Raw genomic sequence first — 55,888 nt, forward strand, 5'->3', positions numbered from 1 at the left:
GGGGATGTGGTGAATGCGCCGTTGGCGGCGTTGCGGGCGCCGGCAGGGTAGCGGGTAAACCCAAGTCCGCCATCACATCCTGTTAAACTACCGCCCTTCTTGCAGTTCATGCAGTCCCCGGGGTCCAGTCGCCCCGTCATCTACCCAGGCTCTGTCCACGATTGGCGCACGAACGAATGCGCGGGACACGCCGGTTCAAGTCTCACCGTTTCCATGTCGTTTTCCGAACTCGGCTTGTCAGACAAGCTGGTACGCGCCGTGGCCGAACTCGGCTACACCGAACCTACCCCGATTCAACGCCAGGCCATCCCCGCAGTCCTTAAGGGCGGTGACCTGCTTGCCGGTGCACAGACCGGCACCGGCAAGACCGCCGGTTTCACGCTGCCGCTGCTGCATCGCCTCGCTGCCACGCAACCGAACAAGGTGCAGACGCCCAACGGCATGCGCTTCCCTGTTCGCGCGCTGGTGCTCACCCCCACGCGTGAACTTGCCGCGCAGGTGGAAGAGAGCGTGCGCGCGTACGGCAAATACCTGCCGCTGAAGTCGATGGTGATGTTCGGCGGCGTTGGCATCAACCCGCAGATCGATGCGCTCAAGCGCGGTGTCGATATCGTCGTGGCCACGCCGGGCCGTTTGCTGGACCACGTGGGCCAGCGCACCATCGATCTGTCGCACATCGAACTGCTGGTGCTGGATGAAGCTGACCGCATGCTCGACATGGGCTTCATCCACGACATCCGCAAGATCCTCAACATCCTGCCGCCCAAGCGCCAGAACCTGCTGTTCTCGGCCACGTTCTCGGATGACATCCGTGAATTGGCCGATCGCCTGCTCGACAAGCCGGCGCTGATCGAAGTCGCGCGCCGCAATACCACGGCCGAGACGGTCGAACAGCGCATCTACCCGGTGGACCGCGAGCGCAAGCGCGAGCTGCTGGCCAAGCTCGTACGCGACAACGACTGGCACCAGGTGCTGGTCTTCACGCGCACCAAGCACGGTGCGAACCGCCTGGCCGAACAGCTCACGCGCGACGGCATCTCGTCGCTGGCGATTCACGGCAACAAGAGCCAGTCGGCACGCACGCGCGCGCTGTCGGAGTTCAAGGCCAATACGCTGCGTGTGCTGGTGGCGACCGACATCGCCGCGCGCGGTATCGACATCGACCAATTGCCGCACGTCGTCAACTTCGACCTGCCGAACGTGCCGGAAGACTATGTGCACCGTATCGGCCGTACGGGCCGCGCGGGTGCGCAGGGCGAGGCAATCTCGCTGGTCTGCGTGGATGAGCACGGCCTGCTGCGCGACATCGAACGCCTGATCAAGCGCGAACTGCCGCGCACCGTGCTGGAAGGTTTCGAGCCGGACCCGAGCATCGCGCCGGAGCCGATTCCGAATGGGCGCAACTCGGCGGGCCGTGGCGGTAATGCGCGTGGCGGTCGCCCGGGCGGTGGTCGCAGCCAGCAACCGCGCCAAGCTGCGGGCGGCAACGCTGCACCGCGCGAGCCACGTGCTCCGCGTGAGCCCCGCGAACCACGTCGTGAGTCGAGCGGTAACGGTCAAGGCCAGAGCCAGAATCAAGGCCAAGGCCAGGGTCGCAATGGTGGCGGTAACCGCCAACGCCAGGCGCAAGACCAACGCGACGGTCAGGCTGCACCGAAGCCGCACAATGGGCGTCGGGGCAATGGTGCTGGCAACGGCGCCAGCAACGGCCAATCGCAAGCGCGCGGCCAACGCCAGGGCAATGGCCAAGGACAAGGTAACGGGCAGGGCGGTCAGCGTCGTTCGTCGAACACGCAAGCCGCACAACCGGCGCAGAAGGCTGCACAACCGGCCAAGCAACCGTTCAACGGTTTGTTTGCCAAAGCGGCAGCACTGCTCGGCGGCCGCAAAGCCTGACGTTCATGCACAGTAGCGACGACAGCGGCCAACCAGCATCTTCTGAAGCCCCGTACGACGGCCTGACGCCCGACAGCATCCTCGATGCGTTGGCGCAGGTTGGGCTGATGCCGGACGGCCGCATGTTCGCGCTCAACAGCTACGAGAACCGCGTCTACCAGGTCGGCGTGGAAGACAGCGCGCCGGTGGTGGCCAAGTTCTACCGTCCGGGCCGCTGGAACGACGCGCAGATCGTCGAGGAACACGCCTTCACGGCGGAACTCGCCGCTGCGGAAATTCCGGTGATCGCGCCGTTGGAGATCGACGGTCGCACGCTGCACGCGTTCGAGCGCTGGCACTTTGCGGTCTTCCCGCGCTGCGCCGGCCGCGTCCCCGCGATTGATCGCGACGACACGCTCGAATGGATGGGCCGTTTCCTCGGCCGCATCCACGCGGTGGGCGCGCAACGCACGTTCACCGCGCGGCCTGCGCTTGATATCGACACCTTCGGTGTGCAATCGCGCGACTGGCTGCTCGAACACGACTTCATCCCGCCCGACTTACTGCCCGCCTGGCGCAGCGTGGCCGACGCTGCGCTCGACGGCGTGCGCCGGTGCTATGACCGCGCAGGCGATGTGGCACTGCTGCGCCTGCATGGCGATTGCCACGCCTCCAACGTCCTCTGGATCGAAGAGGCCGACGCCAAGCAGGGTGACCCGCTGCGCTCGGCCGGCCCGCACTTCGTCGACTTTGACGACAGCCGCACCGGCCCCGCCGTGCAGGATCTGTGGATGCTGCTCTCGGGCGATCGCGCGTCGATGCAATCGCAGCTCGCCAGCCTGCTGGCCGGCTATGAAGACTTCTGCGAATTCGACACGCGTGAGTTGTATCTGGTGGAAGCGCTGCGCACGCTGCGCCTGCTGCACTACAGCGCGTGGTTGGCGCGTCGCTGGAATGATCCGGCGTTTCCGGCCGCGTTTCCGTGGTTCAACACGCAACGCTATTGGCAGGACCGGGTGCTGGAATTGCGCGAGCAGATCGCGCTGTTGGACGAACCGCCGCTCTGGTGAGGTTCACCCAAAGAAGGGTAAGGCTGCGCTGAAAAACGTAGCGAGCGGCCCGAGGTTGAACCGAGAAGCGCAGCCGTACATGGGTACGGCGAGCATCACAGGTTCAAGATCGGGCCGCGCAGTAGTTTTGCAGCGTGGCCTTACGCGAACTTGCCAGCCTGGAAGTCACGCACGGCCTGGAAGATTTCTTCCTGCGTGTTCATCACAAACGGGCCGTACTGCGCGATTGACTCGTTCAGTGGCTTGCCTGCCACCACCAGCACGCGTGCTTCAGCATCCCCCGCACGAATGACCACGCCGTCGCTGCCTTCCGTGTTGGCGAGGATGGCCATCTGCTTGTCATCCACGCGCTGCAGGCCGGCGTTGCCCGGTGCATCGACATCACCCACCAGCGCGCTGCCACGGAACACGTAGACGAACGCGTTGTGCCCCACCGGCAGCGGCTGTGCAAACGACGCACCCGCCGGCAGCGTGATGTCCAGATACAGCGGCTGCGTCGCTTCACGTGTCATCGCGCCTTGCACGCCTTGCGACTCACCGGCGATCACGCGCACGGCCACGCCGTCTTCCGTCGTGAACTCGGGAATCTCGTTCGACGGAATGTCGCGGTACCACGGCGTCGTCATCTTGTCGCGTGCGGGTAGGTTCAGCCAGAGCTGGAAGCCTTCCATCACGCCGTCTTCCTGTTCGGGCATCTCCGAGTGCACGACGCCGCTGCCGGCCGTCATCCACTGCACGCCGCCGTGTTGCAGCAGGCCTTCGTGGCCAGCGCTGTCGCGGTGGCGCATGCGGCCCGCGATCATGTACGTCACCGTTTCAAAGCCCCGGTGCGGGTGATCGGGAAAGCCGGCCAGGTAGTCGTTCGGGTCATCGCTGCGGAATGCGTCGAGCATCAGGAACGGATCGAGCCGGCGTTGCAGGTTGTTCGTCAGCACGCGGGTGAGCTTCACGCCCGCGCCGTCCGAGGTGGGTCGGCCGGTGACGATGCGTTCCACGCGGCGAGCGTGTTGCACACGAGGTTGCACGAGGGTTTCCATGTGCTTCTCCTGAAATTGGGGATTTGTCATACCCACAATGTAGGGTGGTTGCCCCTTTGGCACTAGTCGGTTATCGTGGGAAAAAATGTTGCTCCCGGCGGGACAATTACAACCATAGACCGGCGAGCACGACCACAAGAGGAGGAAACCACGTGGATCTGAACCAATTGTCGCTGTTCGTACGCGTTGTCGAGGCGGGCAGCTTTACCGCGGCTGCCGCGCGCCTGGATTTGCCCAAATCGTCTGTCAGCCGGGGCATTGCCGCGCTGGAACAGGATTTGAACGTACGCCTGTTACAGCGCACCACGCGCACGCTGCATCTGACCGATGCTGGTCAGAGCCTGTATCAGGTGGCGTCACACGCACTGGAAGACATTGAGCGTGCAACAACCTGCGCGGGTGAGCTGCAGGACACCCCGCGCGGCAAAGTGCGGCTCACCTCTTCCGAAGATGTGGGGCGCCTGCTGGTCGCGCCGGTGGCCGCGCGTTTCATGCAGCAATACCAGGACATTGACCTGGATGTCGTGCTCTCGCCGCGCAATGTCGATCTGGTGCAGGAGGGCTTCGATCTTGCCGTGCGTGTTGGCCGACTGGCCGACAGTTCACTCGTGGCGCGGCCGCTGGGTGTATTGCGCATCGGGCTGTTCGCCTCGCCGGAATACTTGCAGCGGCGCGGTGTGCCCGAGACGGTGCAGGAACTGGCCGACCACTGCTGTCTCGACTTCCGCGGCACTGGCCGTGGCGAGACGCAATGGCGCCTGGTCGGCCCCGACGGCCTGAAGACCGTGGCCGTGCGTGCGCGCCTGAATGCCGACAGCCTGATCTACCTGGAAACGCTCATCGCCTCCGGCACCGGCATCGGTCCGCTGCCCTTGTATGCAAGCGGTATTGCCCGTGCGAACGCGCCACTGCCGCGCCTCGTGCGCGTGCTGCCCGACTACGCCACCAGCGGTGAGCCGATCAATCTCGTGACGCCATCTGCGCGTTTTGTACCCAAGCGGGTGCGTCTGCTGATCGACATGCTGACGGAGTCGATCCGGCAGGAACTGGAAAACGCTGATCCCATCTGAGGCATCGCCACCGGGCATGGTGGTCCGTTAAATGTTGTGACGAATGATCCGGGCACGCATGTGGCGCGGCATCATCCGCTCCACGTTTGCCGGACAACTACGTCGACCTCCTCGACGTCACCCCCGTGAAGCGTTGCAGCGCGTCCCCCCGGTGTGCTGCTGCGTGTCCGGCATACGCGACCCTTGGGTGTTTCTGATCCCGTCACGTTGTGAGAAACACCGCCGCCCGGACCTCGTTTGTCCGGGCTTTTTTTTGTTCGCGATGCCGATGTTCTCGGTCAGCCAATGTCCGTGGGCGCTTGGAAGTGTCTCCACAAATTAGGACTCTTCTCATGGTTCGTGGCACACCTTGCCAACAAAATTGCATGGAAATAACACATGCAACGGATCGCACGAGAGTGCAGCCGATTGGGCTGCTGTACGAGCCCACGCCATCCCGGCACGCATGTGCGCATTTTTCATGGAACCGAACATGCGAATCGCCTTGCTTGAAGACGATCCCTTCCAGAGCGAAGTCATCGTCCAGATCCTGTCCCAGTCCGGCCACGATGTGGTCACCTACACCGATGGCGCAACGCTGCTGCGCATGCTGGGGCGCTCCTCGTACGACATGCTGATCCTCGACTGGCACACGCCAGGCATGCTCGGCATCGATGTGCTGAGCGTGGTGCGCAGCCGCCACAAGGATGTCCTGCCGATCCTGTTCGTGACGGCCGAAGAGAGCGAGAAGGGCCTGGTGCGCGCACTCACGCAGGGTGCTGATGACTACATCACCAAGCCGTTCCGCATTCCTGAGCTGCGCGCGCGCGTTGATGCGCTGCTGCGTCGTGCCTATCCGATTCCGTACGGTCGTCTGCCGTTTGACGTGGGCCCGTTCCACTTCAATCCGCAGCGCCAGCAGGTCACGCTGCACGGCGAGCCCGTCACGCTGACGGGTATCGAGTTCCAGCTCGCGCTGCTGCTGTTCTCGAACGTGGGCCGCACGCTTTCGCGTGACCATATCTTCGGGCAGGTGTGGGGGCGCAACTCGTCGGAGTACACACGTACGATCGACAGCCATGTCTCGCGCATCCGCATGAAGCTGAACATCGAACCGGTGAACGAGGTGCGCCTGGTGGCCGTGTACAAGCACGGCTATCGACTGGACCACCTGAGGCCTGCGGATGAGGCAAGCTCACTGGTGGGCGACGAGGCTGTGCCGTACGAAGTCTGACGGGCTCAGTTGAGCACGGCTTCAGCCAGCGCATTGGTTGGCACGTATGGCGCAGGATGACCCGGTTGCAGGGTGATCCACGCGCCGTGCGTCTGTGCGGTGGGCAATGAGGCGGCTGCGCTGTGCGCACCCGCCAGCGTCAGGCCCAGCACGCCTTCTCCGCGCGTGCTGAGTCTGTGTTCCAGGTCTGCGGCTGCCGGCAGGGCGCTGCCCTGCTGCGGGCTGACCAGCACCACGGACGCACCGCCCACCGGCAACACGACCGTGGCGATTCCGATACCGGACAACGCCGCTGGCGCCGGTTCCTGCGTCAATCCGAGCAGTGCGCGATAGCGCGCCAGGCTCGTTTCGATATCCCGTACCCCCACCGTTACCGATGCGATGCCGAGCACGCCGTTGGCGTGCTCGCGTACGTCGCCTTCGCGCACGCGCAGGTGGCGCGGCGTGATGTCGCCGCACAGAAAGGGCAGATCGGAGGTGGCCGGACGGCCAAGCTCCCAGCGCAGTTGTTCGCCATCGGGGCGCAGGCGGCCGCCGGGTAGCGGGCCTTCATAGTTGAGCCCGCGTGCGCGCGCTGCGCTGACCACTGCCCCCACGTTGTGCGGCAGCAGGGCAAAGTCGACATAGCCGGCGCCATGCTGCTCACCGAGCGTCCACCAGCGGCGCTCGGGCGCAGGCTGGAGGAAAGCAATCAGCTCCAGATAGCTGCCATCGGCAAAACCCACCAGGGCGTTGTGTGTGACACCGTCGGCATGGGTGCCGCCACGCTGTACGGTAAAGCCGAGTGCAGCGTAGTCGGCAATGACGCGTTCGAGATCGTTCACGCGGATGACGATGTGGTCCAGGGTCAGGCTCATGGCGGTTCCGGTTGGGTGGGGGAATGCGGCAGCGTCAGGCGGCTTCACCGCCGAGGTAGGCATGGCGGATGCGCGGGTCGTGCAGCAATTCGCGCGCCGGGCCCGATAGCACGATGCGGCCGTTCTGCAGCACGTAGCCATGGTGGGCGATGCGCAGGGCGAGGCTGGCATTCTGTTCGACCATGAAGACCGACACGCCCGTCGCGTTGACCTGGGCGATGAGATCCAGCATGTGGTCGACGTAGCGTGGGGAGAGTCCCATGGTCGGCTCATCCATGCAGATCAGGCGCGGGCGGCCCATCAGCGCGCGGGCCATGGCCACCATCTGCTGTTCACCGCCCGAGAGCGTGCCGGCCAGCGCGTGCAGGCGCTCTTTCACGCGTGGGAACAGGGCGAGCATGCGTTCGTAGTCTTCTGCAATGGCGGCGCGCTCGCGGTGCGGGTTGCGCGTGAAGGCGCCCATCAGCAGGTTCTCGCGCACCGTCATGGCGCCGAACAATCGCCGCGCTTCGGGCACCGACGCCACGCCCAGGCGGATGATTTGCGGTGTCGACAGCTTGAGGGTGGAGGCGCCGTCGATCTGCACATCGCCGGAGGTCGGCTTGTGCAGCCCGAGGATCAGTTTCATCGACGTCGACTTGCCGCTGGCATTGCCGCCCAGCAGGCTGACGATCTGGCCGTGCTGCACGTCCAGGTTCACGTCAAAGTGCACTTGCGCCGGACCATAGTGCGTGTTGATGTGGCTCAGGCGCAGCAGCGGAGCGGAGGGGGCGAGCGTGGTCATGTGGGGTTCATGCAGCCAGGGCGTCGGGCGCTTCGCCCACGGCGCGGTGGCCAAGATAGGCTTCGACGACAGCGGGATCGTTGCGTACGGCATCGGGCTCGCCCTCGGCGATCTTGCGGCCGTCATCCATGGCGATCACGCGGTCAGACAGCTGCATCACCAGTTCCAGCTTGTGCTCGATCAGGAGAATGGTCTGGCCGCGCGCCTTGAGCGTGGCGATGATCTGCTGCATCTCGGCGGTTTCACTCTCGTTCATGCCGGCGGTGGGCTCATCGAGCAGCAGCAGGCGAGGGCGGGCGGCGAGCGCGCGGGCGATCTCCACGCGGCGGCGGTTCGCATACGACAGCGTGTAGGTGGGCTGATGCAGGCGGGGCAGCAAGCGCTCGCCAAAGAGCGCGAGGATGTCGAGCGCTTGCGTGAGCAGCGCAGCTTCTTCGTCGCGTACGCGCGCCGGGCGCCACAGCGCAAGCGCCAGTTCGGCAAGCGGGCCGATCATGGGCCACGCTGGCCGCACTGCACGCAACTGGGCGTGTGCGCCAATCAGCACGTTGTCGAGCACGCTCAGGTTGCCGAACACGCGGCCGTGCTGGAACGTGCGTGCCAGGCCGGCGGCAGCAAGCTGCTCGGCACGCCTGCCGGTCGTGTCGATGCCATCCACGCGCACCGTGCCGGCATCTGGTGTGTCGATGCCGGTGATGAGGTTGAACAGCGTGGTCTTGCCCGCACCGTTCGGGCCGATCAGGCTGACGACTTCGCCGTCGGCCACGTCCAGGCTGATGCCGTCAACGGCCGTCAGCCCGCCGAAGCGACGCGTGACGCCACGCAGTTCAAGCCGGGATGGCATCGCTGGCCTGCGTTTGCGCGGCGCCCGTGCGCGTGTGTTGCAGCGTGGCGCGAATACTTTGCGGATGCTTGAGCAGGTTCAGGATCGGGCAGGTGCGCTCGACCGCCTCGAACAGCGTATCGAGCTGCTCGCGCGATGCCGGTGACGCGATGTGCACCGTGTAGCCGATGTCGTGCGGATAGACGGGAATGTGCTCAAAGCCGGGGTGGCCGGCGCGGGCATCGATCTGGCCCGTCACCTCCACCTCCAGCGAATCGATCGGCACTTGGTGCTGCGCGGCCTGGATCAGGAAGATATGCGTGACGCAGGACCCAAGCACGCCCAACTGCTGCTCCGGAGAACTGGCCCCGAGGTTGTAGCCGGCAAAGTCGGGCGGGCTGTCGCTGATGATCTGGTGCTCGCGGATGCGCACGCGGCGCACGCCGCTGCGCCCCTCGGCGCTCACGCTGGCGGCCAGCCGCACCGGCTCGAAGGTACCGGCGGCGATGCGTGCATCACGGGCCAGTACGGCCGCGCGTTTTTCGATCAGGTAGTCGTTGAGTGTGCTCATGGGGCCCTCTTGGGAGTCATGCGTTGGACTGCTCAGACCGTTCCCAGCAGCCCTTGCGGGCGGAAGCGGACCAGCAGCAGAAGCGTGAGGCCGACGATCAGGACGCGGTACTCGGCCGTCACGCGAAACAGTTCGGGCAGGCCGACCAGTGCCACCGCGCCGATCACCGCCCCCGCCACGTTGCCCAGGCCGCCGAGGATCACCATGGTCAGCACCAGGATGGAGATTGGTGAGCCGAAGGTTTCGTGGTTGATGTAGCTGTATTGATGTGCCGTCAACGCGCCGGCAATGCCCGCCGCAAAGCCGCCCACACCGAACGCCAGCGCTTTGTAGCGCGCCGGTGAGATGCCATAGGCGCGGGCCGCGACGTCGTCATCACGGATGGCGCGCAGGCTGCGGCCCAGGTGCGTGCCGAGCAGGCGGCGCTGCAGCAGCGCCAGCGCAACCACCGCACCCAGGCCCACCCAGTAGAACGCCGCCGCGGAATCGAGTGCCAGGCTGCCCACCGCCAGCGGCGGAATGCCCGCCACCCCGATCGGCCCGCGCGTCACGCTTTCCCAGTTGAGGATGACCAGCGCAATGATCTCGCCGATGCCGAGCGTGGCAATCGACACGTAGTGCCCACGCAGGCGAAACGCCGGCAGCACCAGCAGCGTGCCCAGCCCGGCGGTGACGATGCCTGCCAGCAGCACCGCCAGCAGCACCGGCACATGGGCATCGATCGCCAGCAACGCCGATGCATAAGCGCCGATTGCCAGTAGACCAGCGTGCCCGAGCGAGATCTGCCCCGCCGTGCCGGCCACCAGCGAGAGCGATAGCGCGAGCAGCGCATAGAGCCAGGCATTGGTCAGCACTTGCACGACGTACGGCGAGATGCCGGTCAGCGGAATCAACGCCAGCACCGCGACTGCCACGGGCCACACCCAGCGCGGCACGTGGATCGGCCGGCTTGGCGCGATGAAGGTGCCAGTCATCGGTTCGGGCGGCAATGCCGGCTTGCGTGCGAACAACCCATTGGGCCGCCACGCCAGCACGCCCAGCAGCAACAGGAAGGCGAACAGGTTGCGATAGGGCGTGCCGAACAGCGCCACGCCGTAGCTTTCCGTCAGGCCCAGCAGCAAGCTGCCGGCAATCGCACCGGGCACGTTTCCCACGCCGCCGATCACCACCGCCACCACGCCCTTGAGCGTGGCCTGAAAGCTCATCGCCGGGCTGATGTTGTTGTAGTACATGCCGACCAGCAGGCCGCTCAAGCCCCCCAACGCCGAGGCAATCGCAAACACCGCCTGGTTGACTGCATGGGTGCTCACGCCCATCTGGCGCGCGGCGTCGCGGTCTTGTGCGGTGGCGCGTACCGCCCAGCCCAGGCGCGTGTAGCGCAGGAAGACGAACAGCACGGCAGCACTGGCCAGGCCCAGCCCCGCGATCAGCACATCCAGCGCGCCGATGCTGCCGCCGCCCAGCGTCAGGCGCCAATCGGGCAGCGGGCTTGGCAGCGCACGCGGGTCGGGCCCGGCGAGCAACTGCACGGCCTGATCGATCACATAGCTCAAACCGATGGTGGCCAGCAGCGGTGCAATGCGCGGCGCGTTTGCCAGCGGACGCAGCCCCACGCGCTCGATGCCCATGCCCAGCAGCGCCGAGCCGACAATCACCAGCAGGATCGTCGCCCACAGCGGCGCGTGCAGATGCGTGATGGCAAACCAGCCCAGGAACGCACCCACGGTATAGACCGAGCCATGCGCAAAGTTGATCAGGTGCGAGACGCCGAAGATCAACGCCAGCCCCACCGCCAGCAGCGCATAGATGTTGCCGACGACGAGCCCGTTGACCGTGTAATCCAGCCACGCTCCATGCCACAGCGATTCCATCGTCAAACCACCCGTCGTGCTATTGCGATGCCACCGTCGACTTGCGCTCAAGCAGCGCCCACTTGCCGTCCTTGACCACCACGTTGACGCTGCGCACGCCCAGTACGCGGCGCGTGTTCGGGTCGAACGTGGCGCGGCCGAAGACCACGCTGGGCACGTCGCGCAGCTTGGGCAGCGCGTCGCGGATGGCGCGGCGGTCGGTGCCGCCGGCCTTCAGTGCTTCGGCGGCCAGGATGACGGCGTCGTAGGCGAAGGCGTTGAAGGCATCGGGGTCGCGCTGGTATTTGGCGCGGAACTGCTTGACGAAGGTCTGCACCTCGGCGCGCGGCTCGTCGGGGAAGAACGTGGTGTTGGTCGCTACGCCATTGACGGCTGCCGCCCCAAGCTCCAGGAACTTGGGCGAGTACACCGAGCTGGCGGCCACGATCGGCAACTGGATGCCGGTGGCGCGCAACTGGCCGGCAATGAGGGCGCCGTCTGCGTAATACGAGATCAGGACGATGCCGTCAGGCTTGGCATCCCGCACACGTACGAGCGTGGAGCGGAAATCCTTCTCGTCAGGCTGATAGCCCTCGGCGGCCACCACCTGCGCGCCGCGTTGTTTGACTGCTGCCGCGAACACATCCTTGCTGGTGCGGCCCCAATCGGTGTTCAGGTACAGCACGGCCACGCGCTTGAAGCCTTCTGTCTTGACGGCCAGATCGGCCAGCAGCGGCTGCGCATCGGCCTGGCTGACCGATGGGCTCCAGATGAAATCACCGCCCTTGGTGAAATCCGGGTGCGAGTTGGTGAAGCCCAACTGCACCAGCCCCGCGCGCTGATAGATCGGCGAAGCGGCCATCGAGGCGGGGCTGGAGAAATCCCCCAGCTCGATGAGAATGCGGCGGTCGGCCACGAACTTCTGCGCAATGGCGACTGCCTGGCGCGGGTCGCTCTGGCTGTCTTCGAAGACGTATTGCAGCGGGCGCCCGTGGATACCGCCGGCAGCGTTGATCTGCTCCAGCGCCAGGTCGAAGCCGGCCTTCCACTGCGCGCCGTACTGCGCGTTCTGCCCGGTCAGCGGGCCCGAGACGCCAAAGTACAGCGGCTCGCCGGAGGCGGGCGCCGCCAGGGCGCGCCCACCGGCAGCGGCAGCCACCACCCACACTGCACCGCTCCACCAACGGCGCCATCCACGCAGTACAGCCATCGTTTGCTCCATCGCTCAGGAAAGACAGGGAAGCAATCACTATGGGCTGGCCGTGCGTGTGCGCCAACGAACGGTTTGGAGCATGCATATTCGCGCGAGCAAGCATGCGCGCCATGCGTGTGCGAATCGGCGATGCTATGCTCGGCGTCCCTTCCTCCCAGCCGAGCTTTCTGTGTCACTGGTCAATCTGAATGCGTTTGCGCAAGCGCTTCCCAAGGCTTGGTCGTCTCGTGTGCTGGAGCGTTTTGGCGGCGGCAACTTCAAGGTGCTGCGCATGGATGGCACGCCGTATCCCGACGAGGTGCACGACTATGCCGAGGGCCTGTTGGTGGTTGACGGTGAGCTGCGCCTGCGCATCCACGGCGAGGCGGTGACGGTCTCGCGCGGGGAAGTCTATGTCGTGCCGGCAGGGGTGCCGCACAGCGTGGACGCTGGCAGCGCCGGCACGCTGGTTATTCTGGACGTGTAAGCGGCACCTTGGGGATTACGCGCGTGCCTCGGCCAGTTGCTTGATGCGCTTGAGCATCATCCGGCGGATCAACCCGCTCGGGATGCGGATCAGCAACCAGTAGGGCGTGAAGCGGCGGCGCGAGGCGTCGTCCGGGCAATGCACACAGGTGCGGGTGGTGAGCTGCGTACCGCCTGCGCCGTCGGGCTGGGTCACGAACGTCATCACCAGCTTGAGCACGCCGGCTGCGGAAAACGTGCGGAATTCGCTTGCCTGCACATCAACGAGCCCACCGTCGGACTCCCAGAACTTGCCGACCAGACCCAGCGCAAGTTCACGATCGCCATCTCGGCCGAGCTTGATGAAGTCATGCAGCCCGAATCCCGCGTCGACGCGGCGCTCGCTATGCTTGCCCGCCAGCGCGGCCAGGCGCGCGGGTACGGCGCGCAGATGAAGAAACAGCTTCGCCAGCGGAAAGTCGCTGATATCCAATCGAGACACCATGTCGAGCACGCGCCCGGGGGCGGCATCGATGCGGATCTGATGCTGCTCGCTGAACTGGTGCTCGGGCAAAAAGCGGTGCAGCAACGATGTGTCGGCGGATCGGGTTGAGTTCATGCTTGAGGCTCCTCGCTTGCCGGCGAGGCAATGAGGGCTGCGTTGCGCGCGGGCGGCTCGGCCAGGCTGCGTTTCATGAGCCATGCCACACCGGGAATGCGCAGGCCGGTGGTGAACACCATGTCGCGCACCCAGCCGCCGTATTGCGATTGGAAGCACGGCGTGAGCGCACGGCTGAGGGTTTGGTAAGCCTGCACGGTGCGCAACCGGCGTGAGTGATAGGCGAGGGCGCCGTCGACGGGGCCGTGTTCTTGCACGGCGGAGGCCAGCGCCAGCGCATCTTGCGCGGCCAGCGTGGTCCCCAGGCCGAGCTGCGGGCTCATCGCATGCGCTGCGTCGCCGATGACGCAGTAGGGCGGCTTGGCCAGCGCGCGCGGCCAGGTGTGGCGGTAGATGGCAAAGGGCAGGTCGTCGTGCGAGCAGATCTGCTCGACCACGGGTGCGGCTTGCGGCCACAGGCTCAGTACATGGGCTTTCCACTGGGCGATGTCGCCTTGGCGCCAGGCATCGACGGTATCGCTGGGCAGGCTCCAGAACATCGACAGGCGCGTGCGGGTGCCGTCGATGTCGGTGGGCAGCAGGCCCATCATTTCGCGCGTGCCGCGAAAGCGCTGGTGCAGCACGCGGGCATCCCAGTTGTCGACCCAGGCCTGGAACCACAACGTGCCCCAGCGATAGGTGCTCGATGGGCCTGCCAGGCCCGCAGGCTCGCGCAATGCGGAGGCCGCGCCGTCGGCAATCACGAACAGGTCGAAGGTCGATTCACCTTGCGCGTGGGTTACGCGTGCCTGTGTGCCATCCCGGTGCAATTGCTGGATGCCGCAATCGAAATGGAAGGCGGCACCGGCACGCAGGGCTGCGTCGTACAGCATGGAAGAGAGCGCGTGGCGCGTGACTGCACGGCCGGGTGCATCGGTGTAGTCGATGTCGAGCAAGCGCCAGCCACGATGGCTCAGACCAATCAGGCGGTCGATCGGCGCGCCGATGCCTTCCAGCTCACGGCCCACGCCGAGCGCCTCCAGCGCACGAATGCCCTGCGGCTGGATCAGCAGGCCCGCACCCATGGCGGTCAGTTGCGGATGCTTTTCGTAGACGTGGACATCATGCCCCTGGCGGGCAAATGCGATGGCGGCAGCCAGGCCGGCGTTGCCGGCGCCTGCAATGCCGATGGACAGCGGGCGAGGTACGGTCATGAATGCGAGGCGGATCGTTTGTTCAGGATGATAACGATACGGCACGCAGGTTAAGGCCGTTCGTGCATCCGGGCCGTTCGCGTGGGTCCTGCCAGATAATGCGCACACCTCTATCGGCTCCACTGGACGTGCCATGCAGATCAAATGGCTGGAAGACTTCAAGGAATTGGCAAAAACGCGCAGCTTCAGCCGCGCCGCCGAGAACCGCAACGTCACGCACCCCGCGTTCGGGCGGCGCATCAAGGCGCTGGAGGAATGGGTGGGCACCGCGCTGGTGGAGCGCAGCGAGCATCCCGTCACGCTCACGCCCGCCGGGCGGTTGTTTCTGGATGCGGCAGCCAATGCGGTCGATGGCTTGAACGATGCGCGCCTGCTGCTGCGCGAGGCGCAACTGCCCGTGGCGCTGAAGATCGGCACCGGGCGCACGCTGGCACGCACCTTTGTCCCCGGCTGGTATGAAACGCTGGCCCGCCAGCGTGGCGTGTTTCCGCTCACCGTGACGACGGGCGGCACGCAGGAGGGGGTGCTGGCGCTGGCCGACGGCACGGTCGACTTGCTGATCGCCTATGCCAGCCCGCAGGCCGAAGCGCTGCTCGACCCGCGCAAGTACGACAACTGCCTGCTCGGCAGCGAGACGCTGGTGCCGGTGAGCGCCTCAGACAAGCGCGGCCGCGCGCGCTTCATGCTGCCGGGCACGGCTGCCGCGCCGCTGCCTTGGCTGGCCTTTGCGCGCGGGCTGACCTTGCGCCAGATGCTCGATAGCCATCTGGCGGCGGCAGACCGCAAGGCGCATCTGCAGCCCGTATTCCAGGCCGATTTCTACGAGGCGGTGGAAGAGATGGCGCTGCGCGGCTTTGGCATGGCGTGGCTGCCGTATCGCCTGGCCAAGCCGCACCTGAATGCCGGTACGCTCCGCCTCGCCGGTGACGACGCCTGGCACATCCACGTCGACATCCGCATGATGCGCGTGCGCAGCAACCAGAGCGCGCTGCTCGACGAAGTGTGGCAACTGGCTGTTGCCAACGCGCAGGCCGCGGCAGCCTGAGGCCACGTCAGCGCAAAAAGCCCAACCTTGTGCCGAAACGGCACAAGGGCCCCAGGCGTGCCGCCTAGACTTCCCCGCAACCTTCACCTGCCGAGGCTGTTCAACCAGCCAACAGGCGGATCGGCACAGACCACGGGGAGACAACCTTGCCAGCCCATACCCTCAATGCGAGCGGCGCATCCGCACACGCGGCCACTGACACGCACCGACATCCCGCGCCCTGGCGCGCCGTGCTGGCCGCCAGCGTCGGTAATGCGCTCGAATACTACGACCTGCTGATCTACGGCTACTTCGCCATCACCATCGGCAAGCTGTTCTTCCCGACGGGCGATGCGTGGAGCTCGCTGATGCTCTCGGTCGGCACGTTTGGCGTGTCCTTCATCATGCGGCCGCTGGGCTCGATGGTGCTCGGCAGCTATGCTGACCGCGTCGGCCGCAAGGCGGCGCTCACGTGGTCGATCCTGCTGATGATGCTGGGCACCGCGATGATCGCGTTTGCGCCCACGTATGCGTCGATCGGGCTGTGGTCACCTGCTATCGTGATCGTGGCGCGGCTGCTGCAGGGCTTCTCGGCCGGTGGCGAGTTTGGCTCTGCCACCGCTTTCATGATCGAGCACGCCAACGGCAAGCGCATGGGCTACAACGCGAGCTGGCAGGCGGCCACGCAGGGTCTGGCGACGCTGTTGGCAGCAGGGTTGAGTGCGTGGCTCACGTATGCGTTGACCACCGCGCAGGTGGAGTCGTGGGGCTGGCGCGTGGCCTTCCTGTTCGGCCTGCTGATCGGCCCCATCGGCGTCTACATCCGCCGTCATACGCCCGAGACGCCGGAGTTCGTCGCCATGCAGGCCGAAGCGCCGGCGGCGTTGCAAGAACGCTCGCCGCTGCGCGACACCCTCACGCAGGGTCTTCCCGGTTTGCTGCTCGGGGCCGGCGTGGTGGTGGCCGTCACCGCGTTCAACTACGTGCAGAAGGTCTATATGCCGACCTACGCCATCAACCAATTGCACATCGCCACCAGCGCGTCGCTCGTCTGCACGATGATCACCGGCGCGATGCTGATGGTGATGGCGCCCGCGTTCGGCTTGCTGGCCGATCGCTTTGGCAGCATCCGCGTGGTGTCGATTGCGATGGTGGTGATTGCACTGTCGACGTATCCGATGTTCGCCACGCTGGTCGCGCAGCCGACGTTCTGGACGCTGCTGGTCATGCAGGCGATCGTGGGTGTGCTGCTGGCCGCCATCTTGGCGCCGCTGCCTGCGCTGCTGGCCGACATCTTCCCGACGCGCAACCGTGGCACGGGCCTGGCCTTGAGTTATAACTTGTCGGTGACGATCTTCGGCGGGTTCTCACCGCTCATCGTCACGTGGCTGATTGGCGTCACGCACATCAAGACGTCGCCGAGCTTCTACGTGTTTGCGACGACACTCGTCAGCCTCGCCTCGCTGTGGATGCTGCGCGGCCGTGCGCGGGCACACTGAACCCGAACAGACTTTTCGTTTCGTCTCTACGCAAGGATTTCGCATGATGACCCTGGAGGCGCTGCGCGCCACGCTGCCGGTGTACCCGATCGAGCTGCAGAAGCCGGACATTCGCCGCTGGAAGACCGGCACGCACGGCGTGGACTACGTGCACACGTTCGACAGCGGTGTGCCCGGCCCGCACGTCATGATCAACGCACTCACGCACGGCAATGAGCTGTGCGGCGCGATTGCGGTGGATGCGCTGCTGGCTGCCGGCGTGCGTCCGGCACGCGGGCAACTCACGCTGTCGTTTGCCAATGTGGAGGCGTACGAGCGCTTCGACATCAACGACCCGGATGCCACGCGCTTCATCGATGAAGACCTGAACCGCGTCTGGTCGGCCGACAAGCTCGATGGCCCCGGCAACACGCTGGAACTGCGCCGCGCACGCGAGCTGCGTCCCGAGATCGACACGGTGGACTACCTGCTCGACATCCACTCAATGCACGAGAAGGCCGAGCCGCTGATGCTGACGGGCCCGCTGGAGAAGGGCGTCACCCTCGGTCGCCAAGTGGGCGCGCCGTCGCACCTGATGATCGACGCAGGCCACGCCGCTGGCCGACGCCTGCGTGACTACGCCGGCTTTGGCGATGCCGACAGCCCGAAGAACGCATTGCTCATCGAATGCGGCCAGCACTTCGAGCGCGTGAGCCGCGATGTGGCGCTGGATGCGTGCGCGCGGTTTCTGGTGGCGCTGGGCACGGTCGACGCATCGGTCGTGTCGCAATGGCTTGGGATTGCACCTGCGCTGGAGGTGCGATGCATCCGCGTGACGGACCCGGTGGTCGCCAAGTCCACCGCCTTCCGGTTTGCGGACGACTATCGCGGCATGGAGACCATCGCCCGCGCCGGCACGGTTATCGCCACCGATGGGGCGTTGCAGTTCGTCACGCCCTACGACAACTGCGTGCTGCTGCAGCCATCGTTGCGGCACCTGGCGCCGGGTGTGACCGTGGTTCGGCTAGGGCGCCCGGAGGGCGCCGCCTGAATCGACTCAGTTGCCACTGCGTGCCAGCGATCGGAAGACCAGGCTGCCTGAGCCGAGCGCGATGAGCGCCAGCGTCACGGCAAAGGCGGTGGCACCGGTCGCCAGGCCAAACGCATCGATTGCATAGCCGGTCATCACGGGCAACAACCCCGCAGGCAGATAGCCGCCGAGGTTCATGACGGCATTGGCCTCAGCCCTGCGCGTGTCCGGCACGTGCAGGCTGATGAGCGTCAATCCGCCAAGTTGGCCGAGACCTTGCCCCGCCCCCGCCAGCAGCGCAGCGATCACCAGAAAGGGTGCCGATGACGCATGCACCGCTGCACACAGCGCGCCCATCGACAGCGTGGTCGCAGCCGTGCCTGCCAGGAACACTGTCCGCACCGAATGGCGCCGCACGGCAAACTGGACGCCGGTTGCGGTCAGAAACATCGCGCATGCCATGCCGCCGGCCACCAGCGGGCTGCGCACCTCAAGCAGGCGTGCAAGCAGGGATGGCCCCAGCGCCAGCACGAACGACGTCGCGGTAATACCGGGGCCGAAGACACCGATGCCGCTGGCGACATGGCGGCGATTCTGCGCGGGCACCGACGGCAGATGTAGCGCTGCAGGTTCACTGCCATGCGGCTTGGCTGGCCGGGCCAGCGGCAACCGCCACACGATCACAAAGACGGTGAGCAGCACCACGGCCTCGAAGCCAAACACGGTCATGACCGGATGCGTGAGCACTTGTCCGGCGCCACCAGCCAGCAGCGGCTCGAGGCCAGCGCCGAGCACCATTGCCACCGAAGCCAGCAGCGCGGCATCACGCTTGCGTGCGCTGCCGCCCAGGTCTGCCACCGATGCCATCCCCGCCGACACGATGACGCCCACCGCAATGCCGGTCAGCAACCGGGCCACCGCAAGCATGGCGGTGGACGAGGCGCAGGCAAACAACCCGCACGCGACTAACGCGGCTGCAATGCCCGGTAGCAGCATCGGCTTGCGCCCAAAGCGGTCAGACAACTGGCCGGCCACCAACAGCGTGCCCAGCAGCCCGGCGATGTACAGCGCAAAGATGACGGTCAGCGTGCCCGACGAAAAGCCCAGCGCGCGCTGCCAGACCACATAGAGCGGCGTTGGTGAGTTGGACAGCATGAAGACGGCGGTGATCATCCCGGCGGCACGCCACATATCGGTGGTGATGCGGGCGGGTGTGCCGCAGGAAGGAACGGCGATGGAGGGGGACGACACGATACGGGTCCTTGTACGAATTTTCTCGAACTATATATTAGTTCGATAAAACTCGTACAAGTGATACAGTGACACGGATGAAACGTACCTCTTTGCCCAAGGCAACCGCTGAGTCGGCTGACCTTCCCGAGCCGCTGCCGGAACCGGCCGTGGCGGATTTGCAGTTGGACGCCATCTTTGGCGCGCTGGCAGACCCATTGCGCCTGACCATCGTGCGCAAGCTGATGTTGGAATCCGAGGCGTACGACCACCCGTGCGGCTGGTTCGGCTTCGATCGGCCGAAGTCGTCGCTGACCCACCATTTCAAGGCGCTGCGGGAAGCCGGCGTGCTGCGCCAGCGGCAATACGGGCTGGAGCGACGCAGCCGCGTGCGTACCGAGGATCTTGACGCGAGGTTTCCCGGCCTGCTGCAACTGGTGCTTGCGTGGGAGCCGTCCGACGCATAGGTGGACGGCTGCGGTGGGTGCTTGGGGCGGGGCCGCTAGCGTGCCGTCATGGCCTGCAACGTGCCGAGCAGTACCTGCCGGCAGTTGCGCACCATCTTCTCTTCCGGGTCCCGATACCCGGTCAGCAGCCAGGCCGCGCCCACATTGGTCATGGCGCCCACGAGCGCCAGGCCGAGGATGCGGTGATCGGCGCGCAGGTCGGCATCGTCGGCGCCGGGCGGCTGCGCATTCGCCATGATCTGTTTGCCGAACTCCAGCAGGTTGCGCTGGTAGGTCGCGTCCGTTTCCGGGCTCACGCCCATCACTTCCAGCAGCAGCACGCGCGCTGCACACGGGTCACGCAAGAAGGTGAAGAACGCGTGCAGGCCGGCGTCGACGCGCGCTTCCAGCGTGCCGTCCACGGCGGCTGTGGCTTGTGACACCTGCGCGCGCAGGTCTTCGGCATGTTGCTGGTAGGTCGCCCGCAGCAGCGCTTCGGTGCTGTCGAACGCCGCGTAGAAGTAGCGATCGTTCAGCTTGGCCTCCTGGCAGATCGCCCGCACCGTTGCTTTGCGGAAGCCCACCGTGCCGAAGACGCACGTACCGGCGCGGATCAGCGCTTCGCGGCGCTCTGCTGCGCGTGCTTCTGGCGCCACTCCGCCGTACGGGCGGCCCTTCTTGACCGTTTCAAATGTTTTCTCCATTTCGCTATTTGACGTCAGGACGCGTCAAAATTAAAGTGGTGACAACGTACACCAAATTTAAGGCGGGTTTGCCAAGCCCGTCGCGAAGCCGCCGGACAACCAAGAACAAGGAGGGCACATGGAGACGACGATCGAAAGGGCAGCCGCCGCGCAACCGCCCCGCAGCCGGGCGGCAGGATCGGATACGGAGTTCGATGTGCTGATCGTCGGTGCCGGCCTGTCTGGCGTGGGCGCGGCTTACCACCTGCGCGAGCGTTGTCCGTCGGCCCGGTTCGCCATCCTGGAGGGCCGCGCGACGATGGGCGGCACGTGGGATCTGTTCCGCTACCCCGGCATCCGCTCCGACTCCGACATGTTCACGCTTGGCTACAGCTTCCGCCCGTGGCATAGCGACAAGGCCATCTCCGACGGCCAGACCATCCTCGATTACATCCAGGACACGGCGCGCGTGTTCGGTATCGACAAGACGATCCGGTACCAGCACAAGGTCACGGGTGCCAGTTGGGATTCGGCCGCTGCGCATTGGACGGTGCGCGTGCAACGCACCAACGGCGATCGGCAGGAAGAGCTGCACTACACATGCAAGTTCCTCTACATGTGCAGCGGCTACTACGACTACGAAGAGGGCCACGCACCCGCTTGGGCGCAGATGGAGCAGTTCCAGGGGCGCATCGTCCATCCGCAGCATTGGCCGGAAGACCTGGACTACGCCGGCAAGCGCGTGGTGGTGATCGGCAGCGGCGCAACCGCGGTCACGCTGGTGCCGGCAATGGCCGAGACCGCGCAGCACGTGACCATGTTGCAACGCTCGCCCACGTACATCGTGTCGCGCCCGGAGCAGGACGCCGTGGCCAACACGTTGCGCCGCTGGTTGCCGGCGGGGCTTGCGCACCGGCTCGTGCGTACCAAGAACGTGCTGCTGACGATGTACTTTTACGGCCTTGCGCGCCGCAAACCCAAGGCGGTCAAGGACTTCATCATCCGTATGGCTGGCAAGCAGATCGGGCCAGATTTCGATGTGCACCGGCACCTCACGCCGCGCTACAACCCGTGGGACCAGCGCCTGTGCCTGGTGCCCGATGGCGATCTGTTCAAGACGATCCGCTCGGGCCGTGCCTCCATCGCCACCGACGAGATCGAACATTTCACGCCGACCGGCCTGCAGCTCAAGGGTGGTGAGCATCTTGACGCCGACGTGGTTGTCACCGCCACCGGGCTCAAGCTCAAGGTGCTGGGCGGCGCGGCCGTGACTGTCGACGGGCGCCCTGTCGACCTGTCGCAGACGGTGTCGTACAAGGGCATGATGTACAGCGGCATTCCGAACCTTGCGTCGTCGTTCGGCTATACGAATGCCTCGTGGACGCTCAAGGCCGAACTGATTGCGCAGTACGTGTGCCGGCTGCTCAACCATATGCAGGCCAACGGCTACGATGTCTGCGTGCCCCGGCTCGACGATGAGGCGATGAGCCGCGAACCCGCTGTCGACCTGACGTCGGGCTACATCCAGCGTGCGGCGGGCATCCTGCCCAAGCAGGGCACCAAGCAGCCGTGGAAGTCGTATCAGAACTACGCACGCGACCTGATGATGCTCAAGTTCGGGGCGCTTGCCGATCATGCGATGCAGTTCGAGCGCCGCGGCCAGCCGGTCAGCGCCCAGCAAACCGCCTAAACCACTCCGGGGGCACTGTGACCAGCACCATCCTGACTGTCGTCGCCATCCTGATTGCGGTGATCGCCGTACTGGTGGCGTTCACGTTCTTGACCGCGCGCCGCGTGACCAAGGGGTTTCCGCCGGAAGGCAAGTTCATCGATGTCGATGGCGACCGCGTGCACTACGTCGATCAGGGCAGCGGCCCAGCCATCGTGTTCGTGCACGGCCTGTGTGGCAACCTGCGCAACTTCGCCTATCTCGAACTGGAACGGCTGACGCAATCGCATCGCGTGATCTTGATCGACCGGCCGGGGTCGGGGCGCTCATTGCGTGGTGACGCGTCTCCAGCCAACGTCTATGCGCAGGCGCGCACGATCGCGCGGTGCATTGAAAAGCTCGGGCTCGACAAGCCTGTGCTGGTGGGGCATTCGCTGGGTGGCGCGATTGCGCTGGCGGTCGGGCTCAACCACCCGCAAGTCATTCGCCGGCTTGCCTTGATTGCACCGCTCACGCATGCGGAGAGCACGCCGCCGGGCGCGTTCAACGGCCTGGTGCTGCCGTCACCGCTGGTGCGCCGGCTGGTGTCATGGACGCTGGCGATTCCCGTGTCGATCATCAATTCGCGCAAGGCAGTCGAGGCCGTGTTTGCCCCCGAATCCATGCCGCAGAATTTCCCGTTCAAGGGCGGTGGCCTGCTGGGGCTGCGTCCGCACGTGTTCTATGCGGCGTCGTCCGATCTGGTGTCGGCGCCGCAGGATCTGCCGGACATGGAGCGTCGCTATGCGTCGATGACGGTGCCAGTGGATGTGCTGTACGGCAAGGGAGATCGCATCCTCCACTACAAACGCCAGGGCGAAGCACTCAAGCAGAAGCTTGACCGTGTGAACCTGCGTATCGTGGCCGGCGGCCACATGCTGCCCGTCACGCAACCTGCGTTGACGACGGATTGGGTGCTGGGGGTTGCGGCATCTGCATTGGCGCCCGCGCAAGCCACCGCGCTGGCGGGGTAGACGCGCAGTCGACACGGCAAAAGCCCCCTCTGATGCGGGGCTTAGTTGTTTTTGTCGCCACCACGATGGGTGCAGCAAGCTTCACTCGTCAAAGTTCGGCCCGGATGTGCCGTTAAACACGGGAGCCCGCCCATTCCATGCGGCCTGTGGTCGCGTCCCCTGCGCGAGGGGTATCGCACCCGGACGATGCGCGCGGCACACTCCTCGCGGCCACGCAGCTGCGCGCAACCCTCGCCAAGAACCACCATGCTCATCAAGCTCGCTTCCGGCGATCTCCGGCTTGAAAGGCCCATCGACTTCGCCATCTACAACGCCGACGGCACCCTGCTTCTCCAGAAGGGGCAGGTGGTCACGTCCGAGATTCTGCTGCAGCGGCTGTATCGCCTCGGCTATCGGCGCAACACGACACATGCGGGAAGGTTTGGGCTGAAGCCTGAACATGCGTCGGCCGCCGAGAAGCGTGTGTCAGCGGCAGAAGGTGCGGAGGATGCCGAAGCGGCCGCATCAGGCAATCATGTCGACCCGCCACTCGGCAAGTCTTCCACGCTACCGAACCTGACGCAAAAGGTGGAGTTCTTCCACCTGACAACAGACGATGGCAACGACGCGCCGCCGCCCGTGGAATTGGTGGGCGTGATCCCCGGGCAGGCGCTGATCGTGCAATGCGTGGCCGAAGACGGCGCACCGACACTGAAGGCGGGCGTGACTTATCAAGCCAGGCTTTTTACCGGATCACGGCTGTTCAAGTTTTTGACGGATTTGCTGCCGGAAGCGGCAGGTCCGTTGGGTTGCTACTTCCTGCGCTATCCAGAGGCCGTTGCGCAGGCGCTTGTGCGCAGGCAGCAGCGCGTGACCACCACGTTCTCGGGCGAGTTGTCTTCGGGCGAGTATCAGCGTGCCGCTGTTGACGTGGTGGTCGAGAACGTCAGCACCATGGGCGCAGGCGTGTCGGCCAAGGAGGATTTCCTGATCGTGGGTCGCACCGCGCGGCTCAGGGTCGATCTGGCCATCGAGCACCGTGTGCGGCCCATCACCGTATTCGTCGAAGTGCGCAACCGCCGGCAGGACGGCGAGCGCTTCGTCTACGGTCTGGAGTTCTCTCGGATGCCCGAAGAAACGCGGCGCGATATCAAAGACTTCGTGCTGGAGAGCCTGGCGCTGCAGTAAGGCGTGCCGCGCTGGTGCGCAGACAAACAAAAGGCCGCTATTACGCAAGGAATAGCGGCCTTTTTTTGCATCCAGCGGCGAATCGGGGGGCGTTTCCTAATTTGACAAAACCCCGATCTTTCATCAACAATTCGGTCCGAAAAATGTCGGTCGATTGATAAAAAAGAGGCGAGAATAGCGTCTCGTATTCGCCCTAAACTGGCGGTCCACCTGCAAAAGCTTGAGCTTGAGGATGATGGGACTGCTGCAGTCGTTCTCATAACACGAAGCGCTGATCTGAACGGATCCCATTGGAAAGACGGAACGTATGAAAGCCAAGGAAAGTTTCATCACCGCATTGTTGCTGCTACTTCTAGCACCATCGATGTCCTTTGCGGATGCTATCAATGGGGAGCGAATCTTCTTGAAGCGATGCGCGATGTGCCACGGAGTCGATATCAAAGGCACAGGACCTCTGGCCAATAAAAGCGTCCCTCCCACGCCGGATCTCACAACGCGTGCGTTCAAGAAGCGCTTAACCGATTATCCGGGTGTCATTGTGTCGTCCGTCATACTCCGGCCAAACGGGGATCTAATTCCGAAGACATTGCGAGAGAATGGCGTCAAGCTGGCTCCATTCACGTGGACGGTTAAAGATTTTCGTGATCTGAATGAGTATATGACGGGTGTCATTTCAAAAACGAATTGACCGCATCGCAGGGCTTCTTTTCGAGATCATCCAAAAATTTTCCGGGCAGAAGTCAGCGTCAAAAAAAGCACCTCAAGGGGTGCTTTTTTTATGCCATCAAATGGATGCGAATGATGCGCAAGTCGTACGCGCCGCGGCGTGACTTGTACAGCCGGCAACTTGCGCGTGGGGATGCCCAACCAAGTGATCTGCCGGACGAGAAAAAGGCTCTGCAACCTGTTGATTGCAGAGCCTTCTTGAAGATGGTGGCGAATCAGGGACTCGAACCCCGGACCTGCGGATTATGATTCCGTCGCTCTAACCGACTGAGCTAATTCGCCGAAGAAACGAGATTCTACAGCCTTCAGCGAATCTGTCAAGCCCCTTGATTCGTCATGTTGCTCAGTCGTTCTTGTAGATGTCCACGTCCTTGGTTTCCCGTACGAACAGCACGCCGATCACGAAGGTGATGGCCGCGATCCAGATCGGGTACCACAGGCCGTGGTAGATATTGCCGTTCTGCGCCACCAGGGCGAACGAGATGGTCGGCAGCAGCCCCCCGAACCAGCCGTTACCGATGTGATACGGCAACGACATCGACGAGTAGCGGATGCGTGTGGGGAACATTTCCACCAGCATCGCCGCGATCGGGCCGTAGACCATGGTCACGTAGATCACCAGGATCACCAGGATCACCAGCACCATGACCGTGTTCATCTGCGCCGGATCGGCCTTGGTCGGGTAGTTGGCGGCTTTGAGCGACTCGCTCACCTGCTTCTTGAAGTCGGCGATCTTCGCTTTGCTCTCGGCGTCGAAGCTCTGGCCGTCTGCTGTGCGGCTGGCGTTGAGCGAGGCGATCTGCTTGCCTGCGATCGTGACCGAGGCGACGGTGCCGGCGGGGCCTTCCACTGTTTCGTAGCTGGCCGACGATTGCGCCAGCGTGCGCTTGGCGATGTCGCACGACGAGCGGAAATCCACCTCGCGGGCGATCGGGCTGCCCTGGAACGAGCACTCCTTCGGGTCGACCGTGATGGTGATCTGCGCGGTCTGCTGGGCACGCTCCAGCGCCGGGTTGGCGTAGTGCGTGAGCGCCTTGAACAGCGGGAAGTAGGTCAGCACCGCCAGCAGGCAGCCGGCCATGATGATCTTCTTGCGACCGATGCGGTCCGACAGCGAGCCGAAGAACACGAAGAACGGCGTGCCGATGGCCAGCGCCACGGCAATCAGCACGTTGGCCGTGAACGCGTCCACCTTCAGCACCTGCGTGAGGAAGAACAGCGCGTAGAACTGGCCCGTGTACCACACGACAGCCTGGCCGGCGGTCAGGCCGATCAGCGCCAGGATCACGATCTTCAGGTTGCGCCATTGGCCGAAGGCTTCCGTCAGCGGGGCCTTGGAGGTCTTGCCCTCAGCCTTCATCTTCTGGAACGCCGGCGATTCGCTCATCGACAGGCGGATGTACACCGACGTTGCCAGCAGCAGGATCGACACCAGGAACGGGATACGCCAGCCCCAATCGTCGAACGACTTGCCGGTCAGCTCGCGCACCACCAGGATGACGACCAGCGACAGGAACAGGCCCAGTGTCGCCGTGGTCTGGATCCACGACGTGTAGGCACCGCGGCGGCCGTGCGGCGCGTGCTCGGCCACATACGTGGCGGCACCACCGTACTCACCGCCCAGCGCCAGGCCCTGCAGCATGCGCAGCGCGATCAGGATGATCGGCGCGGCCACACCAATCGTGCCGTAAGAAGGCAGCAAGCCGACGATGAACGTCGACGTGCCCATGATCACGATGGTGACCAAGAACGTGTACTTGCGGCCGATCATGTCGCCCAGGCGGCCGAACACCAGCGCGCCGAACGGGCGCACCAGGAAGCCGGCGGCAAAGGCCAGCAGTGCAAAGATGAAACCCGCCGTTGGATCGAGGCCCGAGAAGAACTGCTTGGCGATGATCGCCGCCAGCGAGCCGTAGAGATAGAAGTCGTACCACTCGAACACCGTCCCGAGCGACGAGGCGAAGATGACCTTCTTCTCCTCCTTCGTCATGGGCGCAGGCTGGACACGCCCGGCGGGCGCGTTCGGTGCACTTTGCACGGTTGCCATGTTGTCTCCTGTTTTCGTAGGTCGTCCCGCTGGGCATGGACACGACAACGCAAAGCATTCGCCCGCGGAATTGTGAACGATTGTGGAAAGCGAAACTTACTGCGTTCTGACACGAACACCCTGTCAACAGGGCAATTTCGTCGGGGTATACACGAGGATGTGCGCGTTGCGTTGCAGCGCAATTCGCTGCTTCAGCGCATCAAATGGAGGGCGGGGGAGTGGGTTCAGTGGCTTCGTGCTGCGATGCCTCGTCATCCTGCGATGCAGCATCCGCAGCGCGGTTGGTGCGCCATGCATACAGCACGGTGATCAGCACGTAGACGATGGGTGCGCCCTGGCCCGCCACCCAGTAAGCGAACGGCCAACCGAAGACGCGCATCGACAGATCGCGCGCGAAGAACGCCACCACATAGGTGACGACAAACCACACCCCCAACAGCGCGGCGATCCAGCGCATGTTGGCGACCCAGCGTCGGCGTGCGGGTGTTCCGGGCGTGATGCTCATGTGGTGGTGTCCCCATCGGGTGCGCTGCGATGCAGCGTGATGCGAAAGCGCGCGCCCGCCAGGCGTGGCGATGCCTGGTAGACGTTGTCGAGCACCTCGATGTCACCGCCGTGCTGCTGCACGATCTCACGCACGATGGCCAGGCCCAGCCCGCTGCCCTCGGCCTGCGTGCCGAGAATGCGATAGAAGCGCTGCATCACGCGTTCACGTTCCGCCACGGGGATGCCGGGGCCGGTGTCGTCAACGTCAATGAAGACGAATGGCTCGAACGGTGCCGTGGTCACGCGCACCGTGACATGGCCGCCGTCAGGCGTGTAGCGGATGGCGTTGTCGAGCAGGTTGTTGAGCATCTCGGCCAGCATCGTCGCGTTGCCGGACGTCATGACCGGCGGCCCGGGCTCTTCGAAGCCGAGGTCGATCTGCTTGGCCCATGCCTTCTGCAGCCAGTCGGCCACCACCTGCCGCGACAGCGCACAGATGTCGAGCGGCACCAGCCCATCGGTCGCGCCCATGTTCTCCATGCGCGCCAGCGAGAGCAGTTGCTTGACGAGGTGCGCCGTGCGGTCCGAGCTGTCGGCGATGTGGGCGAGCGTGCGGCGCAACTCGTCGGGCGACTGCTCGCGCTGGGCCAACTCGGCTTGCATGCGCAGGCCGGCCAGCGGCGTTTTCATCTGATGCGCGGCATCGGCTATGAAGCGTTTCTGCGTCTGCACGGATTGCTCCAGCCGCCCAAGCAGGTCATTGAACGATGCCACCAGCGGTGTCAGCTCTTGAGGTGCGGCGCCTTCGTCAATGGGGCTGGTATCGCCCGGGTTGCGCGCGCGAATGCGCTCCTGAATCGCATTGAGCGGCGCCAGCCCGCGCGTGAGCCCGAACCACACCAGGATGACCGCCAGCGGCAGGATCACGAACTGCGGCAGGATCACGCCCTTGATGATTTCGTTGGCCAATTGCGCACGCTTGTCGAGCGTTTCCGCCACTTGCACCAGCGCGGGTTTGCCGCCAGTCATGCCGGGGCGCTGCACAAATGTATACGCCACGCGAATTTCTGCGCCGTGGATATGGTCGTCGCGCAATTGCACGAGGCTGCCGGCATTGGCGTCTTCTTCGGGCGGCAGCGGCAGGTCGCGATCGCCCGAGACGAACTCGCCGCTCTCGCCCAGCACCTGGTAGTAGATGTTGTCGGTCTCATCCGCGCGCAGGATCTCACGCGCGGAGATCGGCAATTGCAGCGTCACGCGCCCATTCACTTCGCGCAGTTGCTGGCTGAGCACGATGGCACTCGATTCCAGCGCGCGGTCGTACGGCGCATTCGCAATCGACTTGGCCACGAGGTACGTCACCGCAATGCTCATTGGCCAGAGCAGCAGCAGCGGCGCGAGCATCCAGTCGAGAATCTCGCCAAACAGCGATCGGGCGACGGGCCCGGTGGCGTCGTCTTCGAGATGGGGGAGGGTATCGGCGAGGTCGCGGTCGTCAGCCTGGGGGGCAACGCCGGGGCGCGGTGCGCGCGGTATCCGGTGGCGACGCCACGGCCAAGCCAGCCGATCAGCCATGGGCGGTGGCTGAGGTGGCGGGGGCGGCAGCGCGCTCCAGGCAATAGCCCAACCCGCGCACGGTGGCAATGCGGATGCCCTCCACCTCGATCTTCTTGCGCAGGCGGTGGACGTACACCTCGATGGCGTTGTTGCTGACCTCCTCGCCCCAGCCGCACAGGTGGTCGACCAGTTGCTCCTTCGACACCAGCCGGCCCACGCGCGCCAGCAGGATTTCCAGCAGCCCGATCTCACGCGCCGACAGGTCGATCATCTGGTCATGGATATAGGCAATACGGCCGACCTGATCGAACGCCAGTGGGCCATGCCGGACAAGCGTGGCGCCGCCGCCCGTGCCGCGCCGGACCAGCGCACGCACGCGTGCCTCCAGTTCAGACAGGGCGAAGGGCTTGGCCATGTAGTCGTCGGCGCCCAGATCCAGGCCCTTGACGCGGTCTTCCACGCTATCTGCGGCGGTCAGGATCAGCACCGGCAGCATGGCCCCGCGCGAGCGCAGGCGTCTGAGCACCTCCAGCCCTGACAGGCGCGGCAGCCCCACGTCGAGGATCAGGAGGTCATAGGTCTGGGCCGTTTGCGTGGCAAGCGCCGCATCAGCGGCGGCCCCGTCTTCGGCCCGGTCGACGGCATAGCCGGCCTGGCGCAGCGAACGGGTCAAACCGTCGGCCAGGGTGGCGTCGTCTTCGGCTATCAGGATGCGCATGCGTGTCTCCCCGCGATGCTGAGCAGGGTGTCTGGCCTGCCCATCCCGCCCGCTACATTATTTTCACGCGTGTTGTTGCGCAATCGCTGCGCTGGAGGCTTGTCAAAACCACTGGTTTTTTATACAGTACTCCGAACTCGCGGTGCTGTAGTCTTGGCGGCGCTAAAGTATCAAGATTGGTTCCAGCGTCAGGCCGTGCAGCGGATCTGCTGTTGCGAACAAACGCAGGAATCATCGGCCCTTGCGGCCCATTTATACACCAAATCGCACGAAGGACGACCATGGAAGACGGCAAGAAGGCAGCCACGATGAGCGCAGAAAAGCAGAAGGCGCTGGCTGCCGCGCTCGCGCAGATCGAAAAGCAGTTCGGCAAGGGCTCCATCATGAAGATGGGCGATGCCGAGGTGGAGCCGGTCCAGGTCGTGTCCACGGGCTCGCTGGGGCTGGACGTGGCACTGGGCGTTGGTGGCCTGCCGCGCGGCCGCGTGATTGAAATCTACGGTCCGGAATCGTCGGGCAAGACCACACTGACGCTGCAGGTGGTTGCCGAAATGCAGAAGCTGGGCGGCACCTGCGCGTTCATTGACGCAGAACATGCACTGGACGTCACTTACGCTGACAAGATTGGCGTGAGCGTGCCGGACCTGCTGATCTCCCAGCCCGACACCGGTGAACAGGCCCTGGAAATTGCCGACGCGCTGGTGCGCTCGGGTTCGGTCGACCTGATCGTCATCGACTCGGTGGCCGCGCTGGTGCCGAAGGCGGAAATCGAAGGCGAAATGGGCGACGCGCTGCCCGGCCTGCAAGCCCGCCTGATGAGCCAAGCACTGCGCAAGCTGACCGGCACCATCAAGAAGACCAACTGTATGGTCATCTTCATCAACCAGATCCGGATGAAGATTGGTGTGATGTTCGGCTCGCCGGAAACCACCACGGGCGGGAATGCGCTGAAGTTCTACGCCTCCGTGCGTCTGGACATCCGCCGCATCGGCTCGATCAAGAAGGGCGATGACGTGGTCGGCAACGAAACCAAGGTCAAGGTCGTCAAGAACAAGGTGGCGCCGCCGTTCCGCGAAGCCATTTTCGACATCCTCTACGGCCAGGGCGTGTCGCGCGAGGGTGAAATCATCGATCTGGGCGTGGAAGCCAAGATCGTCGAGAAGTCCGGCGCCTGGTACAGCTACGGCGGCGAGCGCATCGGCCAGGGCCGTGACAACTGCCGCGAGTACCTGCGCGAGAACCCCGACCTGGCCCGTGACATCGAGAACAAGGTTCGCGAAGCACTGGGCGTGACGCCAATGAGTGCTGTCGTGGCGGCCGCAGTCGAGGTCGAGGAAGAGTAATTGGGTTGGCCGCCGGCGCAGATCGGCGGCTCTATCGAGCTTCATACGCCTGCCGTTCCCCAACGGTGGGCGTTTTTCTTTGGGGTGTGAAGCCACATGCCGTTGCCGCGTCAACCGCTGTCACTCAAGGCCCGCGCGCTGGGCTATCTGTCCCGGCGGGAGCACAGTCGTACCGAACTGCGCCGCAAGCTGGCACCGCATGCGGAATCTGCGGAGGAAGTGGATGCGCTGCTGGACTGGCTGGAAGGCGAGAGCTGGCTGTCCAATGCACGCTTCGCTGAAAGCGTGGTGCACCGCCGGGCGAGCCGCTACGGTACCGCCCGGCTGATGCAGGAACTGAAAACCCACCAGCTCGGCGAAGAAACGCTGGGCGAGGTGAAGGCCCAACTGCAGAGTACCGAGGTGGCGCGGGCCAAGGCACTCTGGGATAAGCGCTTCGGCCGCCCACCGGCTGATCTGGCCGAGCGTGCCAAGCAGGTGCGCTTCATGATGGCGCGCGGGTTCTCCCGCTCGGTTGTGTCGCGCATCATCGCTGGTGCGGATGAATTGCTGGATGACAGTGACGAATCCCTCTGAACGTCGGCGATTTCACAACAATCTCCGCAGACAATCCGTTTGCGTGCAAGTGCGGCGGGTTGCACCTTATCTGGTCGTTGCAACCCATCCAGCACCGCATTGCAGCATACGACGCAGTACAGTCGTAACGACGTGTTAAAATCCGAGTCTTTGATACCGTCCTCTACTTCGGTTGCAGGACGGGTTGTGTTCGTGTGTGGCGGCTGATGCGCTGCTGCATACGTCCCGTAGGCGATGCGCGAGATCCGCGTGCGCCGCCTCCATCGGTCCTATCGGTCTGTCTGGTCCATGCCTCTGTCTGCTCCCGTCCCGCGCGTCATGCGCCACCGCCGTGCCATCACGGTGGAGGCCTATTTGCGGGAAGACGGCCTGTGGGACATCGAAGCGCGCCTGACCGACACCAAGCCCCGCGATATCCCGCTGGCCAGCGGCGGCGTCCGTCCCGAAGGCCAGCCGCTGCACGACCTGTGGCTGCGCGTGACCATCGACACCCGCATGAACGTCGTCGACGCCGAAGCGTGCTCCGACTGGGTGCCGTATCCCACACATTGCGACACCATCGGCCCGGCCTACCGCAAGCTCATCGGCCTGAACCTGATGAAGGGTTTTCGAAAGGCCTCGCGTGAGAGACTTGGTGGCGTGGCGGGCTGTACGCACCTGACAGAGCTGTGCGGCGTGCTGCCGACTGCCGCCATCCAGGCGTTTGCGGGCGATGTCTTTCCGGTGCGCGACAACTCCAACGACCTCCGACCGATCGAGCCCGGCGAAAAGCCGCCTTACCAACTCCACGGCTGCCATGCCCTGCACTTCGAGGGCGAGGTGGTCCGCAAGCATTATCCGCGCTGGTATGCCTACCAGCCCGAGACCAAGATCCAACCGCCACGCACCGAGCTGTCGCCAGAGCCCTCGTCCTGAAGGGCGCCGCGCTGCTCGCGCGCTTTTTTCGATCCTTAACATTCATCACACTCACTCTGCCTAGCAAAGGAAACACGCATGAATATCCATGAGTACCAAGGCAAGGAAATCCTGCGCAAATACAATGTGCCGGTTCCGCGCGGCATTCCGGCCTTCTCGGTCGAAGAAGCCATCAAGGCTGCTGAAACCCTGGGCGGCCCGGTGTGGGTCGTGAAGGCACAGATTCATGCGGGCGGCCGTGGTAAGGGCGGCGGCGTGAAGGTTGCCAAGAGCATCGACCAGGTCAAGGAATACGCCAGCAGCATTCTGGGTATGACCCTGGTGACGCACCAGACCGGTCCGGAAGGCAAGCTGGTCAAGCGCCTGCTGATCGAAGAAGGCGCGGACATCAAGAAGGAACTGTACGTGTCGCTGGTGGTGGACCGTGTGTCGCAGAAGGTCGCGCTGATGGCCTCGAGCGAAGGCGGCATGGACATCGAAGAAGTCGCTGAATCGCACCCGGAAAAGATCCACACGTTGATCATCGAACCGTCGACCGGCCTGACCGATGCTGACGCTGACGACATCGCCCGCAAGATCGGCGTGCCGGACGCTTCGATCGCGCAAGCCCGCCAAGCCCTGCAAGGCCTGTACAAGGCATTCTGGGAAACCGACGCTTCGCAAGCTGAAATCAACCCGCTGATCCTGACCGGCGACGGCAAGGTCATCGCGTTGGACGCCAAGTTCAACTTCGACTCGAACGCGCTGTTCCGTCACCCGGAAATCGTCGCTTACCGCGATCTGGATGAAGAAGATCCGGCCGAAATCGAAGCCTCCAAGTTCGACCTGGCCTACATCTCGCTGGACGGCAACATCGGCTGCCTGGTGAACGGTGCCGGTCTGGCCATGGCCACGATGGACACCATCAAGCTGTTCGGCGGCGAGCCGGCCAACTTCCTCGACGTGGGCGGCGGTGCCACCACCGAGAAGGTGACCGAAGCCTTCAAGCTGATGCTGAAGAACCCGGACGTGAAGGCCATCCTGGTCAACATCTTCGGCGGCATCATGCGTTGCGACGTGATCGCCGAAGGCGTGATCGCTGCGGCCAAGGCTGTGTCGCTGTCGGTGCCGCTGGTTGTGCGCATGAAGGGCACGAACGAAGATCTCGGCAAGAAGATGCTGGCCGACTCGGGTCTGCCCATCATCGCCGCAGACACGATGGCAGAGGCCGCCGAGAAGGTCGTGGCCGCAGCCGCCGGCAAGTAAGCCGCCCGCTGACCCAACCATACGCGAACGCGAGCAGCGCCCGTTGAACATGACGGCGCGGCTCGCTGCATAAAAGGATTACAGCATGTCGATTCTGATCAACAAAGACACCAAGGTCATCACCCAGGGGATCACCGGTAAGACCGGCCAGTTCCACACCCGCGGCTGCCGCGACTACGCCAACGGCAAGGCCGCCTTCGTGGCCGGCGTGAACCCGAAGAAGGCCGGCGAAGACTTCGAAGGCATTCCCATCTACGCAACCGTCAAGGACGCCAAGGCACAGACCGGCGCCACCGTGTCGGTGATCTACGTGCCGCCCGCAGGCGCTGCTGATGCGATCTGGGAAGCCGTTGAGGCCGAACTGGATCTGGTGGTTTGCATCACCGAAGGCATCCCCGTGCGCGACATGATGATGGTCAAGGACAAGATGCGTAAGGCCGGCAGCAAGACGCTGCTGCTGGGCCCGAACTGCCCGGGCCTGATCACGCCGGACGAAATCAAGATCGGCATCATGCCGGGTCACATCCACCGCAAGGGCCGCATCGGCGTGGTCTCGCGCTCGGGCACGCTGACGTACGAAGCCGTGGGCCAGCTGACCGCGCTGGGCCTGGGCCAATCGTCGGCAGTCGGTATCGGCGGCGACCCGATCAACGGCCTGAAGCACATCGACGTCATGAAGATGTTCAACGACGATCCGGAAACGGACGCCGTGGTCATGATCGGTGAGATCGGCGGTCCGGACGAAGCCAACGCGGCTTACTGGATCAAGGACAACATGAAGAAGCCGGTGGTGGGCTTCATCGCTGGCGTGACCGCGCCTCCGGGCAAGCGCATGGGCCACGCCGGCGCGCTGATCTCGGGCGGTGCCGACACTGCGCAAGCCAAGCTCGACATCATGGAAGAGTGCGGCATCAAGACCACCAAGAACCCGTCGGAAATGGCACGTCTGCTGAAGGCGATGCTGTAATCGGCAAGGGTTGAGGTTGTGCGAAGACGGGAGGCCTAGCCTCCCGTTTTTGTTTGTGCGCGACGGTTTGCGAGCAATGCAGCATGCGCACCGTGCACGACCTGTGTATAAGCAAAGGCATGGTGTCTTGCCTGCTATCCCCATCCAACAAGAACATCTTCGGGAACATTCATGGTGCTTACCTCCAGCGCATTCTGGTTCGCGCTTGGTTCCATCATCCTGACCAATATCGTGCTGTCGGGTGACAACGCGGTCGTTATCGCCCTGGCGGCGCGCAATCTGCCGCAGCGGCAGCAGAAGCAGGCGATCTTCTGGGGCAGCGCCGGCGCCATCGCGCTGCGTATCGTGCTGACGATCCTGGCCGTCAAGCTGCTGGCGTTGCCGTATTTGAAGACGATCGGTGCTGTGCTGCTGGTCTATATCGGCATCAAGCTGCTGGCCGAAGCCGATGAAGACAACGCGCATGGCCGCAAACAGCGTGATGGTTTGTGGCCTGCCGTCCAGACCATCCTGATCGCTGATCTGGTGATGTCACTCGATAACGTGGTCGCCGTGGCCGCGGCCGCAGAAAAGGGGCCGCCGGGGACCGCCTTCCTGCTGCTCGTGCTCGGCCTCGGGCTGTCGATTCCATTCATCATCTTTGGCAGCACGCTGCTGGTGGGGGTGATGGCGCGGTTTCCGATCATCGTCACGCTGGGCGCCGCGTTGCTTGGCTACTTGGCCGGCGACATGCTCGTCAGCGATCCGGTGGATGCGGCTTGGTTTGCGCATTCGGTGCCCTATGCGGACATCGTGTTCGGTTGTGCGGGCGCGCTGCTCGTGGTGGCCGTGGGCTGGTGGCTCAGCCGCCGGACGCTGCGGCAGGCCTAATCCGAACGATTCCCCTCGAAAGTAGGTGGTGACGCGATCTGTCTGAAAATCTGTCAAGAACGGTCAGATTCGCGGCTGAATTCCAGCCAAAGTGCGCCAGTTTCCGCCTATTAACACAGTGTGTGCCTTGGCATAGTCCCTGCACTGTGGCCTCCCACAACAAAATGCCTTTTGGGGAGAGGTCATGGGCTTCAGGCACAGCAGGGGAACACGGCGCCGAGCGCGCGGCTTTACGCTGATCGAACTGATGATCGTGGTGGCGATCGTTGGGATCTTGGCGGCGATTGCGCTGCCGGCGTACAACAACTACCTGGTCAAATCGAAGCTGACCGAAGCGACGACGACGCTGGATGCTGCGCGGGTTGCGGTCAACGAAGCGTATTCGTCTGGCAACGGAATCTTCCCGAGTTCAAGTTCGCCGCCCATCATTACTCAGGCTGTGCCAGGCAACGCTCAATATGTCACTGGCATCAAATACAACAACCCAGGAACGGCTTCCAGCGTTGGCGTTGTGGTGACGCTTGGCAAGACAGGTAACCCCCAGATCGATGGCCACTATTTGGGAATGTTCGGTGCTGGCCAGACAGATGGGACGGTGGTGTGGACTTGCGGTACCGCGAAAACGGCGAATGACTACGCTTCGGGGGCTGCGGTGCAATCCATGTATCCGTATTTGCCGGCGACCTGCCAGAACTGAGATACCAACAAGCAAGGTTGGCACGGGTTCACAGGTGTGTTTGAGCGGGCAGCGAGGTCACTCGTTGCCCGCTTCGTTTTTGGGTCAGGGGGATCTGACACTAGTCTTTTTGCCGGAAATCTTGGACCGTTCACGGGCTTAACAAACCAACGCCATAATTGTGGATCAAAGGCCACAAAACTAACGACTTCTGTCACGTGGTGTCAAGAATTGTCATTGGCGATTGCCTGTGGTTGTCCACTCTGAACGGGTTTTGCGGGTTGGGGTGCGATTTTGGGGCTGGCACGGTCCCTGCTATATAGAACGCGCAACATCTTCAACCACACATTCCGGGGGAATTTATGAAGTCGATGCGTCGTATCAACAAGCGTGTTCAAAAGGGTTTCACGCTGATCGAACTGATGATCGTGGTCGCGATCGTCGGTATCCTGGCTGCCATCGCGCTGCCGGCCTACAACAACTACATGATCAAGTCGAAGCTGGTGGAAGCCACGACGGACTTGGATGCAGCAAAGTCGGCCGTTGCTGAGGCCTATGCCGCCAACAACAGCACATTCCCGACCAGCACGAATAGCCCGGTTAACGGCTCGAACACAGCCAGCGCGCCGTTTGCGAATTCGAAGTACGTGAAGCGTATGGACTACGTTAACACCGCCGGCGTTGTCAACGTGACTACTACGTTGACCGGCACGGGTAACGCGACTGTCGACAACTCGATTATTGGTTTGATTGGTACGGGTGGCGCTGACGGCACTGTGAGCTGGCAGTGTGCCACGCTGGCGGCAGCAGGCTCTGGCGTTCCTTCCGCTACTGCGGTTGCGTCGGGACAAAAGGTTACGGCCCTGTATCCGTACCTGCCGGCAGCCTGCCAGTTCTAAGACCTGCTCAGGCTCAGTATCCAAAGGGCGCCTTCGGGCGCCCTTTGGCTTTATGGGCGAAGTCCTTAAGAGGAACCTGCTTCACGCACCAGAAAAAGCGGGTGGCTTGTATGCAGCATTCGCAGGCTAAACTCGCGACTTCTTTTGCGTCGTCGCCCGTTCTTCCATTCTCATCGCAGTCTCGCCATTTCGTCAGATGCTTCGATCTCGTGTTCTGTTGATTCCACTTTGGCTGGCGCTTGCTGCGAGCGCGTCGCTCCCGTTCTTGACGGCGCTGCATACTTATCCGATTGCATCGTTCTATGATGAATTTGCAACTGGTGTTTGCTGGGCCGCTTTCGCAGTTGCGGTACTTGCACTGACGTGGAGCAATCGGACGGGGTTGCCCGGGATTGCATTGGCACCGCTTGCCCTGATCATCGTGCTGTTTGTGCAGTTGCGGGCTGCGCCGCCGCTGAATTCTTTCCTATCGCTGGTGGCCGTAATTTTTCTGCTGGCAGCAGCAGCGGTCTGTGGATTGGGTGCACGTTGCCGGAACTTGCCAGGTGTGCTGGAGGCGCTCGCTATCGGCCTGATCCTAGGCGGGCTGTTGACGGTGGCGATCGAATTGTTGCAGGCGTTTCGCGTTGAAGGACTGCCGCAGATGATCTTCTCGACGGCAGACCCCACGGCAACCGATCGGCGCATGTGGGGCAATCTGAATCAGCCGAACCATGTGGCCTCGTATCTCGCATTTGGGGTAGCGGCCTGTGCATTCCTTGCGCATCGGTGGAGGCGTGCGCGGATTCCTCTGGCGGTGATTACGTTGCTCCTTCTGGTCGGCATCTCGCTGACGTTCTCCCGGATGACGTGGGTTCACCTCGCGGTGGTGGGCGGGCTGACCGGGCTTGCCTGGACGGTTGAGCAGCACGGCCGCCAACGCTGGGCACGAGCAGCGATGCCAGTGGTGGCATTGCTGGTGGCTTACCAACTCAGCAACTGGTTGGTGGCCTACGCCAATATCCGTTGGCATTTGGACTTGCCGACATCGCTTGGTGAGCGGATGCAAGAAGGGGTCGGCTCGCGTGCCATTATTTGGACGCACGCTTGGCACATGTTTCTCGCGCACCCATGGTTCGGTGGCGGTTGGGGTGACTACGCCTGGAACCAGTACCTGCAGACGGACGAACTCGGTCGTGCTGCGTTGGCGGTGAATGCGCACAACATTGTGCTGGACCAATTGGCCAAGGTTGGCTTGCTTGGCCTGTTGGCCATCGCGTTGCCCTTCCTGGGCTTCGCGTGGAGCCTGCGCAAACGTCGCATCACGCCCGATCTGGCATTTCTGCTCGCCGTCATCCTCGTGATGGGGGGGCACTCCATGCTCGAGTTCCCCCTGCACTACCTGTACTTTCTGTTGCCGCTCGCATTTGCGCTGGGTTATGCCGATGAACGGATTTTGCCCAAACCATCCAGTGGCATGACATGGGCGTCAACCGCGGTGATCACCGTAGGGGCGATTGCATTGATGCCGCGTCTTTGGGCGGACTACAGTGCAGTGGAGCGCCTCTATTACGCCCCCGAGGGGTTGCAGAAGGAATGGGCCCGGTATCAGAAGCATGGGCCGAATTTACTGAAGCCGTACGAGCAACTCGCGGTCGCAGTCAACATGAAAGTTGTGCCGGAGGCGGCGGCTTCATTGTTGGAGCTGGAATTTCAGGCGGCACAACTCTATCCCGGTGGGCCCACCGTCCAGCGCTTTGCACTTGCGCTTGCGTACCTAGGCAAGACCGACAAAGCTGTGCTTCAGATGCGACGCCTGTTCGACGAATACTGGATTCAACCCGACTACGCGCCTCAAATCTGGATGGTCAAAGAACACTGCGACCGGAAGGTCGATGCCCTCGGCACTTTCTGCGCCCGCCTGAGATCCGAAAAGCTTCTTGTAGAAGGCGCAGCAGCGGAGCCAAAACCAGCATCAGCCTCTCAATGAGGGAAGGCGCTTCGCAGCGCCCCAGCAAATATCGATGCGCCGTGACGCCAGGGAAATTTCCGTAAGCTAAACTCGCGCACGCGTTGCAAGAGCGCCTTAGGGCGCTCTTGTCGTTGAATGGTCTCTTCCGCTCCCCGTCGATGTCTCGTTCTCCTGTTCTAACGTTGTCGATCTGGCTGGCGATTGCCGCGTGCTGGTCCGTTCCGTTCCTGATCGCGCCGCACACCTACCCCATCCCCACGTTCTACAGCGAATTTGCCGCAGCGATCTGCTGGACTGCGCTGACGATCGCTGTGGTTAGTCTAGGATGGGGCGGTAGAGTCGGCTTGCCGGCGATTGCTTTGGCGCCTCTGGCCCTGATTGCCGTGCTGATCCTGCAGTTGTTGGTGGCACCGCCGATCAATACGTTCTTCTCGTTTGCGGCGGTGGCCTTCCTGTTGGCCGCGGTTGCTTCCACATGGCTGGGGGCGCGTTGCCGCGACATGCCCGGGATGCTGGAAGCGTTGGCGGTAGGCGTGATCGTGGGGGGCGTGCTGACAGTCTCGGTGGAGCTGCTGCACCTGTTTCGGGTGCCGGGGCTCCCCAGCGAGTTCTTTTCGATCACGCCGGCCGGGACTGCTCGCCGGATGTGGGGCAACCTGAACCAGCCGAACCACGTCGCCTCGTACCTGGCGTTCGGGCTTGCGGCTTGCCTATTTCTTGCGCAGAGGTTTCGGCGTTGGCGCATTGTTCTGGCCGTGATTGCACTGAGTTTCTTGCTGGGTATGGCGCTGACCATTTCCCGGGTTACGTGGCTGCATGTGATCGTGGTCGGCGTGCTGGCGGGGCCGGCATGGTCGACTCGAGTGCGCGGCGCCGCTAGGTGGCTGGCTGCCGCTGCGCCGGCGCTGCTGCTGGTTGCTGCATACCAGGTTTGCAACTGGATCGTTTCGTATGCCAACGTGCTTTGGCATCTCGATCTGCCCGGCTCGCTCGGACAGCGCATGCAGGAAGGTGCCGGTGAGCGCGTGCTGCTTTGGCGGCATGCCTGGCACATCTTCCTTGCGCATCCTTGGCTAGGTGGTGGCTGGGGCGATTACGCCTGGAACCAGTACGTGCAGACTGATCTGCTTGGCAACGTCGAGATGTCGTTGAATGCGCACAACATTGTGCTGGACCTGTTGGCCAAGGTTGGCCTGCTTGGCTTGCTTGCCGTGGCGCTGCCGTCCCTCGGTTTCGTATGGCGTCTGCGAAAGCGGCCAATGACGCCTGCTTGGTCATTTCTGCTCTCCATCATCCTGGTACTGGGCGCGCACTCGATGCTTGAGTATCCGCTGCATTACCTGTTCTTCCTGCTGCCTCTGGCATTCGCGCTGGGCTACTTGGATATGCGCACGCTGCGTTTTCCTACCGGCCGCATGGCTTGGGCGTCTGTGGGCGTTGTGTCGCTATGCGCGGTCGTGCTGTTGGTGCGGCTCTGGGGGAACTACGTGTCGGCGGAACGCCTTCAATACGGTTTCACGAGCCAGCCAAGGCAGCCGGCTGGGTATCACGAACACGGCCCGACTTTGCTGTTGCCGTATGAGAGCTTGGCAAAGGCAAGCCAATGGAAGGTCGGCCCTGAGACGGCTGAATCGCTCATGCCGCTGGAACGCCGGGCCGTGCAGTTCTATCCCGGTCCCAACACCGTGCAGCGATACGCGTTGGCGCTTGCCTATTTGGGGAAGACGGAGGAAGCCGTCGTTCAAGTCCGCCGGTTGCACAGTCAATATTGGACCGACTACGCCAACCAATCCTGGTTGGTCGCGCAAGCGTGCGGACAGGATCACGAAGAGATGTTGAAGACGTTCTGCGCGCGCCTCAGGTCGGAGAAATTGCTGTTGACAATAGATAGATCATCCGACGGAGATTCATTGACTGCATCGCAATAATCGAAAGCGCCCAATTGGGCGCTTTCTTATTGATGATTCGATTCTTATCCAGAATATAAAAAAGAGTTGCGATTCTGCTTGAGTTAATCGCGTTCGCTTAGTCTTCTCCATCTCAAAGGCCAACTAGGCTTGGCGATTGAGTGTCCGAAGCAGTGATAAAGGAGAAATTAATGAATCTGAGACGTTATTCCAAAAAACAAAACCAGACCGGTTTCACCCTGATTGAGCTCATGATCGTCGTTGCCATCATCGGCATTCTGGCGGCAATCGCAATCCCGGCATATCAGGATCATGTGGCGCGGTCACGTGTGACCGAGGGTTTGGCGCTTGCAGCCCATGCCAAGACGATTGTGGCGGAGAATGCCATCGCCGGCGCCGATTCGCTTAAGCTGGGATATAGCACAAACACCGCAACCCGTAACGTCTTGGCGGACGGCATCAAGATCAACGAAAACAATGGCGAAATTACCATTGCGTACGCAGGCAATGTCGCGAAAGAGGGAGCAAATGTTCTTGTGCTGAAACCTTCCGCAAATGGAGTCGAACTCAAGGCGAAGGAGCGGCCAGAGGGCCCCATTCGTTGGGATTGCTACGCTGCGGGCGCTACTGCTCGCGATAAAATTCCCGCGCCGCCGAACGATGTCGCAACACTTTCGGTTGATATTGCCCCAAGCGAGTGTCGCTAAATCGGCGAAAAGCATGAATGCGCGAAGGCGCTTCAATTTTGGTGGCGAAGGTATCGTGCTACTTCGCCACCCAATCCCCAGACTTCCCCCCGTGCTTCTCCACCAACCGCACATCCCCAATCACCATCCCCCGATCCACGGCCTTGCACATGTCGTAGATCGTCAGCAGCCCCACCTGCACGGCGGTTAGCGCTTCCATCTCCACGCCAGTCTGCCCACGCGTCTCCGCGCGGACGGTGCAACGGACAGTGTGAGCCGCTTCATCCAGATCAAACTCAACCGCCACCTTGGTCAACGCCAACGGATGACACAGCGGAATCAGGTCAGACGTCCGTTTCGACCCCTGAATCGCCGCAATACGCGCGATCCCCAGCACATCGCCTTTCTTGGCCGTGCCATCGCGTACGAGTGAAAACGTTTCAGGCAGCATGCGGATCGTGCCGGTGGCCACGGCCACGCGGTGCGTGATGGCCTTGTCGCCGACGTCAACCATATGGGCTTGTCCGGCGGAATCGAAGTGGGTGAGTTGCGACATAAGTAACCGCAGGATTGCGGGGCAGAAGACGAAGCGTTTTATGATAGCAAGCGCCCGGCGGTTCCCGATGCCGCCGGGCTGATCCTGCACACTGCGCTTTCCGTATGACGCATTTCCTCTCCCGGCCGCGTGCACGCAAGCTGACGGCTGTTGTGTTGTTGTCGACGTGGCTGGGGCCATTGCCGCTGCCTGTGCTGGCGCAGGCTTCTGCCCCTGCGGCTTCGGCCAATCTGGGGCTCGGTTCCGCTGCCCAGGCAGACCAGGTGCAGAGCAACCTGAACCGCAGCGTGCAGATCGGCCGCCAGTCGCCGTATCTACAAAAAGACCCGACCGTCATTGATGCGCCAACGTACGAGTTGCCCGACATGGGCGATCCGTCCACGGCGGCGCTGTCGCCGGACATGGAGCGCCGGTTGGGCGACCGTGTGATGCGGGAGATCCGCCGTGATCCGGATTACGTGTCCGATCCGCTGCTTGGCGATTACCTGAACACCATCGGCTTCAAGCTGATTGAGGCGGCGCGCCGGCAGCACGTGGCGGGCAGCACGTCGTCGTCGAGCTTCGAGCTGTTTGCGGTGCGCGATCCGGCCATCAACGCGTTTGCGCTGCCGGGTGGCTATATCGGCGTGAACACCGGCACGTTGGTGGCAACCGAGAGCGAGTCGGAGCTGGCTTCCGTGCTCGGCCACGAAATCGGCCACGTGCTGCAGCGGCATATCGCGCGCGGCATCGACAAGTCGGGCGAGTCGATGTGGATTGCGCTGGCGTCGCTTCTGCTGGCGGGTCTGGCGGCCACCAAGAGTGGCGATGCTGCGCAGGCGCTGGCCATCGGCGGGCAGGCGGCAGCGGTGTCGAACCAGCTTTCGTTCTCGCGCAGTGCCGAGCGTGAGGCGGATCGTGTCGGCTTTACGCTGCTCACCGGCGCCGGTTATGACCCGGAGGGCATGCCGGACTTCTTTCGCCGCATGCAGCGGGTCACCAACATTGCGGATACCGGTGTGGTTCCCGGTTATGCACGCACGCACCCGCTGACTGGGGAGCGTATCGCCGACATGGCCGATCGCGCGCGCGGCCTGCCGCATCCGCGTCAACCGCGCCGGCCGGAGTTCGGCTTTGCCAAGGCGCGTGCGCGTGTGCTGCAGGAAACGTCGACCAGCTCCTACATCGATGTGCGCAATGCCATGCAGTCGCAGTTGTCTTCGGCACCGGATGCACCGGTCGAGAAGCGTGCGGCGCTGTGGTACGGCATTGCGGTGGCCAACCAGATGGCGGGCCGGCTGGACGAGGCCGAGCAGGCGCTGCTGGAAGCGCGGCGCCTGTACGGCAACATCCCCGGCATCACGTCAGGCAGCGTTGATCTGGACGTGACGGCCATCGAGTTGGCGCGTGCCCGCAACCGCATGCCAGAGGCGCTGGCCTTGGCGCGCGCTGCGCTTGTCGCATATCCGCTATCGCGCGCAGTTGGCCAGACCTATGCGCAGACGCTGCTGGCAGCCGGCCGGATCGATGACGCCATTCCGTATCTGAAGGACAAGACCCGCGAAGACACCGCGCAATCGATCTGGTGGGACATGCTCGCGCGTGCCTATGCCGATAAGGGGAAGCGCCTGGAGCAGCACCGCGCGCTGGCTGAGAAGTATGCGCGCGATGGTGCGTGGGGCTCAGCGGTCGAGCAACTCAAGCTGGCCCGTGAAGCGGGCGATGCGGATTTCTACACGCTGTCCGAAGTCGATGCGCGATTGCATCAGATGGAGCGGCAGTACAAGGAAGAGAAGGCCGAGGATAAGGCGCTACCGAAGTAGCAGGGTGGCGCAGACGCCCGTCTCTGCTACGCAGCCGGATGCGGCACGAATCCGTAGCGCCGAGCGACTTCTGCGCGATGAATCGGCTCGATATCGAAGGTGCGATCGCCGATGGTGAGCGTGCCGAGTGCGGCGCCGCATGCGTCTCCGTGCCATTGCGCGAGCGACGAGAGCGGCTCCAGGTCGTGATCGTGTAGCACGGCGATGGTGTCTTCTGCATCCCATCCCGCTACACGTCCAGACAGCAGCACGTTGCCTTGTTCATCGGCAAAACAGCCGGTGGGTGTGAAGGCCGCGCCCGTTGTGGTGGTGAAGGCGGGTGCAACGTCATTGGGTATCAGTCGCACAACCCACGGCGTGTAGTCCAACGCCACAAACACGCGCTGTGGCCCGTTCTGAAAGAACCACCGCCCCGCATCATCGTGCGCGTAGTTGCGGACGATGAAGTCGACCAGAGATGGATGGCGGATCGGATCGCCTGACAGCTTGTTGGCCTGCGCAAACTCGTTGCGCATGCGCCATTGGCCCCGACGGTCCAGCGCCAGCCAGCCGAAGCAGTTCGGCACGTTCGGCCATTTGGCCATCGCCTGGCGGACGATGTCATCCATGGGAATCTGCGTCTCCGGTCTGCACCGGGCGACCGAGTACGTCATCAAAGAAACGCAGCACGCGTGCGGGCATCCAGTCGATGCGGCCGGTCATATGGCGCAAGCCGCTGTCGTGGCGCAGCAGGAAGCCGACGTGGCCGCCATGTTGCGGCTGGTCCAGTACGACGTCCGGTGAGACGTCGGCGGGGCCGGGCAGGTGCTGACCGGGCAGGAACGGATCGTTGCGCGCGTTGAGCACCAGCGCCGGCACACGCACGTCGCGCAGGATCGGCTTGGACGACGCACGCGTCCAGTAGTCCAGCACGTCGCGATAGCCGTGCAGCGGCGCAGTGACGAGGTTGTCGAATTCGCTCAGATTGCGCGAGGCCAGCATGGCAGCCCGGTCGTACAGGCCGGGGTGCTGGTCGAGCTTCGCACTGGCTTTTTCCTTGAGCGTGCGCAGGAACATGCGCGTGTACACCATGTTGAAGCCGCGCGACAGCGCCGCGCCACCAGCCCGCATGTCGAGCGGCGCAGAGACCGTTGCCGCAGCGCTCAGGTGCCGTGCGCCGGTACCGTGCTCACCCAGATAGCGCAGCAGCGCATTGCCGCCCAGCGAGATGCCCACGGCCAGCAACTTGCGGCCCTGGGGCTGGCAGACTGTCCGGTAGAGCCGCTCAAGAATCCATGCGATTTCAGCACCGTCGCCGCAGTGGTACATGCGCGGCGCACGGTTCATCTCGCCCGAGCAGCCACGGAAGTGCGGGATCACGCCAGGCCAGCGGCGCGCGCGCAGCGCATCCATGAGCAGGCTCGCGTAGTGGCTGCGCGAATCACCCTCCAGGCCGTGGAACATGACGACAAGCGGCGCGTGGGCATCGGCGTCATGTGTGGTCCAGTCGAGATCGATGAAGTCCTGGTCGGGCGTGTCCCAGCGCTCGCGGCGGTACGTGATGCGCGGAAAGCGCCAGAGGCGCGCCGGCACAATCGTCTGCGCATTGCCGCCGATCAGCCACCACGGCGAGCGGAACGCGTGCGGCTCGAACGGCCCCGCCAGCATGGCGCCGAGGTTCAGTTCAACGGGGGCAGCTTGGCGGAGCGGGCGATTCATCGTGACGATGCAACTGCCACGCCGGGGTGGCGCGGCTCAGTGCAGGGAGTGCGTGGCGCTGGAGATGGAGGCGGCCACACGTTCTTCCGCCGCCTGGCTGGAATGCACGTGGGCGATGCGCCAGCCTTCGTGGTTCTGCATCAGCACGTAGGTCGTGTGCACGTACAGATCCGCTTCAGTGGCGGTGGCCGAGAAGCGCAGCGCTTCCGTCGATTCGAAAATCGACACGCCCAGCGAGGAGTGCACCTGCTGGCTGAGGCACTCGATCCAGACCGGGTTCTTCTCGACCAGCGCATCGAGGCAGCCGCGCAGTTGCTCGTGGCCGTGCAGGCGCTGGCCGTCGGGCAGGATGAAGCTGACGGAATCCTCGTCCAGCCACAGCCGGAGCGCGCCATCGGCATCGCGGCGCTTGAGCGCATCGCGATAGGCTTCGAGGATGTCCTCGGCGGCTTCGAACAGGCGGGCAAATCGTGGCATGGCGGCTGGACGTTCAGGGAAGGACTGCGGACAAGCGTTACGAATCTATGCCGGCTGCAACAGCCGGCGCAACTCATGAAACACCATCTCGGGGCCGATGTCGCGCAGGCAGCGCAAGTGGCCCAGCGGGCATTCGCGCGCAAAGCACGGACTGCACTCCAGATGGAGCCACATGATACTCGCTGCGGGCGACAGGGGCGGCGTATGGCGCGGATCGCTGGAGCCGAACACGGCCACCTGCGGGCGTCCCAGGGCTGCGGTCACGTGCATCAGGCCCGAGTCGTTGCAGATGGCGGCTTCGGATCGGGCGAGCAGTTCGATGGCCTCATCCAGCGAGGTCTCACCGCACAGGTTGCGGACGAACGGCGCGCGCTCGACGATGGCGTTGGCCATCTCACGGTCCTTGCCCGAACCGAGCGCGACGATCTGCGCATACGGGAACGAGCGGCGCAGCATCTGCGCAAGCTCGGCAAAGTGCTCGGCAGGCCAGCGCTTGGCGGGGCCGTATTCGGCGCCGGGGCAGAAGGCGACCAGGCGCGCATTGCCGGGAATGTCGAATTTGGCCGAGGTGGTAGCCACGCGCTGTACGTCAACGTTCAGCTTCGGGTCGGGCAGGGTGTCGGGCAGCTTGGCACCGGGCTTGAAGGCCAGCGCGGCATAGTGCTGCACCATCGGCGGACGCGCGTTCTTGGGCGGATTCGGGTAGCGCACGTTCAGCACGCCCAGGCGCGACTCGCCCTTGTAACCGATGCGCAGCGGAATGCCGGCCAGCCACGGGATCAGCGCACTCTTGAACGAGTTCGGCAGCACGTAGGCCGCATCGAATGTCTCGTTTTTGAGTTGCTGGGCGAACATCGTGCGGCTGCCGAGCTGCAGCTTGCCGTGCGCGAGGTCGGTCGGCAGCACGCGGGCAATCTCGGGCATGCGCGCGAGCACCGGCGCGACCCACTTGGGCGCGATGGCGTGGATCTGCGCGCGCGGGTGCCGCGCCTTGATCTGCGCAAACAGCGGCTGCGCCATCAGCGCATCACCGATCCAGTTCGGGGCGACGACGAGGATTTTGCGCATCATCCCCTCGCCTGACGTGCCGGGCATACGTTGCGACCGGCGTCGTACTGCGTGTGAAGACGGCTCAATGGTGGCCCTTCAGTTCAACGCCGGGAGCCAGCTTGTAGACGGTGCCGCAGTACGGGCACCGGACTTCGCCGGTGTCGGCGATGTCGAGGAACACGCGCGGGTGGTAGTTCCAGGCCGGAGTCTTGGCGGTCGGGCAGTGCAGCGGCAGGTCGTCTGCGCCGATTTCGATTGTGGGTGCGGTTTGCGTGGTCATGATGAGTAGGAGTGCCGGCGCGGTCTGAACAGGTCAGCCGTGCCTTGGTCTGGGCCGCAAATTCAAATGTCGAAAATTTCGACGAAGAGGCGAAATTGTAAGGGGTGGGCGCGGGCGCGCCAACGCCGATTGTTGCACTGCGTGGCGCCCGGCACGAATCGTTGCGCCGGACAAGGCGCGTGCGCATTGGCGTTAAGCGGACGCTTAACATCAAAAGTATAATCATGCGTTTCCTACGAGCCACCCATGTCGCCCCCGACGCATCCGCGCTTGCGCGCTGCCGGCAGCCTTTGGCCGGACTATAAAAAAGAGACGAATGCGCCGCTTGAGGGGGCGTCATGGCACTAGTCCGCTGGGGCGCCGCACTGCAACGCCGCTGGCAGGCCATCGATCCTGCCGAGCGCGCTGGTTTCTTCACCGGTATCCGCGCCTACGCACCGTCGCTGCCGCCGGTGTTCACCTGGGGCGTGGTGACCGGCGTGGCGATGAGCAAGTCGGTGCTGACCATTCCGCAGGCGATCGGCATGTCGATCTTTGTCTATGCGGGGTCGTCGCAACTGGCCGTGCTGCCGCTGCTGGCTGCGGGGCTGCCGATCTGGACGGTGCTGCTGACGGCGTTCATCGTCAACGTGCGCTTCATCATCTTCAGCGCGGGGCTTGCGCAGCATTTCGGGCACCTGCCGTTTGTGCGGCGGGTGGTGCTGGGCGTGTTCAACGGCGATCTGCCGTTCGTGCTGTTCACCCAGAAATATCCCTCCGCGGCGCCGGATGCAGGCAAGGAAGGGTACTACTGGGGCATGGTCCTGCTGAGCTTCGTGGCCTGGCAGGTATCGTCCATCCTGGGCATCGTCGCGGCGAGCCTGTTTCCTGACGCGTGGGGCCTGGCGCTGGCCGGGACGCTCGCGCTGATTCCTGTCATGGTGTCGACCATTCGGAGCCGTGCCACCCTCATGGCGGTGGCCGTGGCAGCGGTGCTGGCGCTGCTTGCCTTCAAGCTGCCGTATCGATTGAGCCTGGTGATTGCCGTCACCGGCGCCATGGCTGCAGGCCTGGCCGCCGATGAGGCCGCCGCGCGCCTGCAATGGCAGCGCCGCCGCACGGCGCAGGCCGCACCCAAGGAAGAAGACGCATGAGCGCGCTGGAGATCTGGCTGGTCATCGCGGGGATGACGGTGGTGACGATCGTCACGCGCTCGCTGTTCCTGATCGTGGGCGACAAGGTTGCGCTGCCGATGCGCCTGCAGCACGCGCTGCGCTTTGCGCCAGCCGCAGCGCTCATCGCCATCGTGCTGCCCGACCTGCTCTGGAACCAGGGCCATTTTGATGTGACCTGGACCAACCCGCGCCTGATGGCTGGCGTTGCGGCCACCGCGTTCTATGTGGCGACGCGGCGCATGCTGGGCATGATCTTCGTCGGCATGGGCGTGTTCACCGTGCTGCGTCTCTGGGGATGACTGTGTCGGGCTCTGTTTCCACGCGCAACGGCGTGATCTTCGCGTTTCTGGCCTACACGATGTGGGGCCTGTTTCCGCTGTACTTCAAGCTGCTTAAGGCCGTGTCGCCGGTGGAGATCCTGTCGCACCGGGTGATCTGGTCACTGGTGGTGATGGTGGTGATCCTGCTCGTCAAGCGCCACTGGGCGTGGTTGTGGGCGCTGCGCACGCAGCCGCGCGTGGTGGGTCGCTACGCGGCCAGCACCGCACTGCTGGCGGCCAACTGGCTGACCTACATCTGGGCGGTGAACCATGACCATGTGCTCGACGCGAGCCTGGGCTACTTCATCAACCCGCTTGTCGTGGTGATGCTGGCCGCGCTGGTGCTGGGCGAACGGCTGCGGCCGGTGCAGTGGGTATCGGTGGCGCTGGCCGCGGCCGGGGTGGCGTGGCTGACCTGGCAGGCCGGCACGCTGCCGTGGATTGCGCTGGCGCTGGCGTTTTCGTTCGGCTTCTATGGCCTGCTGCGCAAAACCTCGCCGCTGGGTGCGCTGGAGGGGCTGACGCTGGAGACGCTGCTGCTGTTTCCGCTGGCGCTGGCCTATCTGGGCTGGCTGGCCGCGCAGCAGCAGAACGCTTTCCTGGCTGCGTCGCCCGGCATGCAGTTGCTGCTGGCGCTGGCCGGCCCGCTGACGGCGTTGCCGCTGCTGCTGTTCGGCGCCGGGGCGCGGCGCATTCCGCTTTCGCTGCTGGGGTTGCTGCAGTACGTGAGCCCCACGCTGCAGTTGCTGCTGGGTGTGTGGCTCTACAACGAGCCGTTTGCCGGGCCGAAGGTGGCGGGCTATGTGCTGATCTGGATCGGCTTGGTGGTCTACAGTGCCGAGAGCGCGCTGCGTCTGCAGCGGCGCCCTCAGGTGTTACCGGCTAAGTAGCACCGTCGGCGTGGCGGGCACGCCGTTCCACGCCATCGGCGTATCCAGCAGTTCCACCCTGGTGATGGCCTTGTCGCCGGGCACGTTGATGGTCCACAGCTTGAAGCTGTCGCTGCTGGTCGGGTCCGTTGTGCTGGCGGCGGGTGTGCCGGTCGGGCTGAACCACGGGCGGAAGCCGCCTTGCAGCACACGCGTGATCTGCGAGTTGTCGGCGTAGGTCACGCGCACGGTGTAGTCGCAGCCGCTGGCGTGGCAGTACCACGCATACGTGCCGGTGTTGGGCACGATGGCGGCGCGGTCTGCCGCGCTGATCGGGTCAAACGTCTGGATCAGGTTGCCCGTGAACGGCAACGGCGGATAGATCTGCGAGACACCCGCCGTGCCTGCGCGGCTCAACGTGATGGCGATGGCGTAGACCGGTACGTTGGTCTGCGTCGGCAGGTTCTGGTTGATGCCGTACAGGCCGTTGCTGGTGGTCGTGGGGGTGTAGGCCACGCGTGCCTGCGTGGTGGCATTCCACTGGCTATAACCGGTGGGCGAAGCCGCGTCGACCAGGATGCGGTTCTGCAGCCAGGCCTGCATCTTTCCCGTATTGAAATCCGAGAACGTCGCGAACTTGTAGCCCGGCGATTGATCGCCCGCGCCGCCCTGCATCGGGTCTTGCTTGATGCATCGGTTGGCGGAATCGGTCTGGTGGCCGCTCGCACAGTTGGCGTAGCTGCTGGCCGTGGTCGGCACGCGGATGTCCAGGAATTGGTTCTTGTTCGGGTCGTAGCCCCATACCGAGCCCGTCAGGCTGCCGCCCGCGTACGGATACGTGCCGGCGGTATAGGCATCGCCCGCGTGCGGCAAGCCGAAGGCGTGGCCTTGCTCGTGGATGAAGATGCCGGTGTAGTTCTGGTCGCCCACGCCCGCGTTGCCGCCACCCAGGCCACCGCCGAGGAACACTGGCTTGTTCGTCACCGGGTCGACCGGCAGGATCGGCGCGTAGTACTGGTTGTTGGTCGGGCCTTCGCCGTTGGCGTTGCGCAGGCTCTGGATCAGACTGAGCACCGCGCTCATCACCGCATAGCCTTCTTTCTGCTGGCTCATGGCCGTGACTACATAGGCCGGCTGCGCTACGTTGGCGCTGTCAGCACGCGGCGCGATCACCATGCTCGGCCACGACACGCGCCCGATCGGGTGATTGGCTGCCGTCAATGCCGAGACCGGCCACTTGGCGAAGATCTCCTGCTGCGTCACGGCGTCCGGCGCCTTGACGGTCGACAGCGGCGTCGTATTCGAATCGTTCGCGCCGAAGAGGTAGAACGGCAGGACACGCAGCGTGATGTCGGCGTTGGTGCCGAAGCTGGGTGTGTGGCTGGTGCTGGCGGTGTAGTTGGCTGCCGATACGCGGAACGCCGTGCCGGACACCATCCACGCGGCAGGTACGGTCACGCTCCAGCGGTCGGTTGCGTAGGGGCGGCCGGCAGATTCCGTAGGCGGCAGGGCGGCGGGCGCATTCAGCGCCAGGCTGCCGACCAGCGTGCCGTTGCGCCAGGCTTCCAGCTTCGGTTGCTGCACGTCTGCCTGGCCGATTGACACCAGCGCCAGCGCCCCCCGATTACCCGTGAGTTGCAGCGTGCCGGTGGTGTTCGGCAGCGTCCAGGTGAGGCCGCCCTCGGGCAGCACGTGGGTCTGCGCAAACTCCAGCTTGTTCAGCGCGAGTGGGCCGGCGGCCGGCGTGGTGGGCGAACTGGGGGTGCCGGTCGATCCGCCGTCCGGCTGGGTGCTTGATGTGGTGCTGGTGGCGCCACCATCGCCGCCGCCGCAAGCGGTCAGCAATAGGGTGGTCAAGGCGGCCGCCAGCGTGGCGCGGCCCAGGATTGGCGCTTGGCTCATGGAAAACTCCCGACGTATTTATGTTTATTGGCGCGCACATTTTAGCTTTGTGGAGGCTTGTGAAGCTAGGCACGCTCCCCTAGTCAGGGGATTCGGGGTTTCGTTCGTCCGTTTTACGGCAAGGGTGCAAGGGTGATCAGGTAAAATCGTCGTTTTCCGTGATTCCTCCTGTTGCCGCCATGCCTCACGTTCTGCGTCTGTCCGATCTCATCTCCGAAGGCAAGCTTGCCGGCAAGCGCGTGTTTATCCGCGCCGACCTCAACGTGCCGCAAGACGACGCCGGCAACATCACTGAAGACACCCGCATCCGCGCTTCTGTACCGGCCATCGAAGCCGCGCTGGGCGCCGGTGCTGCCGTGATGGTCACGTCGCACCTGGGCCGCCCGACCGAGGGCGAATTCAAGCCGGAAGACTCGCTGGCGCCGGTTGCCAAGCGCCTGGCGGAACTGCTGGGCCGTGATGTGAAGCTGGTGCAGAACTGGGTCGACGGTGTGGAAGTGGCACCCGGCCAGGTCGTGCTGCTGGAAAACTGCCGCGTGAACAAGGGCGAAAAGAAGAACAGCGACGAACTGGCCCAGAAGATGGCCAAGCTGTGCGACGTCTACGTCAACGACGCCTTCGGCACCGCCCACCGCGCGGAAGCCACCACCCACGGCATCGCCAAGTTCGCCCCGATCGCCTGCGCCGGCCCGCTGCTGGCCGCTGAACTGGATGCGCTGGGCAAGGCACTGGGGCAGCCGGCACGCCCGCTGGTGGCCATCGTGGCGGGCTCCAAGGTGTCGACCAAGCTGACCATCCTGAAGTCGCTGGCCGACAAGGTGGACAACCTGATCGTCGGTGGCGGCATCGCCAACACGTTCATGCTGGCTGCCGGCCTGAAGATCGGCAAGTCGCTGGCCGAAGCCGATCTGGTGGGCGACGCCAAAGCCATCATCGACGCGATGGCCGCGCGCGGTGCGTCGGTGCCCATTCCCGTTGATGTGGTCTGCGCCAAGGAATTCAGCGCAACCGCGGCGGCCACCGTCAAGGACGCAAAGGACGTGGCGGACGACGACATGATCCTCGACATTGGCCCGAAGACGGCTGCCATGTTGGCTGACCAGCTCAAGGCCGCCGGCACCATCGTGTGGAACGGCCCGGTCGGCGTGTTCGAGTTCGACCAGTTCGGCAACGGCACCAAGGTGCTGGCCGAGGCCATCGCTGCCTCGTCGGGCTTCTCGATTGCAGGTGGCGGCGACACGCTGGCTGCCATCGCCAAGTACAACATCGCCGACAAGGTGGGCTATATCTCCACCGGCGGCGGTGCGTTCCTGGAGTTCCTGGAAGGCAAGACACTGCCGGCCGTGGAGATCCTCGAGCAGCGCGCACAGAACCAGGCAACCACGGCCTGATTGCGCTTGACTTCGCGTTACCCCACAACACCAACGAGACACCGCCCATGACCCGCGCTACCAAGATCGTCGCCACGCTCGGCCCCGCGTCCAGCACGCAGGAAGTCCTGACCCGCATGATCTCGGCGGGGGTGGACGTGGTGCGGTTGAACTTCTCGCACGGCACCGCGCAGGATCACATCGACCGCGCGCAGCTCGTGCGTGAGGTGGCGCGCTCGGTGGGCCGCGAAGTGGCCATCATGGCCGACCTGCAGGGCCCGAAAATCCGCGTCGGCAAGTTCGAGAACGGCAAGATCACGCTGAACCCGGGCGACCGCTTCACGCTGGATGCGCGTTGCGAACTGGGCAACCAGGAGCGCGCCGGCCTCGACTACAAGGAACTGCCGCGCGACGTTGGTCCTGGCGATCTGCTGCTGCTCAACGATGGCCTGATCGTGCTGCAGGTCGAGCGCGTGGTGGGCGAAGAGATCGAAACCATCGTCAAGATCGGCGGCGAGCTGTCCAACAACAAGGGCATCAACCGCCAGGGAGGTGGGCTGTCGGCCCCGGCGTTGACCGCCAAGGACATGGAAGACATCAAGACCGCGATGGCGCTGGGCGCCGACTACGTTGCGGTCAGCTTCCCCAAGAACGCCACCGACATGGAAATGGCGCGCCAACTGGCCGTGGTGGCCGGCGCACCGCACAACCACAAGCCGCGCATGATCGCCAAGATCGAGCGCGCCGAAGCCATCCGTCCGGGTGTGCTCGAAGAGATCCTGGCCGCGTCCGACGGCATCATGGTTGCCCGTGGCGACTTGGCGGTGGAGGTGGGCAACGCGGCGGTACCGGCGCTGCAGAAGCGCATGATCAAGCTCGCGCGCGAAGCCAACAAGCTGACCATCACCGCCACGCAGATGATGGAGTCGATGATCGTCAACCCGGTGCCGACGCGCGCCGAGGTGTCGGACGTCGCCAACGCCGTGCTCGACGGCACCGATGCGGTGATGCTCTCCGCCGAGACCGCCGCCGGCCGCTATCCGGTCGAGACCATCGAAGCCATGGCAGCCATCTGCGTGGAAGCCGAGAAGTCGCAGCCGGTGCACCTGGATACGGATTTCCTTGAGCAGACTTTCAGCCGCATCGACCAATCGATCGCCATGGGGGCGCTGTTCACGGCCTACCATTTACAGGTGAAGGCGATTGCCGCACTGACCGATTCCGGCGCCACCGCCCTGTGGATGAGCCGCCACGGCATCAACGTGCCGATCTATGCGATGACGCCCAATGTGGGCTCGCAACGCAAGATGGCGCTGTACCGCAATGTGCAGGCGCTGCCGATGGCCACCAGCTCCGACCGTGACGAGGCGTTGCATCAGGCGGAAGAACTGCTGGTTGCGCGCGGCGTTGTGCAACGCGGCGACTTCATCGTCCTGACCGTCGGCGAGCCGATGGGGCAGGCGGGCGGCACCAACACACTCAAGATTGTCCGCGTGGGCATGCATTGACGTTCTGCATGTCCTGCACGAGGGAACACCGGTTGCTACGGTGTGCCTGAGAACCGAATACAGATCGACCCATAGGAGAAAACCATGCCACTCGTTTCCATGCGCCAACTGCTGGACCACGCCGCCGAAAACGGCTACGGCCTGCCGGCATTCAACGTGAACAACCTGGAGCAAGTCCAGGCCGTGATGGAAGCCGCCAAGGAAACCGGCGCGCCGGTCATCCTGCAAGCCAGCGCAGGCGCCCGCAAATATGCCGGCGAGTCCTTCATCAAGCACCTGATCCAGGCGGCTGTTGAAGCCTACCCGGAGATTCCGCTGGTGATGCACCAGGATCACGGCCAAAGCCCGGCGATCTGCCAAGGCGCCATCGACCTGGGCTTCGGCTCCGTCATGATGGACGGCTCGCTGCGTGAAGACGGCAAGACCCCGGCCGACTTCGACTACAACGTCGACGTGACGCGCCGCGTGGTGGAAATGGCCCACAAGGTTGGCGTGACCGTGGAAGGCGAACTCGGCTGCCTGGGCTCGTTGGAAACCGGCATGGCTGGCGAGGAAGACGGCATTGGCGCAGAGGGTGTACTCGACCACTCGTCGCTGCTGACCGATCCGGAAGAGGCTGCCCAGTTCGTCAAGGCGACCCAACTCGACGCACTGGCCATCGCCATCGGCACGAGCCACGGCGCGTACAAGTTCTCGCGCAAGCCCACGGGCGACATCCTGGCGATCAGCCGCGTGAAGGAAATCCACGCGCGTATCCCGAACACCCACCTAGTGATGCACGGCTCGTCCTCCGTGCCGCAAGAGCTGCTGGCCATCATCAACCAGTACGGCGGCAAGATGAAGGAAACCTACGGCGTGCCGGTCGAAGAGATCCAGGAAGCCATCAAGTACGGCGTGCGCAAGATCAATATCGACACCGATATTCGCCTGGCGATGACCGGTGCGGTGCGCAAGTTCCTGGCCGAGAACCCGGA

54 protein-coding genes and 1 tRNA gene (2 of these 55 running past the window's edge) are annotated in these 55,888 nt (G+C 64.0%); 32 read left to right on the forward strand and 23 right to left on the reverse strand.

What is annotated here, in order from left to right:
* The 3 genes from C404_RS51100 to C404_RS51110 all read left to right on the forward strand — a co-directional run.
* Positions 1–51, forward strand: partial view of a LysR family transcriptional regulator gene (locus C404_RS51100; protein ID WP_021196574.1) — the end only. 954 nt of this gene lie to the left of the window's left edge; 51 of the gene's 1,005 nt are visible here — the last part of the coding sequence; its start codon lies beyond the left edge, outside the window; it ends in the stop codon at positions 49–51.
* 162 nt (positions 52–213) lie between these two features.
* Positions 214–1,896: a DEAD/DEAH box helicase gene (locus tag C404_RS51105; protein ID WP_021196575.1), complete on the forward strand. Its 1,683-nt coding sequence runs from the start codon at positions 214–216 to the stop codon at positions 1,894–1,896.
* Positions 1,897–1,901: 5 nt separating this feature from the next.
* Complete coding sequence (locus tag C404_RS51110; RefSeq protein ID WP_021196576.1) at positions 1,902–2,945, forward strand: serine/threonine protein kinase; 1,044 nt, start codon at positions 1,902–1,904, stop codon at positions 2,943–2,945.
* 140 nt (positions 2,946–3,085) lie between these two features.
* Here the strand turns inward: C404_RS51110 and C404_RS51115 are convergent, their stop codons facing one another.
* Positions 3,086–3,982 (reverse strand): pirin family protein, encoded by an 897-nt coding sequence (locus C404_RS51115; protein ID WP_021196577.1) that lies wholly within the window; start codon positions 3,980–3,982, stop codon positions 3,086–3,088.
* 152 nt (positions 3,983–4,134) lie between these two features.
* On the opposite strand from C404_RS51115, the gene C404_RS51120 reads away from it, so the two are divergent.
* On the forward strand, positions 4,135–5,052 hold the full coding sequence (locus tag C404_RS51120; protein WP_021196578.1) for a LysR family transcriptional regulator: 918 nt from the start codon (positions 4,135–4,137) through the stop codon (positions 5,050–5,052).
* A 472-nt stretch (positions 5,053–5,524) separates the two neighbouring features.
* Positions 5,525–6,265 (forward strand): response regulator transcription factor, encoded by a 741-nt coding sequence (locus tag C404_RS51125; RefSeq protein WP_031329870.1) that lies wholly within the window; start codon positions 5,525–5,527, stop codon positions 6,263–6,265.
* Positions 6,266–6,270: 5 nt separating this feature from the next.
* Here the strand turns inward: C404_RS51125 and C404_RS51130 are convergent, their stop codons facing one another.
* Genes C404_RS51130 through C404_RS51155 form a run of 6 tightly spaced genes read right to left on the reverse strand, consistent with a single transcriptional unit; the run spans position 6,271 to position 12,360 of the window.
* Positions 6,271–7,122: a VOC family protein gene (locus C404_RS51130; protein ID WP_021196580.1), complete on the reverse strand. Its 852-nt coding sequence runs from the start codon at positions 7,120–7,122 to the stop codon at positions 6,271–6,273.
* A 34-nt stretch (positions 7,123–7,156) separates the two neighbouring features.
* Positions 7,157–7,906 (reverse strand): ABC transporter ATP-binding protein, encoded by a 750-nt coding sequence (locus C404_RS51135; protein ID WP_021196581.1) that lies wholly within the window; start codon positions 7,904–7,906, stop codon positions 7,157–7,159.
* Between the two features lie 7 nt (positions 7,907–7,913).
* Entirely contained in the window at positions 7,914–8,750 is an 837-nt protein-coding gene (locus tag C404_RS51140; protein ID WP_021196582.1) for an ABC transporter ATP-binding protein, read from the reverse strand.
* Positions 8,734–9,300, reverse strand: a complete 567-nt coding sequence (locus tag C404_RS51145; protein WP_021196583.1) for an OsmC family protein — start codon at positions 9,298–9,300, stop codon at positions 8,734–8,736. Before C404_RS51145 ends, C404_RS51140 begins: the two co-directional genes overlap by 17 nt.
* A 32-nt stretch (positions 9,301–9,332) precedes the next feature.
* Positions 9,333–11,171 (reverse strand): ABC transporter permease, encoded by a 1,839-nt coding sequence (locus C404_RS51150; RefSeq protein ID WP_021196584.1) that lies wholly within the window; start codon positions 11,169–11,171, stop codon positions 9,333–9,335.
* 19 nt (positions 11,172–11,190) lie between these two features.
* Positions 11,191–12,360 (reverse strand): ABC transporter substrate-binding protein, encoded by a 1,170-nt coding sequence (locus C404_RS51155; RefSeq protein WP_021196585.1) that lies wholly within the window; start codon positions 12,358–12,360, stop codon positions 11,191–11,193.
* A 172-nt stretch (positions 12,361–12,532) separates the two neighbouring features.
* On the opposite strand from C404_RS51155, the gene C404_RS51160 reads away from it, so the two are divergent.
* Positions 12,533–12,829 carry a cupin domain-containing protein gene (locus tag C404_RS51160; RefSeq protein WP_021196586.1) on the forward strand — a complete coding sequence of 99 codons (297 nt, stop codon included), beginning with the start codon at positions 12,533–12,535 and terminating at the stop codon, positions 12,827–12,829.
* Positions 12,830–12,844: 15 nt separating this feature from the next.
* Here the strand turns inward: C404_RS51160 and C404_RS51165 are convergent, their stop codons facing one another.
* Entirely contained in the window at positions 12,845–13,426 is a 582-nt protein-coding gene (locus C404_RS51165) for a hypothetical protein (RefSeq protein WP_021196587.1), read from the reverse strand.
* Complete coding sequence (locus C404_RS51170; RefSeq protein WP_021196588.1) at positions 13,423–14,619, reverse strand: FAD-dependent oxidoreductase; 1,197 nt, start codon at positions 14,617–14,619, stop codon at positions 13,423–13,425. Before C404_RS51170 ends, C404_RS51165 begins: the two co-directional genes overlap by 4 nt.
* Positions 14,620–14,752: 133 nt before the next feature.
* Here C404_RS51170 and C404_RS51175 point away from each other — a divergent pair, with 133 nt between their 5' ends.
* From C404_RS51175 to C404_RS51185, 3 genes are all read left to right on the forward strand, one after another.
* Complete coding sequence (locus tag C404_RS51175; protein WP_021196589.1) at positions 14,753–15,664, forward strand: LysR family transcriptional regulator; 912 nt, start codon at positions 14,753–14,755, stop codon at positions 15,662–15,664.
* 146 nt (positions 15,665–15,810) lie between these two features.
* The gene (locus C404_RS51180; RefSeq protein WP_021196590.1) at positions 15,811–17,142 is read left to right on the forward strand and encodes an MFS transporter; all 1,332 of its coding nucleotides are present in this window, start codon (positions 15,811–15,813) and stop codon (positions 17,140–17,142) included.
* Between the two features lie 43 nt (positions 17,143–17,185).
* On the forward strand, positions 17,186–18,172 hold the full coding sequence (locus C404_RS51185) for a M14 family metallopeptidase (RefSeq protein ID WP_021196591.1): 987 nt from the start codon (positions 17,186–17,188) through the stop codon (positions 18,170–18,172).
* Between the two features lie 6 nt (positions 18,173–18,178).
* On the opposite strand, the gene C404_RS51190 is transcribed toward C404_RS51185, so the two are convergent.
* Positions 18,179–19,402, reverse strand: coding sequence for an MFS transporter (locus C404_RS51190; protein ID WP_200863714.1), 1,224 nt, complete (start codon positions 19,400–19,402; stop codon positions 18,179–18,181).
* A gap of 77 nt (positions 19,403–19,479) precedes the next feature.
* On the opposite strand from C404_RS51190, the gene C404_RS51195 reads away from it, so the two are divergent.
* Positions 19,480–19,848 (forward strand): ArsR/SmtB family transcription factor, encoded by a 369-nt coding sequence (locus C404_RS51195; RefSeq protein ID WP_031329876.1) that lies wholly within the window; start codon positions 19,480–19,482, stop codon positions 19,846–19,848.
* A 35-nt stretch (positions 19,849–19,883) separates the two neighbouring features.
* On the opposite strand, the gene C404_RS51200 is transcribed toward C404_RS51195, so the two are convergent.
* Entirely contained in the window at positions 19,884–20,531 is a 648-nt protein-coding gene (locus C404_RS51200; protein WP_021196594.1) for a TetR/AcrR family transcriptional regulator, read from the reverse strand.
* A 118-nt stretch (positions 20,532–20,649) separates the two neighbouring features.
* Here C404_RS51200 and C404_RS51205 point away from each other — a divergent pair, with 118 nt between their 5' ends.
* From C404_RS51205 to C404_RS51220, 4 genes are all read left to right on the forward strand, one after another.
* A complete protein-coding gene (locus tag C404_RS51205; RefSeq protein ID WP_021196595.1) occupies positions 20,650–22,200 on the forward strand; it encodes a flavin-containing monooxygenase in 1,551 nt (516 codons plus the stop codon).
* Between the two features lie 17 nt (positions 22,201–22,217).
* Positions 22,218–23,192, forward strand: coding sequence for an alpha/beta fold hydrolase (locus C404_RS51210; RefSeq protein WP_021196596.1), 975 nt, complete (start codon positions 22,218–22,220; stop codon positions 23,190–23,192).
* A gap of 246 nt (positions 23,193–23,438) precedes the next feature.
* Positions 23,439–24,359, forward strand: coding sequence for a PilZ domain-containing protein (locus C404_RS51215; protein WP_021196597.1), 921 nt, complete (start codon positions 23,439–23,441; stop codon positions 24,357–24,359).
* A gap of 307 nt (positions 24,360–24,666) precedes the next feature.
* On the forward strand, positions 24,667–25,047 hold the full coding sequence (locus C404_RS51220) for a c-type cytochrome (RefSeq protein ID WP_021196598.1): 381 nt from the start codon (positions 24,667–24,669) through the stop codon (positions 25,045–25,047).
* Positions 25,048–25,290: 243 nt separating this feature from the next.
* On the opposite strand, the gene C404_RS51225 is transcribed toward C404_RS51220, so the two are convergent.
* From C404_RS51225 to C404_RS51245, 5 genes are all read right to left on the reverse strand, one after another.
* A tRNA-Met gene (locus C404_RS51225) sits at positions 25,291–25,367 on the reverse strand.
* A 61-nt stretch (positions 25,368–25,428) separates the two neighbouring features.
* The gene (locus C404_RS51230) at positions 25,429–27,132 is read right to left on the reverse strand and encodes an MFS transporter (protein ID WP_021196599.1); all 1,704 of its coding nucleotides are present in this window, start codon (positions 27,130–27,132) and stop codon (positions 25,429–25,431) included.
* 199 nt (positions 27,133–27,331) lie between these two features.
* The gene (locus C404_RS51235) at positions 27,332–27,637 is read right to left on the reverse strand and encodes a DUF4212 domain-containing protein (protein WP_021196600.1); all 306 of its coding nucleotides are present in this window, start codon (positions 27,635–27,637) and stop codon (positions 27,332–27,334) included.
* Entirely contained in the window at positions 27,634–29,193 is a 1,560-nt protein-coding gene (locus C404_RS51240) for a sensor histidine kinase (RefSeq protein ID WP_021196601.1), read from the reverse strand. The genes C404_RS51235 and C404_RS51240 overlap by 4 nt, the downstream gene beginning before the upstream one ends.
* Complete coding sequence (locus C404_RS51245; RefSeq protein ID WP_021196602.1) at positions 29,186–29,893, reverse strand: response regulator; 708 nt, start codon at positions 29,891–29,893, stop codon at positions 29,186–29,188. The genes C404_RS51240 and C404_RS51245 overlap by 8 nt, the downstream gene beginning before the upstream one ends.
* A 281-nt stretch (positions 29,894–30,174) precedes the next feature.
* On the opposite strand from C404_RS51245, the gene recA reads away from it, so the two are divergent.
* From recA to C404_RS51300, 11 genes are all read left to right on the forward strand, one after another.
* On the forward strand, positions 30,175–31,236 hold the full coding sequence (gene recA, locus C404_RS51250) for a recombinase RecA (RefSeq protein WP_021196603.1): 1,062 nt from the start codon (positions 30,175–30,177) through the stop codon (positions 31,234–31,236).
* Positions 31,237–31,332: 96 nt separating this feature from the next.
* Positions 31,333–31,812: a recombination regulator RecX gene (gene recX / locus C404_RS51255; protein ID WP_021196604.1), complete on the forward strand. Its 480-nt coding sequence runs from the start codon at positions 31,333–31,335 to the stop codon at positions 31,810–31,812.
* 288 nt (positions 31,813–32,100) lie between these two features.
* Positions 32,101–32,727 (forward strand): DUF2889 domain-containing protein, encoded by a 627-nt coding sequence (locus tag C404_RS51260; protein ID WP_031329879.1) that lies wholly within the window; start codon positions 32,101–32,103, stop codon positions 32,725–32,727.
* A 78-nt stretch (positions 32,728–32,805) separates the two neighbouring features.
* Entirely contained in the window at positions 32,806–33,972 is a 1,167-nt protein-coding gene (gene sucC / locus C404_RS51265; RefSeq protein WP_021196606.1) for an ADP-forming succinate--CoA ligase subunit beta, read from the forward strand.
* An 85-nt stretch (positions 33,973–34,057) separates the two neighbouring features.
* Positions 34,058–34,939 (forward strand): succinate--CoA ligase subunit alpha, encoded by an 882-nt coding sequence (gene sucD / locus C404_RS51270; RefSeq protein ID WP_021196607.1) that lies wholly within the window; start codon positions 34,058–34,060, stop codon positions 34,937–34,939.
* Between the two features lie 171 nt (positions 34,940–35,110).
* Complete coding sequence (locus C404_RS51275) at positions 35,111–35,809, forward strand: TerC family protein (protein ID WP_021196608.1); 699 nt, start codon at positions 35,111–35,113, stop codon at positions 35,807–35,809.
* A 184-nt stretch (positions 35,810–35,993) separates the two neighbouring features.
* A complete protein-coding gene (locus C404_RS51280; RefSeq protein WP_021196609.1) occupies positions 35,994–36,506 on the forward strand; it encodes a pilin in 513 nt (170 codons plus the stop codon).
* Positions 36,507–36,847: 341 nt separating this feature from the next.
* Positions 36,848–37,384 carry a pilin gene (locus C404_RS51285; protein ID WP_021196610.1) on the forward strand — a complete coding sequence of 179 codons (537 nt, stop codon included), beginning with the start codon at positions 36,848–36,850 and terminating at the stop codon, positions 37,382–37,384.
* Positions 37,385–37,580: 196 nt separating this feature from the next.
* Positions 37,581–39,353, forward strand: a complete 1,773-nt coding sequence (locus C404_RS51290; protein ID WP_031329881.1) for a PglL family O-oligosaccharyltransferase — start codon at positions 37,581–37,583, stop codon at positions 39,351–39,353.
* Positions 39,354–39,493: 140 nt separating this feature from the next.
* The gene (locus C404_RS51295; protein WP_037012350.1) at positions 39,494–41,263 is read left to right on the forward strand and encodes a PglL family O-oligosaccharyltransferase; all 1,770 of its coding nucleotides are present in this window, start codon (positions 39,494–39,496) and stop codon (positions 41,261–41,263) included.
* A 170-nt stretch (positions 41,264–41,433) separates the two neighbouring features.
* Positions 41,434–41,949, forward strand: a complete 516-nt coding sequence (locus tag C404_RS51300) for a pilin (protein ID WP_021196613.1) — start codon at positions 41,434–41,436, stop codon at positions 41,947–41,949.
* A gap of 58 nt (positions 41,950–42,007) precedes the next feature.
* On the opposite strand, the gene moaC is transcribed toward C404_RS51300, so the two are convergent.
* Positions 42,008–42,484 (reverse strand): cyclic pyranopterin monophosphate synthase MoaC, encoded by a 477-nt coding sequence (gene moaC, locus C404_RS51305; protein ID WP_031329883.1) that lies wholly within the window; start codon positions 42,482–42,484, stop codon positions 42,008–42,010.
* 104 nt (positions 42,485–42,588) lie between these two features.
* Between moaC and C404_RS51310 the strand changes: the two genes are divergently transcribed.
* A complete protein-coding gene (locus C404_RS51310; RefSeq protein ID WP_021196615.1) occupies positions 42,589–44,286 on the forward strand; it encodes a beta-barrel assembly-enhancing protease in 1,698 nt (565 codons plus the stop codon).
* A 26-nt stretch (positions 44,287–44,312) separates the two neighbouring features.
* Here the strand turns inward: C404_RS51310 and C404_RS51315 are convergent, their stop codons facing one another.
* The 5 genes from C404_RS51315 to C404_RS51335 all read right to left on the reverse strand — a co-directional run bounded on the left by C404_RS51315 (position 44,313) and on the right by C404_RS51335 (position 47,791).
* Positions 44,313–44,894 carry a DUF2946 family protein gene (locus C404_RS51315; protein ID WP_021196616.1) on the reverse strand — a complete coding sequence of 194 codons (582 nt, stop codon included), beginning with the start codon at positions 44,892–44,894 and terminating at the stop codon, positions 44,313–44,315.
* On the reverse strand, positions 44,887–45,984 hold the full coding sequence (locus C404_RS51320) for a YheT family hydrolase (RefSeq protein ID WP_021196617.1): 1,098 nt from the start codon (positions 45,982–45,984) through the stop codon (positions 44,887–44,889). The genes C404_RS51315 and C404_RS51320 overlap by 8 nt, the downstream gene beginning before the upstream one ends.
* A 36-nt stretch (positions 45,985–46,020) precedes the next feature.
* Positions 46,021–46,461: a YybH family protein gene (locus C404_RS51325; protein ID WP_021196618.1), complete on the reverse strand. Its 441-nt coding sequence runs from the start codon at positions 46,459–46,461 to the stop codon at positions 46,021–46,023.
* Positions 46,462–46,506: 45 nt separating this feature from the next.
* The gene (gene waaF / locus C404_RS51330) at positions 46,507–47,532 is read right to left on the reverse strand and encodes a lipopolysaccharide heptosyltransferase II (RefSeq protein ID WP_021196619.1); all 1,026 of its coding nucleotides are present in this window, start codon (positions 47,530–47,532) and stop codon (positions 46,507–46,509) included.
* Positions 47,533–47,593: 61 nt separating this feature from the next.
* On the reverse strand, positions 47,594–47,791 hold the full coding sequence (locus C404_RS51335) for a zinc-finger domain-containing protein (RefSeq protein ID WP_021196620.1): 198 nt from the start codon (positions 47,789–47,791) through the stop codon (positions 47,594–47,596).
* Positions 47,792–48,129: 338 nt separating this feature from the next.
* Between C404_RS51335 and C404_RS51340 the strand changes: the two genes are divergently transcribed.
* The 3 genes from C404_RS51340 to rarD are packed head-to-tail and all read left to right on the forward strand — an operon-like array spanning position 48,130 to position 50,155.
* Positions 48,130–48,924, forward strand: a complete 795-nt coding sequence (locus C404_RS51340; RefSeq protein WP_021196621.1) for an AzlC family ABC transporter permease — start codon at positions 48,130–48,132, stop codon at positions 48,922–48,924.
* Complete coding sequence (locus C404_RS51345; protein WP_021196622.1) at positions 48,921–49,244, forward strand: AzlD domain-containing protein; 324 nt, start codon at positions 48,921–48,923, stop codon at positions 49,242–49,244. Before C404_RS51340 ends, C404_RS51345 begins: the two co-directional genes overlap by 4 nt.
* Positions 49,241–50,155, forward strand: coding sequence for an EamA family transporter RarD (rarD, locus tag C404_RS51350; RefSeq protein WP_021196623.1), 915 nt, complete (start codon positions 49,241–49,243; stop codon positions 50,153–50,155). The genes C404_RS51345 and rarD overlap by 4 nt, the downstream gene beginning before the upstream one ends.
* On the opposite strand, the gene C404_RS51355 is transcribed toward rarD, so the two are convergent.
* Positions 50,141–52,036, reverse strand: a complete 1,896-nt coding sequence (locus C404_RS51355) for a M66 family metalloprotease (RefSeq protein ID WP_021196624.1) — start codon at positions 52,034–52,036, stop codon at positions 50,141–50,143. The two genes, rarD and C404_RS51355, sit on opposite strands and share 15 nt — an antisense overlap.
* A 179-nt stretch (positions 52,037–52,215) precedes the next feature.
* Here C404_RS51355 and C404_RS51360 point away from each other — a divergent pair, with 179 nt between their 5' ends.
* From C404_RS51360 to fba, 3 genes are all read left to right on the forward strand, one after another.
* Positions 52,216–53,427 (forward strand): phosphoglycerate kinase, encoded by a 1,212-nt coding sequence (locus C404_RS51360; RefSeq protein WP_021196625.1) that lies wholly within the window; start codon positions 52,216–52,218, stop codon positions 53,425–53,427.
* 47 nt (positions 53,428–53,474) lie between these two features.
* Positions 53,475–54,914, forward strand: a complete 1,440-nt coding sequence (gene pyk / locus C404_RS51365; protein ID WP_021196626.1) for a pyruvate kinase — start codon at positions 53,475–53,477, stop codon at positions 54,912–54,914.
* Positions 54,915–54,998: 84 nt separating this feature from the next.
* Positions 54,999–55,888, forward strand: the 5' portion of a protein-coding gene (gene fba, locus C404_RS51370; protein WP_021196627.1) for a class II fructose-bisphosphate aldolase. It continues 175 nt past the right edge of the window; 890 of the gene's 1,065 nt are visible here — the first part of the coding sequence; it begins with the start codon at positions 54,999–55,001; the stop codon falls past the right edge of the window.

This window comes from Ralstonia sp. AU12-08 (assembly GCF_000442475.1).
Classification (GTDB): domain Bacteria; phylum Pseudomonadota; class Gammaproteobacteria; order Burkholderiales; family Burkholderiaceae; genus Ralstonia; species Ralstonia insidiosa.

What these genes read in the sequence shown, in the direction of transcription:
- C404_RS51175 (WP_021196589.1), top strand. Translation starts at nt 14,753, where the DNA reads ATGCAGATCAAATGGCTGGAAGACTTCAAGGAATTGGCAAAAACGCGC.
- recA (WP_021196603.1), top strand. Translation starts at nt 30,175, where the DNA reads ATGGAAGACGGCAAGAAGGCAGCCACGATGAGCGCAGAAAAGCAGAAG.
- C404_RS51130 (WP_021196580.1), bottom strand. Translation starts at nt 7,122, where the DNA reads ATGAGCCTGACCCTGGACCACATCGTCATCCGCGTGAACGATCTCGAA.
- C404_RS51335 (WP_021196620.1), bottom strand. Translation starts at nt 47,791, where the DNA reads ATGACCACGCAAACCGCACCCACAATCGAAATCGGCGCAGACGACCTG.
- C404_RS51300 (WP_021196613.1), top strand. Translation starts at nt 41,434, where the DNA reads ATGAATCTGAGACGTTATTCCAAAAAACAAAACCAGACCGGTTTCACC.
- C404_RS51105 (WP_021196575.1), top strand. Translation starts at nt 214, where the DNA reads ATGTCGTTTTCCGAACTCGGCTTGTCAGACAAGCTGGTACGCGCCGTG.
- C404_RS51115 (WP_021196577.1), bottom strand. Translation starts at nt 3,982, where the DNA reads ATGGAAACCCTCGTGCAACCTCGTGTGCAACACGCTCGCCGCGTGGAA.
- recX (WP_021196604.1), top strand. Translation starts at nt 31,333, where the DNA reads ATGCCGTTGCCGCGTCAACCGCTGTCACTCAAGGCCCGCGCGCTGGGC.
- C404_RS51275 (WP_021196608.1), top strand. Translation starts at nt 35,111, where the DNA reads ATGGTGCTTACCTCCAGCGCATTCTGGTTCGCGCTTGGTTCCATCATC.
- rarD (WP_021196623.1), top strand. Translation starts at nt 49,241, where the DNA reads ATGACTGTGTCGGGCTCTGTTTCCACGCGCAACGGCGTGATCTTCGCG.
- sucD (WP_021196607.1), top strand. Translation starts at nt 34,058, where the DNA reads ATGTCGATTCTGATCAACAAAGACACCAAGGTCATCACCCAGGGGATC.
- C404_RS51195 (WP_031329876.1), top strand. Translation starts at nt 19,480, where the DNA reads ATGAAACGTACCTCTTTGCCCAAGGCAACCGCTGAGTCGGCTGACCTT.
- moaC (WP_031329883.1), bottom strand. Translation starts at nt 42,484, where the DNA reads ATGTCGCAACTCACCCACTTCGATTCCGCCGGACAAGCCCATATGGTT.
- C404_RS51125 (WP_031329870.1), top strand. Translation starts at nt 5,525, where the DNA reads ATGCGAATCGCCTTGCTTGAAGACGATCCCTTCCAGAGCGAAGTCATC.
- C404_RS51320 (WP_021196617.1), bottom strand. Translation starts at nt 45,984, where the DNA reads ATGAATCGCCCGCTCCGCCAAGCTGCCCCCGTTGAACTGAACCTCGGC.
- C404_RS51185 (WP_021196591.1), top strand. Translation starts at nt 17,186, where the DNA reads ATGATGACCCTGGAGGCGCTGCGCGCCACGCTGCCGGTGTACCCGATC.
- C404_RS51280 (WP_021196609.1), top strand. Translation starts at nt 35,994, where the DNA reads ATGGGCTTCAGGCACAGCAGGGGAACACGGCGCCGAGCGCGCGGCTTT.
- C404_RS51310 (WP_021196615.1), top strand. Translation starts at nt 42,589, where the DNA reads ATGACGCATTTCCTCTCCCGGCCGCGTGCACGCAAGCTGACGGCTGTT.
- C404_RS51150 (WP_021196584.1), bottom strand. Translation starts at nt 11,171, where the DNA reads ATGGAATCGCTGTGGCATGGAGCGTGGCTGGATTACACGGTCAACGGG.
- C404_RS51170 (WP_021196588.1), bottom strand. Translation starts at nt 14,619, where the DNA reads ATGACCGTACCTCGCCCGCTGTCCATCGGCATTGCAGGCGCCGGCAAC.
- C404_RS51340 (WP_021196621.1), top strand. Translation starts at nt 48,130, where the DNA reads ATGGCACTAGTCCGCTGGGGCGCCGCACTGCAACGCCGCTGGCAGGCC.
- C404_RS51155 (WP_021196585.1), bottom strand. Translation starts at nt 12,360, where the DNA reads ATGGCTGTACTGCGTGGATGGCGCCGTTGGTGGAGCGGTGCAGTGTGG.
- C404_RS51230 (WP_021196599.1), bottom strand. Translation starts at nt 27,132, where the DNA reads ATGGCAACCGTGCAAAGTGCACCGAACGCGCCCGCCGGGCGTGTCCAG.
- C404_RS51205 (WP_021196595.1), top strand. Translation starts at nt 20,650, where the DNA reads ATGGAGACGACGATCGAAAGGGCAGCCGCCGCGCAACCGCCCCGCAGC.
- C404_RS51285 (WP_021196610.1), top strand. Translation starts at nt 36,848, where the DNA reads ATGAAGTCGATGCGTCGTATCAACAAGCGTGTTCAAAAGGGTTTCACG.
- C404_RS51345 (WP_021196622.1), top strand. Translation starts at nt 48,921, where the DNA reads ATGAGCGCGCTGGAGATCTGGCTGGTCATCGCGGGGATGACGGTGGTG.
- C404_RS51135 (WP_021196581.1), bottom strand. Translation starts at nt 7,906, where the DNA reads ATGACCACGCTCGCCCCCTCCGCTCCGCTGCTGCGCCTGAGCCACATC.
- C404_RS51220 (WP_021196598.1), top strand. Translation starts at nt 24,667, where the DNA reads ATGAAAGCCAAGGAAAGTTTCATCACCGCATTGTTGCTGCTACTTCTA.
- C404_RS51140 (WP_021196582.1), bottom strand. Translation starts at nt 8,750, where the DNA reads ATGCCATCCCGGCTTGAACTGCGTGGCGTCACGCGTCGCTTCGGCGGG.
- C404_RS51215 (WP_021196597.1), top strand. Translation starts at nt 23,439, where the DNA reads ATGCTCATCAAGCTCGCTTCCGGCGATCTCCGGCTTGAAAGGCCCATC.
- C404_RS51245 (WP_021196602.1), bottom strand. Translation starts at nt 29,893, where the DNA reads ATGCGCATCCTGATAGCCGAAGACGACGCCACCCTGGCCGACGGTTTG.
- sucC (WP_021196606.1), top strand. Translation starts at nt 32,806, where the DNA reads ATGAATATCCATGAGTACCAAGGCAAGGAAATCCTGCGCAAATACAAT.
- C404_RS51290 (WP_031329881.1), top strand. Translation starts at nt 37,581, where the DNA reads ATGCTTCGATCTCGTGTTCTGTTGATTCCACTTTGGCTGGCGCTTGCT.
- C404_RS51240 (WP_021196601.1), bottom strand. Translation starts at nt 29,193, where the DNA reads ATGGCTGATCGGCTGGCTTGGCCGTGGCGTCGCCACCGGATACCGCGC.
- C404_RS51110 (WP_021196576.1), top strand. Translation starts at nt 1,902, where the DNA reads ATGCACAGTAGCGACGACAGCGGCCAACCAGCATCTTCTGAAGCCCCG.
- pyk (WP_021196626.1), top strand. Translation starts at nt 53,475, where the DNA reads ATGACCCGCGCTACCAAGATCGTCGCCACGCTCGGCCCCGCGTCCAGC.
- waaF (WP_021196619.1), bottom strand. Translation starts at nt 47,532, where the DNA reads ATGATGCGCAAAATCCTCGTCGTCGCCCCGAACTGGATCGGTGATGCG.
- C404_RS51355 (WP_021196624.1), bottom strand. Translation starts at nt 52,036, where the DNA reads ATGAGCCAAGCGCCAATCCTGGGCCGCGCCACGCTGGCGGCCGCCTTG.
- C404_RS51325 (WP_021196618.1), bottom strand. Translation starts at nt 46,461, where the DNA reads ATGCCACGATTTGCCCGCCTGTTCGAAGCCGCCGAGGACATCCTCGAA.
- C404_RS51315 (WP_021196616.1), bottom strand. Translation starts at nt 44,894, where the DNA reads ATGGATGACATCGTCCGCCAGGCGATGGCCAAATGGCCGAACGTGCCG.
- C404_RS51200 (WP_021196594.1), bottom strand. Translation starts at nt 20,531, where the DNA reads ATGGAGAAAACATTTGAAACGGTCAAGAAGGGCCGCCCGTACGGCGGA.
- C404_RS51360 (WP_021196625.1), top strand. Translation starts at nt 52,216, where the DNA reads ATGCCTCACGTTCTGCGTCTGTCCGATCTCATCTCCGAAGGCAAGCTT.
- C404_RS51295 (WP_037012350.1), top strand. Translation starts at nt 39,494, where the DNA reads ATGTCTCGTTCTCCTGTTCTAACGTTGTCGATCTGGCTGGCGATTGCC.
- C404_RS51145 (WP_021196583.1), bottom strand. Translation starts at nt 9,300, where the DNA reads ATGAGCACACTCAACGACTACCTGATCGAAAAACGCGCGGCCGTACTG.
- C404_RS51235 (WP_021196600.1), bottom strand. Translation starts at nt 27,637, where the DNA reads ATGAGCATCACGCCCGGAACACCCGCACGCCGACGCTGGGTCGCCAAC.
- C404_RS51165 (WP_021196587.1), bottom strand. Translation starts at nt 13,426, where the DNA reads ATGAACTCAACCCGATCCGCCGACACATCGTTGCTGCACCGCTTTTTG.
- C404_RS51260 (WP_031329879.1), top strand. Translation starts at nt 32,101, where the DNA reads ATGCCTCTGTCTGCTCCCGTCCCGCGCGTCATGCGCCACCGCCGTGCC.